A 56,360-nucleotide genomic window follows, 5' to 3' on the forward strand; every position below is an offset into this window, starting at 1 on the left:
GTTAGTTTGTCTAGCATCTAAAAATAAAAATTGACGTTTCACGTTGTTTGTTTCGTTCAGTTTTCAAAGAACTACTTAGTCGCTCATTTGCGACTTCCTTATGTTAACATCTTCGTTTTTCAATGTCAACTAAGTTTTTCAATTTCTTTTTTGTCGTTTTCTGCGTTTCCGCATCAGCGACGGTTATTAATTTATCATATAATAACCATTAACGTCAACACTTTTTAATAAAAAATTCTTTTCCTTACATAACGCATACACTCTTCTGCATTAGCGACTCTTCGAAACAAACAAAAAATGATTTTATATCTTTCTTCCATCGCCTTTTTTACAACGTCATGAATACGTTCATCTTCAAAATCAAATAACAGTTCTTCTAACTCTCTCTTCAATATGTATTCCATTTCTTTTTTCTCTTCTTTTGTTAACATAAACCCAAGCAAATCCTCACCTCAATCATTTCTTACAAAGCAATAAACGTTACGCTCATTTTCACTTATCAAAATCCTATCATTCATTATATCCACTGCTTACGATATTAATCCTTTGTTCTCTTTTTAATATTTAAAGCATATATGTAACTGAAAAGGATTGGACAAAGGGGCGTAATATTATGTTTTTCTTTTTTATTACGAGTAAACGAGCTTTTAAACACATTAGCTTAATAGTGATACTTTCCTTATTTACAGCATGGCTTCTCTTTTTAAAAACATATTCACATGAATCTGCTTTTTCAACTGCGACAGGACCTAAAGTTATTTACAAAGGAGACACCTCTAAAAAACAAGTTGCATTCACGTTTGATATTAGTTGGGGAGACAAAAAAGCAATTCCAATCCTTGATACACTTAAAGAAAGAGACATTAAGAATGCAACCTTCTTCGTTTCTGCTGCATGGGCAGAAAGACATCCTGATGTTGTTGAACGCATCATAAAAGATGGACATGAAATCGGTAGTATGGGCTATAATTACACGTCCTACACTTCTCTAGAGGCAAATGAAATACGAAGAGATCTTTTACGAGCACAAGATGTTTTTACAAAACTTGGTGTGAAACAAGTCAAACTATTACGTCCACCTAGTGGAGACTTTAACAAAGCAACACTTAAAATAGCAGAATCACTCGGATACACCATCGTCCATTGGAGTAATAACTCAAACGACTGGAAAAACCCAGGTGTAAACAATATCGTTTCCAATGTCTCTACTAATTTAAAAGGTGGAGATATCGTCTTATTACATGCATCCGATTCTGCCCTTCAAACAAATAAAGCTTTACCACTGCTTCTGCAAAAATTAAAGAGTGACGGATATGAGCAAATATCGGTATCACAACTTATTTCTAACACAAGTACAAAAAGTAAAGATGTAAGGTAATTCTTTTCCCTCGTGCCTTCACACATAAAAAGCTCTACTACCTATCATTAAGGTAGTAGAGCTTTTTTCATCCCGATATTTATATTCGTACAACCACCCTGCATAAAAACTCAAAAATCTCTCTTACTTAAGCCGACTTACTCGCCTTTCCAATTAAACGATGTAATATAAGTAACTGATATGCATTACATAATAAAAGTGGTATCACCATTAAATACAACCAATCTGTGTCATTAATACGAAGCGCTGGTACCCACTCAAGAATTGTTACAACAACCATAAAGAACAAAGCGGGCACAAATGCCTTTCTATTCGTTTCTTTACTTTTTATGTAAGCAACAATCGCCCCAAACATAAATAATACACCTGCAACAAGTATGTTATTCCCTAACGAAACTTCCCCATTTGCAATCAATATGGATCTTAAATACACGAAATCAAATAAAACGAATGCAATAAAGAAGAGCTGGACTGCATTCCATAAAGAAGGTGACCTAAACATCCCCAGTCCAAAACGATGGATTGTTAAATAGGCAAAGAACCCCATTTGACTTATAACACTAAAAATAAATCCTACACCCATCAACCAGAAGGAAACTGCTAAAATCTCCTTTCCGTCGAAATTTTGAAAAAATTTAACGTACTTGTCCCACTCCAAAACAAATCCAATAATAACCGTGCTAATCCCACCAAGAAACAACGTCGTAAAAAACAGTCGTACCCACTTGCGGCTATTCACAACACATCCCCCATTATCCTTATATTTCTAATTAAATTGTATCAATGACAATTTCAAAAAGCTAGCCATGTTCATGTATAAATTCCTTAAAGATATTTATATTAAAAAGAGAGAACTGTGTTGAAAGGAGTTCCAACTTATGAAACGGATGCTGCTCGTTTTGACTTCTTCTTTTCTATTTCTTGTACTTGTAGCATGTGCACAAGGAAAAGAAGCAAAGTCCGAACTTGATTACGATCAAACGAAGAAAATGATTGTTGATATTTTAAAAACCGATCAAGGTAAGAAAGCCATTCAAGATGTGTTAACTGATGAAAAAATGAAACAAGCACTCATACTAGATGAAACAGTAGTAAAGAAAACGATTGAAGATGCAATGGTATCCGACAAAGGGCAACAATTCTGGGAAAAGCTCTTTAAAGACCCTAAGTTCTCATCGAAATTCGCTAAAAGTATGGGAAAAGAACAAACAACCTTAATGAAAACATTACTAAAAGACCCTGAATACCAAGCAGGCGTTATAGAAATTATGAAAAATCCTGAAGTAGAAAAAATGATGTTACAAACAATGAAGAGCAAAGAATACCGCCAATATTTACAACAAGTACTAACCGAAACTGCCGAAAGCCCACTCTTCCAAGCTAAGATGATTGATATTATTAGTAAAGGTGTACAAAAGGCCGAAAAAAGTGGATCTGATAAAAAAGAAGCAGGCGGTGAAGGTGGTTCCCAAGACGGTAAAAAGGAGCAACAGTAAAAATAATAATTATAATAATGAGTGGACAATATATGTATCGTCCACTCATTATTATTTTATTTTTGCGCGACAGCTATTTTATCAATTACTGTCTCAGCTATCGTACGATAAATAAGACCCGTCGTATGTGTATCTTCATATACTGAAGGCGCAAAGTCATCTTTATTCCAATCAGGTTGTTGAAGCGGGATTCGGCCAAGTACTTCTGTTTGAAGTTCTGTAGCTAATTTATCTCCTCCACCTCTTCCAAACACATATTCTTTTTCACCAGTTGTTTTACTTTCAAAATACGCCATATTTTCAACAACACCAAGAATACTATGTTCTGTACGTAAAGCCATGGCTCCAGCACGCGCTGCCACAAATGCCGCTGTTGGATGTGGCGTTGTTACAATAATCTCTTTACAAGCTGGCAACATTGAATGTAAGTCTAGCGCAACATCACCTGTACCCGGTGGTAAATCTAAAACTAAATAGTCTAAATCGCCCCACTCTACTTCTGTAAAGAAGTGATTTAACATTTTCCCAAGCATAGGGCCTCTCCAAATAACCGGTGCATTATCTTCTACAAAGAATCCCATTGAAATTACCTTTACACCTAGACGCTCCACTGGAATGATTCTATCTCCTCTTACAACAGGACGTTTTTCTATCCCCATCATATCCGGTACGCTAAAACCATAAATATCAGCATCAATGATACCAACCTTTTTACCTAAACGAGCTAAAGCAATGGCAAGGTTAACAGAAACTGTTGATTTTCCGACTCCACCTTTTCCACTCGCCACTGCTAAAAATGTTGTTTTTGAATTTGGTGACAATAAAGATTCAGTTTGCTCTTCTTCCTGTTCCGGTGCAAACTGAGCTAATTCCTCTTCTGTAAATTCTGCAAAGCGAAGCCCTACTGTTGCTGCCCCTAGTTCTTTTACTAACTTTACAATTCCAGATTGCAATTGCATTTGTTCCGCTGTACCGGTTTTTACAATTGCAATTTTAACACTTACATGTTCCTTCTCAGGCTTAACTGTTACCTCTTTAATTGCACCTGTTTCTTTTAACGTTTTATGTAAAAACGGATCTACAATCCCTTCTAACGCTTCCACTACTTGCTCTTTCGTTACCATTGTTAGCCCAGCCCCCTGTATGAAAAATAACGTAATGTTAATTAAATTTATCTCTCTTTATTTTTGAAATAAATGCGTTTACATTTCCAGTATAACATATTTTCGGAAAACTTCGTTAACGAGAGAAACTCAAAAAATCCTCCTTATTCTGGAGGATTCCCTTTTTCCGTGAAATAACGTAATATACCACGATATACTGCAGCCGCTACCTTTTGCTGATATTTCTCCGAATTTAACATATACCTTTCGTTTACATTCGATAAAAAGCCAGCTTCAATTAAAGCACCTGGTGTTTTCGCATACTTTAATAAATACACATGAGAAATTGTTTTAGCAGAACGATTCGTATTCTCTAAACTCGTTCTCAATTCAGCTTGTATAAATTTCGCAGCACGTTCATTTTCAACCGAAGAACGGTAGTAGAACGTTTGTGCGCCTTTCGATCCACTGCTAGTTAAAGCATTTAAATGAATACTCGCAAAAAAGTCTACATCAGGCTTATTAATAATCTCTACACGCTTTTTTAAATCCTCTGCTTTACGTCTACTATATGATTTTGTATCTTTCTGAGCTAAATCATAATCTCCCTCACGTGTTAAAATAACTAGTGCACCTTGTTCTTGTAAATAATCTTGTACCTTCTTTGTAATCTCAAGCGTAATATCTTTTTCTATAATATCTTTTCCACCAACAGCCCCTCCGTCTGGCCCACCATGCCCAGCATCCAATACAATCACTTTCCCCGACAAGGGTAAATTCCAAGCTCGCCACGATTTTGTAATTTGAAATTCTTGTTTAACTAAAAAAAACAAAACAACCGCAGCGAGTGCAAAAGAGATAATTCGAATTCTCTTCATACCTTTCCTCCTCCAGCTAGTCCCTCTAATTACTTATATGGGACAAGAGGAAAGTTTATGCTTGTCTTAATGAAGCTTTAATCGATATCTTCTTTCACCTTTTTCATATCCTTCCTGCCACCATAAGCCGATAAACTGCTGGCAGGATTCAAAAAGTAATTCCTCATCTTGTAACTTAATTTCCCGCATAGTCATGCTCGTTAAAAATTGAAATAGTGTTTCCGTTAATTGTTGCTCTTCTTCTAAGGCTCTATATTTTACATCAAAGAATGATTCACCATAATAACCAAACTTACTGTATCTCGCTCCTAATAAATACGATTCTATCCCTAATTCAATACAGTAATCTTCATACTGACGATGAAGTTCCTGCATCTGAAAGGCATCCCTAATATTTGAACGTAATGTTTTTAATGATAATTCTCGCAGCATCTTCCGTTCATATTTCAACTGCTTTTCTTTTTGTTTTTCTTGTAAGCTGACAATGACATTCATAGCACTTATAAACCTCCCTAATACGTATTAGTCTAAACTTCTAAAGAAGAAGCATACGCGAGAGAATAGCACTAAAATATTCCAAACTACAAAAATTACAAAAGAGGAATGAAACATAAAAAAACCCCAACCAAAATGGTTGGGGTTTGTAGTTCGCAAAAATTAACGTTTTGAGAACTGAGGTGCACGACGTGCGCCTTTAAGACCGTATTTTTTACGCTCTTTCATACGTGCGTCACGAGTTAATAGACCTGCACGTTTTAGTGTTAGACGGTATTCTGGATCAGCTTTTAATAAAGCGCGAGAAATACCGTGACGAATAGCACCAGCTTGACCAGTGTATCCACCACCATTTACGTTTACAAGTACATCGTAGTTACCTAAAGTTTCTGTTGCAACTAGAGGTTGTTTCACTACTTCACGTAATGCAGCAAATGGGATATAGTTTTCAAAATCACGACCGTTAATGATAACGCGTCCTTCGCCTGGAACTAGGCGTACGCGCGCTACTGAACTCTTACGACGTCCAGTGCCATAGTATTGAACCTGTGCCAAAGTAAGCCCTCCTTTAATTGATTATCCGCGAAGTTCGTAAACTTCTGGTTTTTGTGCTTGGTGTGGATGCTCTGCTCCAGCATACACGTTTAATTTCTTAGATACTTGACGTCCTAAACGTCCTTTTGGAAGCATCCCTTTAATTGCAAGCTCTAACATTTGTACAGGGTAGTTTGTACGCATTTCTAGAGCTGTTCTTTGTTTAAGTCCACCTGGGTGGTTAGTGTGACGGTAGTAAATTTTATCGTTTAATTTATTACCTGTTAAATGAATTTTTTCAGCGTTAATAATAATTACATGATCACCCGTGTCAACGTGTGGTGTAAATGTAGGTTTGTTTTTACCGCGTAAAATAGATGCTACTTCAGTAGATAGGCGACCTAAAGTTTGACCTTCAGCATCAACCACATACCATTTACGCTCAACTTCGTTAGCTTTTGCCATAAAAGTCGTACGCATGTGTTTCCCTCCTCGTTATCTTTTCCATAGAAAAAATCTATTGTTTATCTTAAACACGATTTCCTTCCGGGGCTAATCGTGGTTTTAGAAACAATACCATATGTTATGATATACTTTTGAGTTTCTAATGTCAAGCAAATGTTACACCAGGATTAGTTGTTATAGTTTACCTGCCATAAGTAAAGTCCATGACCTGGAGCCATCTTTCCAGCAAACTGACGATTTTGTTTCGCTAAAATCTCTGGAATGCTATCAGGATCAAGCTTTCCTTGCCCTACGCTAAGTAACGTACCAACAATAATTCTGACCATATTATATAAAAATCCATTACCTACAAAACGAAAAATTAATTCATCGCCTTGCTCAATTAACTCAATTTCATAAATCGTTCGCACTTTATCTTTTTTGTCAGTTTTTGCCGAACAAAAAGAAGTGAAATCATGCGTTCCAATAAAATAAGGAATCGCTTTTCTTATAGAGCTTATTTCGAGCGGATATGGATATTGATATACGTAATTTCTACGGAATACATCCGCAGTCTTTGATAATAATACACGATAACGATATTCTTTTCTCTCGACACCGTAACGCGCATGAAATTCTTCTGTTTTTTTCTCTACCTGTCTGATAACAATATCATCTGGCAACATTGTGTTTAATGCATTACTCCATTGCCACTCTTCAAGAGACAACGGTGTATCAAAGTGTATGACTTGTCCTTTAGCGTGAACAGTAGAATCCGTTCTGCCCGATGCCTGAACACGAACAAGTTCTCCTTTATGCAATTTCTGCAAAGCTTTCTCAATCTCTTGTTGAACAGTACGATGCTGCGGCTGAATTTGATAACCACAAAAATGCATGCCATCATATGCAACCGTACATTTTATTCTATCCATTTCTCTATTCTCCATTACGATCGCACCCATGCCAAAATACAAGCTAAACAAAGTAAGCTTATAATCGTTACTGTATCGCTTGTTTTCCAGCGTAGTTGCCTAAATTTAGTACGTCCTTCGCCATTTTGATACCCACGTGCTTCCATAGCAATTGCTAAGTCCTCAGCACGCTTAAAAGCACTGATAAATAGAGGAACGAGTAGTGAGATAATAGCTTTTATCCTATCTTTTATCGGTCCTCCTGCGAAATCAATACCACGTGAAGCTTGTGCCTTCATTATTTTACTTGTTTCATCCATTAATGTCGGAATAAAACGAAGAGAAATTGACATCATTAATGCGATTTCATGAACAGGAACTTTTATACGTTTCAACGGCTTTAATAACGTCTCCAAACCATCTGTAATCTCAATAGGTGTCGTCGTTAACGTTAATAATGTCGTCATTAAAATAATAACGAAGAATCGTATAGAAATGTATATCCCTTGCTCTAATCCTTTTTCATGTATCGAAAACCAACCAAGCTGGAATAGTACTTCCCCTTCTTTATTTGTAAAAATATGCAGGAAAAATGTAAAAAGAAAAATCCATAGAATTGGTTTTAAGCCCGAAAGTACATAACGAATCGGCACTTTTGCAAAAAATAAAGCAATGAGTGCATATAAAAATAAAAATCCATATGAAATCGCATTATTTGCTAAGAAAACAACAAATACATATAAAAAGACAATCAGCAGCTTCGTACGTGGATCAAGTTGATGAATAAGAGACTTCCCTGGAATATATCTTCCAATAATCAACTGCTGCATGATTCATGACCACCTTTTCGTAACACCTGCACAACTTCATGAGTAAGATCCTCTAAAGATAAGGTAGCCTTTGGGATTGAAATGCCAAACTTCTCTTCAATTGCACGTTTATACTTTAAAGACATAGGAAGATCCACGCCAATTTTCTCTAGTTCATCAGCATGTGAAAATACTTCCTCTGCACTTCCTTGCAAAAAGACCGTTCCTTTATGCATGACTACAATCTGCTCCGCATACTTAGCAGCATCCTCCATATTATGTGTTACTAGGATAACTGTAAGACCTTTTTCCTTATGCAGCTTATAAAACATCTCCATAAGTTCATTCTGCCCTTTTGGATCTAGTCCTGCTGTAGGTTCATCTAATACAAGCACTTCGGGTTCCATCGCCAATACACCCGCTATCGCAACACGCCTCATTTGCCCACCACTTAACTCAAACGGTGAACGTGTTAACAGTTCTGGCTCTAACCCTACAAGTTCAATTGCCTCTCTTGCCTTTTGCTTCGCTTCTTCTACAGATACCCCAAAATTAGTAGGACCGAAACAAATATCCTTCTCCACAGTCTCTTCAAACAACTGATGTTCTGGGAATTGAAAGACAACCCCTACCTTTTTACGTAGTGGCTTTAGCTTTTTTTCTTTCTTTCCTGCCGAAATGAAATGTTCACCAATTTGAACTGTGCCATTCGTCGGCTGCAATAAACCATTTAAATGTTGAATCATCGTCGACTTACCTGAACCAGTATGACCGATAATGGCATAATAGCCCCCACTTGGAAACGACACGTCTACATCATAAAGTGCGCGTCTTTCAAATGGAGTTTTATATTGATAACGATGTTCTACTTTTTGGAATGTAATCTCCAAAGTTCGTTCACCAAGCTTTCCATTGTAAGATGCGTATTTTGCAAGAGAATTTCATTTCTTTTTAATAATTCTGCTATTTTCACTGAAAATGGTACATCTAATCCAATTTCTTGGAGCATATGAGAGGACTTGAATATTTGCTTTGGAGTCCCTTCCTCTAATATTTCTCCCTTATTTAAAATAATGACACGGTCTGATTGCGCCGCTTCTTCTAAATCGTGCGTAATTGATAATACGGTAATACCTTTTTGATTAACAAGTTGTCTAACCGTTTCTACTACTTCACGTCTCCCTTGAGGATCTAGCATTGACGTTGCTTCATCTAATATCAAAATAGATGGCTGAAGTGCTAAAACGCCTGCTATTGCCACTCGCTGCTTTTGCCCACCAGATAACGAATGAGGTTCATCATTAAGAAAATCTTCCATACGGACAAGTTTGAGGGCCTGATCTAATCTTTCTACCATTTTCTCTCTTGGCATTCCGATATTCTCTAAGCCAAAAACAACGTCGTCTTGCACTGTCGTTCCAACAAATTGATTATCTGGATTTTGAAATACCATCCCAATTTGTTTTCGAACATCCCATACCGTTTCCTCTGATAAAACCATTGTATCATTTACTGTAATAGTCCCTGCTTCCGGCAAAAACAAACCATTCAATAATTTTGCAAGTGTAGACTTCCCTGAACCATTTTGTCCAATAACAGATACCCATTCTCCCTCATACAAGGAAAATGAAACATCTTTTAATGCATAAGTGGCTGCCCCAGGATATTGAAATGATATATTCTCTGTCCGAAGTTTCTCTTTTTTCAATACAAGGCACCCTTTCCTTCGCCAAGTTAGCCTATTTTTATATTTAAAAAAAAGGGCCATGACCAGTTTCTTGAAAAGAACTGTCCTGCCCTTTTAATTATCATTATACTAACTCGATAATTACCATTGGTGCTGCGTCTCCGCGACGTGGACCAATTTTTGCAATACGAGTGTATCCGCCTTGGCGCTCAGCATAGCGTGGAGCTACATCAGCGAATAATTTTTGAAGTGCATCTTGACCAGTCTCAGCGTTAGCTACTTCATTGCGAATGAAAGCTGCTGCTTGACGACGAGCGTGAAGATCTCCGCGTTTACCTAAAGTGATCATTTTTTCCACTACAGAACGAAGTTCTTTTGCACGAGTTTCTGTCGTTTGGATGCGCTCGTTGATAATTAAATCAGTAGCTAAATCACGTAACATAGCTTTACGTTGCGCACTTGTACGGCCTAATTTTCTGTATGCCATTCGTAGTTCCCTCCTTTGTTGATGGGTTTAAATCCTCAGTCGTCTTTACGTAAACCTAAACCTAATTCCTCAAGTTTATGTTTAACTTCTTCTAAGGATTTACGTCCTAAGTTACGAACTTTCATCATATCTTCTTCTGTTTTGTTCGCAAGCTCTTGTACAGTATTAATTCCTGCACGTTTTAGGCAATTATAAGAACGAACAGAAAGATCTAGTTCTTCGATAGTCATCTCAAGAACTTTCTCTTTTTGATCTTCTTCCTTCTCGACCATAATCTCAGCATTTTGTGCTTCATCAGTTAAACCAACAAAGATATTTAAATGCTCAGTTAAGATTTTGGCACCTAAAGAGATAGCTTCTTTTGGCCCGATGCTTCCATCCGTCCATACATCAAGCGTAAGCTTATCATAATTAGCCACTTGTCCGACACGTGTCTTTTCCACTTGGTAAGTCACACGTGATACTGGAGTATAAATAGAATCAATAGGAATTACTCCTATTGGTTGATCTTCGCTTTTATTTGCATCAGCTGGCGTATACCCACGGCCACGCTTTGCAGTTAAACGCATGCGGAAATGCGCATTTTTTGCTAACGTTGCAATGTGTAAATCTGGATTTAAGATTTCTACATCACTATCGTGAGTAATATCAGCAGCTGTGACAATACCTTCGCCCTGCACATCAATTTCCAACGTCTTCTCTTCTTCAGAGTAGATTTTAAGAGCTAACTTTTTCAAGTTTAAGATGATCGTCGTAACGTCTTCTACTACGCCCTCAACTGTTGAAAATTCATGTAATACGCCATCGATTTGGATAGCAGTAACAGCGGCACCAGGGAGTGAGGATAAAAGAATACGACGTAAGGAGTTACCCAAAGTAGTACCATATCCACGCTCAAGCGGTTCAATTACGAATTTACCATATTTAGCATCTTCGTTAAGTTCAACCGTTTCGATTTTCGGCTTTTCGATTTCAATCATTAACTAAACCCTCCTTCAAAACGTCGAAACCCCGGTTAAACAAAGGGATACCCCCTGTCTAACCGAAAGTCCCCCTTAGGCAGTTCCCGATTGTGCACAACAAGCGATGTTTCTGTACGAAATTTCTCGATAATGCATCATATCCATTATAGACAAAAGGGAAAATTCTATACAGAAAAATTACACACGACGACGTTTTGGTGGACGACATCCATTATGAGGAACTGGAGTAACATCTCTAATTGCTGTTACTTCTAGACCTGCAGCTTGAAGAGCACGAATTGCAGCTTCACGACCAGCACCAGGACCTTTAACAGTAACCTCTAAAGTTTTTAAACCGTGCTCCATTGCAACTTTAGCAGCAGCTTCAGCAGCCATTTGCGCAGCGAATGGAGTAGACTTACGAGATCCACGGAAACCAAGTGCACCAGCACTAGACCAAGAAAGTGCGTTACCATGAGTATCTGTAAGTGTTACGATTGTGTTGTTGAAAGTAGAACGAATATGAGCTATACCAGCTTCAATATTCTTTTTCACACGTTTTTTACGAGTGTTTGTTTTACGTGCCATTGTTAGTTCAACCTCCTTTACTTATTATTTCTTTTTATTTGCTACTGTACGACGTGGACCTTTACGTGTACGAGCATTGTTTTTAGAGTTTTGACCACGAACTGGTAAACCACGACGGTGACGAAGACCACGGTAAGAACCGATCTCCATTAGACGTTTAATGTTAAGAGATACTTCACGACGAAGGTCTCCCTCAACTTTAATACGATCGATGATATCACGGATACGTCCTAGTTCGTCTTCCGTTAAATCACGAACTCGTGTTTCTGAAGAAATACCAGCTTCAGTTAGAATTTTTTCAGCAGTTGTGCGACCAATGCCGAATACGTAAGTTAAAGAAATAACAACGCGTTTGTCTCGAGGAATATCTACACCTGCGATACGTGCCATTCTGAATGCACCTCCTTCTGATTAACCTTGTTTTTGTTTATGTTTAGGGTTTTCACAAATAACCATTACTTTTCCACGTCTACGAATAACTTTACATTTTTCGCAGATTGGTTTAACTGACGGTCTTACTTTCATGTCTCGAACCTCCTTAAAGATTACGGAGTGCTATATTATTTAAAACGGTACGTAATACGACCACGATTTAAATCGTACGGAGATAATTCTACCGTAACTTTGTCTCCTGGTAAAATACGAATGAAGTTCATACGGATTTTACCAGAAACGTGAGCCAATACGACATGCCCATTCTCTAATTCTACTTTGAACATAGCATTTGGCAACGTTTCAAGAACGGTACCTTCGACTTCAATTACATCATCTTTAGCCATTCAATAGTTCTCCCTTCTTCAAATCAGTAACATTTTACACTGCTCTGAAATCCCGGAGAGCCAGCTACTTATAAAGTGGTAAGGATTTCGTATCCTGCTTCTGTAAGAGCAATCGTGTGCTCAAAGTGTGCACACCATTTACCATCTACCGTTACCACTGTCCAGTCATCAGATAGTGTTTTTACATATCGTCTTCCTTGATTCACCATCGGCTCGACACAGATGACCATTCCCGGCTTTAATCTAGGGCCTCTATTTGGTGGACCATAGTGCGGGATTTGAGGGTCCTCATGTAAGTCTTGCCCGATTCCGTGACCAACATACTCCCTAACGATCGAGAACCCATTCTCTTCAGCATGGGTTTGAACCGCATGTGAGATATTTGATAATCTTTCGCCTGGTTTTACTTGTTCTAGACCAAGATACAACGATTTTTCTGTGACATCAAGTAGCTTTTGAACAGATTCAGAAATGTTTCCAACTGGATACGTCCATGCAGAATCTCCATGGTACCCATTGTATTTCGCACCAATATCGATACTGATGATATCGCCCTCTTCGAGCTTGCGCTTCCCTGGAATTCCGTGTACAAGCTCTTCATTTACAGAAGCACATATGCTCCCCGGAAATCCGTTGTATCCTTTAAAAGATGGCGTAGCACCATATTTTTGAATCGTCTTTTCCGCTATTTGATCGAGCTCTTTCGTTGTAATTCCTGGAGTAATATGCTGTTTCAACTCTTGATGAGTTAAAGCAACGATCCTGCCAGCTTCTCGCATGATTTCTATCTCGCGAGGAGTTTTGCAGATGATCATTACGCTAAGCCTCCGATGAGAACATCGATATCAGCAAATACTTTATTGATATCTTGCTCACCATTAATGCTTTGTAAGTAACCAAGCTCCTCGTAGAAATCAAGCAAAGGTTTTGTTTGCTTAATATTTACATCTAAACGATTTGCCACAGTTTCTTCATTGTCATCAGAGCGTTGATATAATTCGCCACCACATTTATCGCACACATCAGCTTTTGCTGGTGGATTGAATTCTAAGTGGTAAGTCGCACCGCACTCTTTACAAATGCGACGGCCTGTAAGGCGTGTTAATAACAACCCTGAATCCACATTAATGTTTAAAACATAGTCGATTTTTTTACCAAGATCTTTCATAATCTCTTCAAGAGCTGATGCTTGTGCAACAGTTCGTGGGAAACCGTCTAGTAAGAAACCTCTTACGCAGTCTTCTTGACTTAAACGTTCACGAACGATTCCGATTGTAACTTCATCTGGAACAAGTGCACCTTTATCAATAAAAGATTTTGCTTGTAGACCCATTTCAGTTTCAGCCTTCATAGCTGCACGGAACATATCTCCTGTTGAAATGTGAGGGATGTTATACTTGGCAACAATCTGTTCGGCTTGTGTACCTTTACCAGCACCAGGAAGCCCCATTAAAATTAAGTTCATCCTTGTTCCCCCTCAGAGTACATGAGCATGTAGGGAAGACAATTCTTCCCACTTACTCATTGCTTGATAAACCCTTTGTAATGGCGTTTTACCAGTTGACTTTCTAGCTGCTTCATTGTTTCTAAAGCAACGCCGACAACGATTAACATACTCGTTCCACCAATCTGTGCAGATGGAGGAAGATTTCCCAATTTCGTAAAGATAACTGGTAAGATTGCAATCGCTGCTAGGAAAATTGATCCTACAAAGGTCAAACGATACAAGATTTTTGTTAGATATTGTTCCGTATTCTTACCCGGACGAATACCTGGAACATATCCACCTTGTTTGTTTAGATTCTCTGACATTTGCTCTGGATTAACCTGAACAAACGCATAGAAATATGTGAAGGCTACAATGAGCGCAACATATATGATCATTCCCACTGGGTGAGAATAGTTAAAGTTTGCAATGATCCACTGCGATACATCATGATTCGGGAAGAACTGTGCAATAGTTGGAGGCGTAATTAAGAATGAAACAGCAAAAATGACTGGAATAACACCCGCACTATTTACCTTAAGCGGTAAATGTGTGTTTTGTGCTCCAGCATGATTCCCATTCCCTCCTGTTACACGCTTCGCATATTGAATTGGGATCTTTCTAACAGCCTGTTGAATGAAAATAACACCAACAATAACCGCTAGCACAGCTAGTAAGATCAATGCAACTTTAACGATACTCATGAACAATTGATCTCCGATATTTTGAAACTGTTGTTGATACACTTGAGATATAACACTTGGGATCGCTGCGGCAATACCGCCAAAGATAAGGATGGAAATACCATTACCTACACCTTTAGCTGTAATCTGTTCACCTAACCACATTAAAAATGCAGTACCAGCAGTCAGTACCGTAGCAATGTATAAATAAGTGCTCCAACCAGGATTCAAAATTAATTGCCCACCTACCATACCGTTAAAACCGATTGACATACCAAACCCCTGAATAAACGCAAGAACAATTGTAAAGTAACGCGTGAATTGCGTTAGTTTACGACGGCCCATTTCACCTTGCTTAGACCATTCCGAAAATTTAGGAACAACATCCATCTGCAATAATTGCACGATGATGGATGCTGTAATATACGGCATGATTCCCATCGCGAAGATGGAGAAGTTTTTCAAGGCGCCACCGCCAAATGTATTTAGGATACCTAAGGCATTTAATTGATCTTGTGCTTTCAGTACGTCTCCATTTGTAAATGGCACTGGGATAAACGTGCCAATCCTGAATACGATTAACATCGCTAAAGTGAATAATATTTTACGTCTTATCTCAGCAACGCGCATAAAGTTGGAGATTGTACGAAACATTAGATCACCTCAACTGATCCGCCAGCTGCTTCAATTGCTTCTTTAGCACTTGAAGAGAACTTGTGCGCTTTAACAGTTAATTTTTTCTCTACTGCTCCGCTTGCAAGAATTTTAACACCGTCGTTTAACTTGCTGATAACGCCAGTTTCCAGCAATAATTCAGGTGTTACTTCTGTACCATCTTCAAAACGATTTAACGTTGATAAGTTTACAATAGTAAACTCTTTACGGTTAATGTTTGTGAAGCCGCGTTTTGGTAAACGACGGAATAATGGAGTTTGACCACCTTCGAAGCCAAGACGAACACCGCCGCCAGAACGTGCGTTTTGTCCTTTATGACCTTTACCAGCAGTTTTACCGTTACCAGAACCGATACCACGACCGACACGGTTACGTACTTTACGAGAACCTTCTGCAGGTTTTAATTCATGAAGTTTCATTCCCAGGCACCTCCTTATATTAATGAGTTATCCTTAAGCTTCTGTTACAGTTATAAGGTGAGAAACTTTGTTGATCATACCAAGAATAGCAGGAGTTTCTTCCTTAACTACAGTTGAATTCAACTTTTTAAGACCTAAAGCTTCTACCGTCGCACGTTGATCTTGTGGACGACCAATTACACTACGAGTGAGGGTAATTTCTAACTTTTTCGCCATTTGTTTTCCCTCCTTAACCTAGTAGCTCTTCTACAGATTTACCGCGTAATTTTGCAACATCTTCAGCGCGCTTAAGTTCGCTTAATCCGTTCACAGTAGCGCGAATCATGTTGATTGGTGTGTTAGAACCAAGAGATTTCGAAAGAATATCTTGTACACCAGCTAATTCAAGTACCGCACGAACAGGTCCACCAGCAATAACACCAGTACCTTCAGCAGCAGGTTTTAAGAATACTTCACCAGCTCCAAAATGACCGTTGATTGTGTGTGGAATTGTTGTACCAACTAATGGTACAGCGATTAAGTTTTTCTTAGCGTCTTCGATAGCTTTGCGGATTGCGTCTGGTACCTCTTGTGCTTTACCAGTACCGAATCCAACATGACCGTTTTTATCGCCAACTACAACTAGTGCAGCAAAGCGGAAACGACGACCACCCTTAACAACTTTCGCGACACGATTTATCGTAACTACACGTTCTTCAAGTTCTAATTTACTTGGGTCAATGCGATGCATCAATTTTCCCTCCTTTGACCATTAAAATTGTAATCCAGCCTCACGAGCAGCCTCAGCTAGAGCTTTAACACGGCCATGGTATAAGTAACCACCGCGATCGAATACTACTTCTTTAACGCCTTTCTCTACAGCACGCTTAGCAACTGATTCTCCTACTTTCGTAGCAGCTTCAGTATTGCTAGTACCGTTAAGAGCAAGGTCTTTATCAAGAGTAGATGCACTTACTAACGTTACACCATTTACATCATCAATAACTTGAGCGTAAATATGTTGGTTAGAACGGAACACGTTTAAACGTGGACGTTCTGCAGTACCAGTAAGTTTAGCACGTACACGTGCATGTCTTTTCTTACGAGTCGCATTTTTATCAGCTTTAGTGATCATTCTTGTCACTCCTTTCTCTCACCTAACGGGTTTACTTAGCAGTTTTACCTTCTTTACGACGAACAACTTCGCCTTCGTAACGAATACCTTTACCTTTATAAGGCTCAGGAGCACGTACAGCACGGATGTTAGCAGCAAATTCGCCAACACGTTGCTTGTCGATACCTTTGATTACGATTTTAGTTGGTACAGGTACTTCAACTTCAAGACCTGCTTCCGGAGTCATTTCTACTGGATGAGAATAACCTACGCTTAATACAAGTTTATCTCCTTGTTTTTGAGCACGGTAACCAACACCGACTAATTCAAGTCCGCGTGCGAAACCTGTAGTTACACCTTCAACCATGTTTCCGATTAAAGCACGAGTTGTACCGTGTAATGCACGGTGTTCCTTCTGTTCAGATGGACGCTCAACTGTTAGTGTATTTTCTTCAATTTTGATAGACATATCAGCATTGAATTTACGAGTTAATTCACCTTTAGGGCCTTTTACTGCTACAGTATTGTCTTCTGCAATTGTAATAGTAACACCTGCAGGGATTTCAAGAATCTTTTTACCAATACGAGACATGTGGTCACACCTCCGTTCGTTTTAAATATATATTACCAAACGTATGCTACTACTTCTCCACCAGTTTGTAATTGACGAGCGTCTTTGTCTGTCATTACTCCCTTAGATGTAGAAACAAGAGCGATACCTAATCCGTTAAGTACACGTGGTACTTCATCAGCTTTAGCGTAAACGCGTAAGCCAGGTTTACTGATACGTTTTAATCCAGTGATTACACGTTCATTGTTTGCACCATATTTCAGGAAAATACGAAGGATACCTTGTTTGTTATCCTCGATGTATTCTACATCACGAATGAAACCTTCACGTTTTAAAAGTTCAGCGATCTCTTTTTTGATTTTAGAAGCAGGAACCTCTAATTTCTCATGACGTACCATGTTCGCATTACGGATGCGAGTAAGCATGTCTGCAATTGGATCTGTCATCACCATGTGTTTTACCTCCTTCCCATTTGTGGGTTTTACCAACTAGCTTTTTTAACACCAGGAATTTGACCTTTATATGCAAGTTCACGGAAACAAATACGGCAAAGCTTAAATTTGCGGTATACAGAATGCGGACGACCGCAGCGTTCGCAACGTGTATACTCTTGTACTTTAAACTTAGGAGTACGCTTTTGTTTCGCTATCATAGATTTTTTAGCCACGTTTTCGCCTCCTCTACTTAGCGTTGGTTTCCATTATTTTTGGAATGGCATACCGAATTGTGTTAAAAGTTCACGAGCTTCTTCATCAGTTTTCGCTGTAGTAACGATTACGATGTCCATACCGCGGACTTTGCTTACTTTATCATAATCAATCTCAGGGAAGATAAGTTGCTCTTTAACACCTAATGTGTAGTTCCCACGACCATCGAATGATTTCTTAGAAACACCACGGAAATCACGTACACGTGGTAAAGAAACTGATACTAATTTGTCGAAGAACTCATACATTTGCTCGCCGCGTAAAGTTACTTTCGCACCGATTGGCATACCTTCACGAAGACGGAAACCAGCGATTGATTTTTTAGCACGAGTTACAACAGGTTTTTGACCTGCGATTTGTGTTAATTCTTCTACTGCATTGTCTAAAGCTTTTGAGTTAGATACCGCGTCACCAACACCAGTGTTGATTACGATCTTTTCGATTTTCGGTACTTCCATCACAGATTTATAGTTAAACTTGCTCACTAGAGCAGGAGTAATTTCCTTTTGGAACTTCTCTTTAAGGCGATTCAATGAAGTGACCTCCTTTCTTAAGAAAATTATTTATCTAATAATTCACCAGATTTTTTTGCAATACGAACTTTTTTACCATCTTCTACTTTGAAGCCTACGCGAGTAGGTTCACCTGTTTTCGGATCTAAAACCATAACGTTAGAAACGTGAATAGGTGCTTCTTTAGTAATAATTCCACCTTGTGGATTTAATTGAGATGGCTTAGAGTGTTTTTTAACGATGTTAACACCCTCAACGATAACACGGTTTTGCTTTGGGAAAGCCACAAGGATAACGCCTTGTTTTCCTTTGTCTTTTCCAGTGATTACCTGTACTTTATCACCTTTTTTTACATGCATCTTAATTCTGCACCTCCTTAGCAAGGCAATACCTTAAATTATAGAACTTCTGGAGCTAAAGAAACGATCTTCATGAAGTTGCTATCACGTAATTCACGAGCTACTGGTCCGAAGATACGAGTACCACGTGGGCTCTTATCGTCTTTGATGATAACCGCTGCGTTTTCATCAAATTTGATATAAGAACCGTCCGGACGACGAGCTCCGCTCTTCGTACGTACCACTACTGCTTTAACAACGTCACCTTTTTTAACAACGCCACCTGGTGTTGCTTGTTTTACCGTAGCAACGATAATGTCACCAATGTTAGCATATTTACGACCAGAGCCGCCTAATACTTTAATTGTTAAAAGTTCACGTGCACCAGAGTTGTCAGCAACTTTCAAACGAGATTCTTGTTGGATCATGTTATGAAACCTCCCTTCGGACTAAAAATTCCGATTCGTCTATTTAGATAATAACCGCTTCTTCAACGATTTCAACTAAACGGAAACGCTTAGTAGCAGAAAGCGGGCGAGTTTCCATGATTTTAACGATATCGCCAAGTTTCGCTTGGTTTTGCTCATCATGGGCTTTGTACTTCTTAGAATACTTAACACGTTTTCCGTACAAGGAATGAGTTTTGTAAGTTTCAACTAAAACTGTAATCGTTTTGTCCATTTTGTCAGACACAACACGACCAGTATAAACTTTGCGTTGGTTACGTTCGCTCACTATGCAAACCTCCCCTCAATTTATCGATTAATTCCGATCTCTCTTTCACGAACTACAGTTTTCATACGAGCAATTGCTTTACGCACTTCACGAATGCGAGTTGGATTCTCTAATTGTCCTGTAGCAAGTTGGAAGCGAAGATTGAACAATTCTTCCTTTAAAGCTTTAACTTTTGTTTCGATTTCGGCAGTGGTTAATTCACGAATATCATTAGTTTTCATTAGATTCACCACCATTTTCTTCACGTTTTACGAATTTACATTTCACAGGTAACTTGTGAGCTGCAAGACGTAATGCTTCGCGTGCTACCTCTTCAGATACACCCGCGATTTCGAACATAATTTTCCCAGGTTTTACTACTGCTACCCAGCCTTCTGGTGCCCCTTTACCGGAACCCATACGTACTTCTAGAGGTTTTGCAGTGTAAGGTTTAGAAGGGAAAATTTTAATCCATACTTTACCGCCACGTTTCATGTAACGAGTCATTGCACGACGAGCAGCTTCGATTTGACGGTTTGTAATCCATGAAGCAGCTTGTGCTTGTAAACCGAATTCACCGAAAGCAATTTCAGTTCCACCTTTTGCACGACCACGCATTTTACCACGATGCTCTCTACGATATTTTACGCGTTTTGGCATTAACATATTATTTTCCTCCTTCCTCAGAAGCTTTCTTTTTTGTAGGAAGGACTTCTCCACGGTAGATCCATACTTTTACGCCTAATTTACCGTATGTTGTATCAGCTTCAACTGCTGCATAGTCAATATCAGCGCGAAGTGTATGAAGTGGAACAGTTCCTTCACTGTAAGATTCTGCACGAGCGATATCAGCTCCGCCAAGACGACCAGAAACCTGTGTTTTAATACCTTTAGCACCTGCACGCATAGCACGTTGAATAACTTGCTTTTGTGCACGACGGAATGATACACGGTTTTCTAATTGACGAGCGATGTTTTCGCCTACTAATTTAGCGTTAAGATCAGCTCTCTTAACTTCTAAAATGTTGATGTGTACACGCTTGCCTGTTAATTGGTTAAGAGCTTTACGAAGTGCTTCAACTTCAGTACCACCTTTACCAATTACCATACCAGGTTTTGCAGTGTGAATTGTAACATTTACACGATTTGCTGCACGTTCGATTTCTACTTTAGCAACAGCAGAATCTTTTAAGCGTACAGTAATGTACTCACGGATTTTGATGTCTTCATGTAGTAATGTAGCATAATCTTTCTCTGCGAACCAACGAGATTCCCAGTCACGGATAACGCCGACACGAAGACCAATTGGATTAACCTTTTGACCCATCGATTATCCCTCCTTCTTTTCTGATACCACAACTGTAATGTGGCTTGTGCGTTTGTTAATTTGGCTTGCACGACCCATTGCACGTGGACGGAAACGTTTCAACGTTGGACCTTCGTCAACGAAAACTTTTTCAACAACTAGGTTGTTAATATCCATCTCATAATTGTGCTCTGCATTTGCGATTGCAGATTTTAAAACTTTCTCTACAACTGGAGAAGCAGTTTTTGGTGTGTGGTTAAGGATAGCAATCGCTTCACCCACTTGCTTACCTCGGATTAAGTCTACTACTAAACGAACTTTACGAGGAGCAATACGAACTGTTCTCGCTACTGCTTTAGCTTGCATTGAAGTGCCTCCTCTCATTATCTTCTAGTTTTCTTATCGTCAGCAAGGTGACCTTTATACGTACGAGTTGGTGCGAATTCACCTAACTTATGGCCAACCATATCCTCAGTGATGTACACAGGTACGTGTTTACGACCATCATATACAGCGATTGTGTGTCCGATGAACTGAGGGAAGATTGTTGAACGGCGAGACCAAGTTTTAACAACTTGTTTTTGCTCAGATGCAACTAATTTTTCCATTTTGCTCATTAAGTGATCATCGACAAATGGTCCTTTTTTTAAGCTACGAGCCATTTTGGTGCCTCCCTTCGTGATTGGCGTACGGTTCTAGAAATGAACCGTACTACAATCCCATTATTTTTTACGACGACGAACGATGAATTTGTCAGACGCTTTGTTTTTCTTACGAGTCTTGAATCCAAGAGTTGGTTTACCCCATGGAGACATTGGAGACTTACGTCCGATTGGAGAACGTCCTTCACCACCACCGTGTGGGTGATCAACCGGGTTCATTACAGAACCACGAACTGTTGGGCGTTTACCTAACCAGCGAGAGCGACCTGCTTTACCGATTTTGATAAGTTCGTGCTGTTCGTTACCTACTTGACCGATTGAAGCGCGACAAGCAGATAATACAAGACGTACTTCACCAGAAGTTAAACGTACAAGTACGTATTTACCTTCTTTACCAAGTACTTGAGCAGAAGTACCAGCAGAACGAACTAATTGTCCGCCACGGCCAGGCTTAAGCTCGATATTATGAACAACAGTACCTACTGGAATGTTGATTAATGGTAATGCGTTACCGATTTTGATGTCAGCTTCTGGGCCAGACATAACTTCCATACCTACTTCTAAAGATTTAGGAGCAAGAATGTAACGTTTTTCACCGTCAACGTAGTTAATTAATGCGATATTCGCAGAGCGGTTTGGATCGTATTCGATCGTAGCAACGCGTCCTGGAATTCCATCTTTGTTACGCTTAAAGTCGATGATACGGTATTGACGCTTATGTCCGCCACCTTGATGACGTACAGTAATTTTACCTTGGTTATTACGACCAGCCTTCTTGCTTAAAGGAGCAAGTAATGACTTTTCTGGTCTGTCAGTCGTGATTTCAGCGAAATCATTCGTAGTCATATTACGACGACCGTTAGTAGTTGGATTATACTTTTTAATTCCCATCTCAATTTCCCTCCTTCTTTAGTAAGAATTAAACACCTTGGAAGATTTCGATTTCTTTGCTGTCAGCAGTTAGCTTAACGATTGCTTTACGACGACGGCTAGTAAAACCAGCGTGACGACCAACGCGTTTTGCTTTCGGCTTGTAGTTCATGATGTTCACTTTTTCTACTTTAACACCAAAGATCGCTTCAAGAGCATCTTTAACTTCTGTTTTATTAGATTTAACGTCCACATCGAACGTGTATTTTTTTTCAGCCATCATTTCCATAGAACGTTCAGTGATAACTGGGCGCTTAATGATATCACGAGGATCTCTCATTATGCAAGCACCTCCTCTACTTTTTCCACTGCCGCTTTTGTCATGATTAGCTTATCATGATGAAGCACGTCTAAAACGTTTACGCCATCAGCAGTGATTACTGTTACTCCAGGGATATTGCGAGCAGATAACTCTACAGATTCGTTTGCATCAGCAGTTACGATAAGAGCTTTCTTCTCAACAGTTAATCCTTTAAGTACTGCTAGCATGTCTTTTGTTTTTGGTGCATTTAACACTAGGTCTTCAAGAACTACAATGTTGTTCTCAACTACTTTAGTAGCTAATGCAGATTTGATTGCTAAACGACGAACCTTCTTAGGAAGTTTGTACGCATAGCTTCTTGGTGTAGGTCCGAATACCGTACCACCACCACGCCATTGAGGAGAGCGGATAGACCCTTGACGAGCACGTCCAGTTCCTTTTTGACGCCATGGTTTACGACCACCACCACGAACTTCAGAACGAGTTTTTACTTTGTGTGTACCTTGACGTAAAGATGCACGTTGCATCATTACAGCTTCGAAAAGTACAGCTTCATTTGGTTCGATACCGAAAATAGCTTCAGCTAATTCGATTTCACCAACCTGTGAACCAGTTTGGTTATATACAGTAACTTTTGGCATTGGAATTCCTCCTTCCTATTGTGAATTATTTGCTAACCTTCACAGCGCCTTGAACAACTACAAGAGATTTCTTAGCACCTGGAACGTTACCTTTTACTAGTAATAAGTTGCGCTCAGCGTCAACTTGAACGATTTCTAAGTTTTGGATAGTAACTTGGTCTCCACCCATACGTCCAGCAAGTTTTTTGCCTTTGAATACACGGTTCGGAGCAACTGGGCCCATTGAACCTGGACGACGGTGATAGCGAGAACCATGAGACATAGGTCCGCGAGATTGTCCGTGGCGTTTGATAACACCTTGGAAACCTTTACCTTTAGAAATTCCTGTTACGTCAACGATTTCACCTGCAGCGAAAACTTCAACTTTTACCTCTTGACCAACCTCTAATCCGTCCACGTCTGCATCGCGGATTTCGCGAATGAAGCGCTTAGGAGTTGTAGATGCTTTAGCAGTGTGGCCTTGTTCAGGTTTGTTAGTTAACTTTTCACGTTTATCTTCAAATCCTAACTGGATTGCATTGTAGCCATCAGTTTCAGTTGTTTTCTTTTGAAGAACAACGTTTGGATTAGCAGCGATAACTGTTACTGGGATTAACTCACCGTTCTCAGCAAATACTTGAGTCATACCGATCTTTCTTCCTAAGATTCCTTTGGTCATGAGTTACACCTCCTACATTTTTAAGTTATATGAATTATAGTTTGATTTCGATATCTACACCAGACGGTAAGTCTAAACGCATTAATGAATCTACTGTTTGTGGAGTAGGACTCACGATATCGATTAAACGTTTGTGTGTGCGCATTTCGAATTGCTCACGAGAATCTTTGTACTTATGAACAGCACGAAGAATTGTGTAAATAGTCTTCTCAGTTGGTAATGGGATCGGACCAGAAACTGTTGCCCCAGAACGCTTAGCTGTTTCTACAATTTTCTCAGCTGATTGATCAAGAATACGGTGATCATAAGCTTTTAAACGGATACGAATTTTTTCTTTTGCCATTATTTTCCCTCCTTCGTTCGCCTATTTCTAAAATAGACCTTCTCCATGGAAATTTCCCCACACCATGCCATGGCAAAGCGGCCGGGTGTGTCAGCAACCTTCCACTTCATCGCAGTCAAAGACCAACATTGTCTATTATACAATGTTATTCGTCTAGATGCAAGCATCTTTTTGATTGCATCTGCTTTTCTCTACTTTTGCTATTATACATGGCACTTTAAAGAATTTCAAGTTTTCATCCCACAGAATTCTTTTTACAGTTTCTGGATTTTAGTTTTATTGATTTTGTATTATTATAGAAGAAACTCGTCAAAATATAAAAAAATTATTTCATTCATCATATAAATACAAACAAAAAACCCAAGGGAAAATCCCTTGGGTTTTTTTATATCAGTTAAGATTACTCAACGATAGTAGCAACTACACCGTAACCTACTGTACGTCCACCTTCACGAATAGAGAATTTAGTTCCCTCTTCGATAGCGATTGGAGCGATAAGTTCAATAGTCATTTCGATGTTGTCACCAGGCATTACCATTTCAGTACCTTCTGGTAATTGGATGATACCAGTTACGTCAGTTGTACGGAAGTAGAACTGAGGACGGTAGTTAGCGAAGAATGGAGTGTGACGTCCACCTTCTTCTTTAGATAATACGAAAACTTCAGCTTTGAATTTAGCGTGAGCTTTTACAGAGCCAGTTTTAGCAAGAACTTGTCCACGTTGGATGTCTTCACGAGCAACCCCACGAAGTAAAGCACCGATGTTGTCTCCAGCTTGAGCTTGGTCAAGAAGTTTACGGAACATCTCTACACCAGTTACAGTTGTAGAAGCATTTTCTTCAGCAAGACCGATGATTTCTACTACGTCACCAACTTTAACGATTCCGCGCTCTACACGACCAGTTGCAACTGTACCACGACCTGTGATAGAGAATACATCCTCGATAGGCATTAAGAATGGTTTGTCAGTTTCACGTTCTGGAGTTGGGATGTAAGCATCAACTTCAGTCATTAATTCAATGATTTTTGCTTCCCAATCAGCTTCTCCTTGAAGAGCTTTAAGAGCAGAACCTTTGATTACAGGAATGTCGTCGCCTGGGAATCCGTATTCAGATAATAGGTCGCGAACTTCCATTTCTACTAATTCTAATAATTCTTCGTCGTCTACCATGTCGCATTTGTTTAAGAATACAACGATGTAAGGAACACCTACTTGACGAGAAAGAAGGATGTGCTCACGTGTTTGAGGCATTGGGCCATCAGCAGCAGATACTACTAAGATACCGCCGTCCATTTGAGCAGCACCAGTGATCATGTTTTTAACATAGTCAGCGTGACCTGGGCAGTCAACGTGTGCATAGTGACGAGTTTCAGTTTCGTACTCAACGTGTGCAGTTGAGATTGTGATTCCGCGCTCTCTTTCTTCTGGAGCAGCGTCGATTTGATCGTATCCGCGTGCTTCAGCACCACCAGCTTTTGCAAGAACTGTAGTGATCGCAGCAGTTAATGTAGTTTTACCATGGTCAACGTGGCCGATTGTACCGATGTTAACATGGGGTTTAGAACGTTCGAATTTAGCTTTAGCCATTCTAAATTCCTCCTTAGTTTATATAGGTTATTTTATATTTAGACTAGAAAGTGAAACTTACGTCCCACTTTCTAAGCTTACATAAGTAGTTATACTTGAACAATCGATAAAAATCAATTATTCACCTTTATTTTTTTTAATAATTTCTTCAGAAACAGACTTCGGTACTTCTTCATAATGATCAAATGTCATTGAGAATGTTCCGCGTCCTTGAGTGTTAGAACGTAATGCCGTTGCATAACCGAACATTTCAGAAAGTGGAACCATAGCGCGAACAACTTGTGCGTTACCGCGAGCTTCCATACCTTCTACACGTCCACGACGAGATGTTACGTCGCCCATAATGTCACCCATGTACTCTTCAGGAATTACAACTTCAACTTTCATCATTGGCTCAAGAATTACTGGGCTACATTTAGAAACCGCAGCTTTAAGTGCCATAGATGCAGCGATTTTGAACGCCATCTCAGATGAATCGACATCATGGTAAGATCCGTCAACTAACGCAGCTTTGATGTCAACTAGTGGATAACCAGCTAGTACACCATTTTTAAGTGAGTCTTCAAGACCCGCTCCAACAGCTGGGATGTATTCACGTGGAACTACACCACCGACGATTTTGTTTTGGAATTCAAAACCTTTACCTTCTTCATTAGGTTCAAACTCAATCCAAACGTGACCGAATTGTCCACGACCACCAGATTGACGAGCGAACTTACCTTCAACTTTCGCAGCAGCGCGGAAAGTCTCACGGTATGCTACCTGAGGAGCACCAACGTTTGCTTCCACTTTGAATTCACGACGCATACGGTCAACGATGATATCAAGGTGAAGTTCACCCATACCAGCGATGATTGTTTGGCCAGTTTCTTGGTCAGTGTGAGCACGGAATGTTGGATCTTCTTCAGAAAGCTTAGATAATGCTGTACCCATTTTATCTTGGTCAGCTTTAGATTTTGGTTCGATAGCTACAGAGATAACTGGCTCTGGGAATTCCATAGACTCAAGGATAACAAGACTCTTCTCATCACAAAGAGTATCACCAGTAGTAGTATCTTTTAAACCTACAGCAGCAGCGATATCACCAGCGTAAACTGTTGAAATCTCTTCACGGCTGTTAGCGTGCATTTGTAGGATACGACCTACACGCTCACGCTTACCTTTAGTTGAGTTTTTCACGTATGATCCAGAGTTTAACACACCAGAATACACACGGAAGAACGTTAACTTACCAACATAAGGGTCAGTCATGATTTTGAATGCTAAAGCTGCGAATGGTTCTTCATCGCTAGACTTACGTTCGATTTCTTCATCTGTATCCGGAAGAGTACCTTTAATAGCTGGTACGTCTAATGGAGATGGTAGGTAGTCGATAACTGCGTCTAACAGAATTTGAACACCTTTATTTTTGAATGCAGAACCACAGATTACTGGGAAGAATTCTACAGAAGTTGTAGCCTTACGGATACCAGCTTTAAGCTCTTCTACAGTGATTTCTTCACCTTCTAGGTACTTCATCATCATTTCTTCATCAAGCTCAGCTACCGCTTCAATAAGTTTTCCACGGTATTCTGCAGCTAATTCTTTGTGCTCTTCAGGAATTTCAACACGCTCGATGTCTGTTCCTAAATCGTTACCGTACATGTAAGCACATTCTTCAACAAGGTCAATGATACCATTGAACTCATCTTCAGCACCGATTGGTAACTGAATTGGGTGTGCGTTTGCTTGTAAACGATCGTGGATTGTTCCTACAGAGTATAAGAAATCTGCACCAATCTTATCCATTTTGTTAACGAATACGATACGAGGTACACCGTAAGTAGTAGCCTGACGCCAAACAGTTTCTGTTTGTGGTTCTACACCAGATTGTGCATCAAGTACTGCTACCGCACCATCAAGTACGCGTAAAGAACGTTCTACTTCTACTGTGAAGTCTACGTGTCCTGGAGTGTCAATGATGTTTACACGGTGACCTTTCCATTGAGCTGTAGTTGCAGCAGAAGTAATTGTGATACCACGCTCTTGCTCTTGCTCCATCCAGTCCATCTGAGATGCACCTTCATGAGTTTCACCGATTTTATGAATACGTCCTGTATAATACAGAATACGCTCAGTTGCTGTTGTTTTACCAGCATCGATGTGAGCCATGATACCAATATTACGAGTGTTTTCTAAAGAGAACTCTCTTGTCATTTGGTGTCTTGCTCCTTCCATATATGGATTGGATTTTTTTATTTTAAGTAGCAAAAAAGCCACTTTATATTGTTACACATGTCAGTATGTCCAGTACCCTCATTATGTAAAACGAGCGCCCAACGAAAGGGAGAGGCATTCTCCCTCTCCACACTTCCATAAGCGACAAATAAAGCGGTTTATGCTTACATTTATTTTACGTTGAATCCTACCAACGGTAATGAGCAAATGCTTTGTTAGCTTCTGCCATTTTATGAGTGTCTTCACGTTTCTTAACAGATGCACCAGCGTTGTTAGCTGCATCTAAGATTTCGTAAGCTAGACGCTCTTCCATAGTTTTTTCACCACGAAGACGAGCATAGTTTACTAACCAGCGAAGACCTAAAGTTGTACGGCGTTCTGGACGAACCTCAACTGGAACTTGGTAGTTAGCACCACCAACACGACGAGCACGTACTTCAAGAACAGGCATGATGTTCTTAAGAGCTTGCTCGAATACTTCCATAGGGTCTTTATCTGAACGTTCACGAACGATATCGAAAGCGTTATAAAGAATTGTTTGAGATTTACCTTTTTTACCGTCAACCATCATTTTGTTGATAAGGCGTGTTACTAGCTTAGACTTGTACATTGGATCTGGTAACACGTCACGTTTCGCAACAGGTCCTTTACGAGGCATATTGAGTTCCTCCTTTCATTATAAGTTTATTATTTTTTAGCAGGTTTTGGTCGCTTAGTACCATATTTAGAACGTCCTTGCATACGTTTGTCAACACCAGCTGTATCAAGCGCACCACGAACGATGTGGTAACGTACCCCTGGTAAATCCTTTACTCGACCACCGCGAATTAATACTACGCTATGCTCTTGTAGGTTATGACCGATACCTGGGATGTAAGCTGTAACCTCGATACCGTTTGTTAAACGTACACGAGCGTATTTACGTAACGCTGAGTTAGGTTTCTTTGGAGTCATTGTACCAACACGAGTACATACACCACGTTTTTGAGGTGCAGAGATATCAGTTGATTTTTTCTTTAAAGAGTTGAACCCTTTGTTTAACGCAGGTGATTTAGATTTCCATACTTTATCAGTACGACCATTTCTCACTAATTGGTTAATAGTAGGCATTTGATTATCCTCCCTTCGCATGTTTGTATGACCACATATCCAGGTGGTTCATTATTAGTTGAAAACAAAGTTTTTGCAAGGAAGAGCAAATGCTCTCTCCTCACAAAAACAGTTTTAACTTATTATTCCTATTGCTGAAGCTCCCACTTGAATCCCCGAAACTTTTCCAAGCTTACGAACTGATTCAACTTTGGTTATGGGTATGTTATGTTGCAAGGCAGTACGAATGATCATATGGGTTAACCGCATATCAGCATCTTCCGCAATAACAACTTCTTTAACTATACCATTTTTGATTGCCTCCAATGTACGTTTATGACCAACGACTACATTTTCAGCATTTGACACTTTTTGATAAGACATATAAATATCCTCCAAAGCATCGTTCAGGAGCAACCTTGATTATAGTAACATTTTGACTCATACAATGTCAACTAGGATTAACTGTTTTTATACAAAATTTACGACGGAAAATTTTACTGTTCCACATAAACTTCATCGTTTTCTACATTCATGTCACCTTGTGTTGTTTTTACAAGATCCACTTTGCGATAACGATTCATACCCGTTCCAGCAGGAACAAGTTTACCGATAATAACATTTTCTTTCAATCCTAGAAGCTCATCGCGTTTACCCTTAATCGCTGCATCAGTTAAGACACGTGTCGTTTCTTGGAACGATGCTGCAGATAAGAATGAATCAGTTTCAAGTGAAGCTTTTGTAATACCAAGCAGAACAGGTCTAGCCGTTGCTGGTTGTTTACCTTTCAGTAACACCTTCGCATTCGCATCAGTAAACTGATGGATATCTAGTAGTGTTCCTGGTAATACATCTGTTTCACCCGCGTCACTTACACGAACTTTACGTAACATTTGACGTACCATTACTTCTACGTGTTTGTCACCAATTTCTACCCCTTGCATACGGTATACTTTTTGAACTTCACGTAGTAAGTATTCTTGAACCGCCGTAATGTCCGTTACTTTTAGTAATTCTTTCGGATCAATAGAACCTTCTGTTAACTCTTTACCGTGGCTAATCGGCTGTCCTAAAGTTACTTTCAGACGCGCACCGTAAGGAATAGCATACGTACGAGCTTCAACTTCACCCTGTACAACTACTTCTTGGCGATCTTTAACATCGTTGATCGCTGCGATAACACCATCGATTTCACTGATAACTGCCTGACCTTTCGGGTTACGAGCTTCGAAGATCTCTTGGATACGAGGTAAACCTTGAGTGATATCATCTCCGGCAACCCCACCTGTATGGAACGTACGCATCGTTAACTGTGTACCTGGCTCACCAATAGATTGAGCTGCGATAATACCTACCGCTTCTCCTACTTCTACGTCTGTACCAGTTGCTAAGTTACGACCGTAACACTTCTTACATACACCGTGGCGAGTGTTACACGTGAACGCTGAACGAATGTTTACAGTTTCAACACCCGAATTTTCAACGATATGAGCGATATCTTCAGTAATTAGTTGGTTTTCACTAACTAATACTTCACCTGTTTCAGGATGTTTTACAGTTTTTCTTGCAAAACGTCCAACAAGACGATCATATAATGACTCAATTACTTCATTACCCTCTTTAATCGCACCAATTAATAGACCACGATCTGTTCCACAATCATCTTCACGGACAATTACATCTTGTGCAACGTCTACAAGACGACGTGTTAAGTAACCAGAATCGGCAGTTTTAAGTGCTGTATCGGCAAGACCTTTACGCGCACCATGCGTAGAGATGAAGTACTCAAGTACTGTTAAACCTTCACGGAAACTTGATTTAATTGGAAGTTCGATAATACGACCAGATGGATTGGCCATCAGACCACGCATACCAGCAAGCTGAGTAAAGTTTGATGCATTACCACGGGCACCGGAATCACTCATCATGAAGATTGGGTTGCGTTTATTCAAGGATTTCATCAGTTTTCCTTGGATAACATCTTTTGCATTACTCCAAATAGAGATAACGCGATCGTAACGTTCTTCTTCCGTGATTAAACCGCGACGGAATTGTTTAATTACATTATCTACTTTTGCTTGTGCTTCATGGAGAATTTCATCTTTTTCGCCTAATACAAGAATGTCAGATACCCCAACTGTAATACCAGCTTTTGTAGAGTACTTAAATCCTAAGTTTTTCATGCGGTCAAGCATGCGAGATGTTTCCGTAATTTGGAAACGTTTGAATACTTCCGCAATGATGTTACCAAGGATCTTCTTGCTAAATGGCGCCACTTCTTCGCGACTAGCAATAATTTCTTTAATGTTCGCACCTTTTTCAACGAAATACTCCGCTGGTGTTTCTTTTTCAAGGTTTGAGTTTGTCGGTTCATTAATATAAGGGAACGACTCTGGTAAAATTTCGTTAAATATTAATTTACCAACTGTTGTTAATAGAAGCTTACCTTTTTGCTCTTCAGTAAATGTTACATTATTTACTGAACTTGCAGCAACTGCAACACGTGTGTGCAGATGTACATATCCATTTTGGTATGCAAGTATTGCTTCGTTTGCATCTTTGAAGACCATACCTTCACCGATTGCGCCTTCACGCTCAAGTGTTAAGTAGTAGTTACCTAATACCATATCCTGAGATGGAGTAACAACTGGTTTTCCGTCTTTTGGATTCAAGATGTTTTGTGCCGCTAACATAAGAATACGAGCTTCTGCTTGTGCCTCTGATGATAACGGTACGTGAACTGCCATTTGGTCACCGTCAAAGTCCGCGTTGTATGCAGTACATACAAGTGGGTGAAGACGAATTGCGCGACCTTCTACTAATGTAGGTTCAAACGCCTGGATACCAAGACGGTGAAGTGTTGGTGCGCGGTTTAGAAGTACTGGATGCTCTTTGATCACAGATTCTAAAACGTCCCAAACTTCAGGTTGTACACGCTCGATTTTACGTTTAGCACTCTTAATGTTGTGTGCTAAACCTTTTCCAACTAACTCTTTCATAACGAAAGGCTTAAACAATTCAAGCGCCATTTCTTTCGGTAATCCACATTGGTACATCTTTAAGTTCGGTCCTACAACGATTACAGAACGGCCAGAGTAGTCAACACGTTTACCTAATAAGTTTTGACGGAAACGTCCTTGTTTACCTTTAAGCATGTGAGATAGTGATTTTAATGGACGGTTACCTGGTCCAGTAACTGGACGGCCACGGCGACCATTATCGATTAATGCGTCTACAGCTTCTTGTAACATACGTTTTTCGTTTTGAACGATGATGCTTGGTGCACCTAAGTCCAATAGACGTTTTAAACGATTATTACGGTTAATTACACGACGGTATAAGTCGTTTAAGTCAGAAGTAGCAAAACGTCCACCATCCAACTGTACCATTGGGCGTAGTTCTGGCGGGATAACTGGAAGAACATCTAGGATCATCCAAGATGGGTGATTTCCAGAGTTACGGAATGCTTCTAATACTTCTAGACGTTTAATAGCACGAGTACGGCGTTGTCCTTGCGCTGTTTTTAATTCTTCTTTTAAGAAGTCTACTTCTTTATCTAAATCGATGTCTTGTAGTAGCTTTTTAATCGCTTCCGCACCCATAGCAGCTTGGAATGTGCTACCATATCGATCACGATATGCACGGTATTCTTTTTCAGAAAGTAATTGCTTCTTATCAAGTGGTGTATCTCCACTTTCTGTTACAACATAAGAAGCGAAATAAATTACTTCTTCAAGCGCGCGAGGGGACATGTCTAAGACAAGTCCCATGCGGCTCGGGATACCTTTGAAATACCAAATATGAGATACAGGAGCAGCTAATTCGATATGACCCATACGTTCACGACGAACTTTTGCACGCGTTACTTCAACGCCACATCGATCACAAACTACACCTTTATAACGTACACGTTTGTATTTTCCGCAATGACATTCCCAGTCCTTTTGTGGTCCGAAAATACGCTCACAGAACAAGCCATCTTTTTCAGGCTTTAACGTACGATAGTTAATTGTTTCTGGTTTCTTAACTTCACCGTATGACCAAGAACGAATCTTGTCAGGTGAAGCAAGTCCAATCTTCATATATTCAAAGTTATTTACATCTATCAAGGGGCCTACCTCCCTTTTAGTCTACAGGTTATCCCAATTATTCTTTAGTTGTCTCAACTTCGACATTCAATTTATCTGCTGATTGATGATCATCGTCATCTTCTGTATCACGCATTTCGATTTCTTTATCGTCGCTAGACATCATTTTAACGTCCATACCTAAACTTTGCAGCTCTTTAATCAATACTTTGAATGATTCAGGAACGCCTGGTTCTGGAACATTTTCGCCTTTAACAATTGCTTCATACGTCTTAACACGTCCAACAACATCATCAGACTTCACTGTTAAGATTTCTTGAAGAGTATAAGCAGCACCGTAAGCTTCAAGTGCCCAAACCTCCATCTCACCGAAACGCTGTCCACCGAACTGAGCTTTACCTCCAAGAGGCTGCTGCGTTACAAGTGAGTATGGTCCAGTAGAACGAGCATGAAGTTTATCGTCAACCATGTGCGCAAGTTTGATCATATACATGACACCAACAGATACGCGGTTATCGAATGGTTCACCAGTACGTCCGTCATACAGGATTGTTTTCGCGTCATTTGCCATACCAGCTTCTTCAATCGTGCCCCAAACATCTTCCTCACGAGCACCATCGAATACTGGTGTTGCAATGTGAATACCAAGGTATCTTGCTGCCATACCAAGATGAAGCTCTAATACCTGACCGATATTCATACGAGATGGTACCCCTAATGGGTTTAACATGATATCGATTGGCGTACCGTCTGGTAAGTAAGGCATATCTTCTTCTGGTAAAATACGAGAGATAACACCTTTGTTACCGTGACGTCCGGCCATCTTATCACCTTCAGAGATTTTACGTTTTTGAACGATATATGCACGTACAAGTTGATTCACGCCTGGTGGCAATTCATCGCCATCTTCACGGTTGAATACTTTTACGTCTAAGATAATACCGCCACCACCGTGTGGTACACGTAGTGATGTATCACGTACTTCACGTGCTTTTTCTCCAAAGATAGCATGTAATAGACGTTCTTCAGCTGTTAATTCTGTTACACCTTTAGGTGTTACTTTACCAACAAGTAAATCTCCATCTTTTACTTCCGCACCAACGCGAATGATACCGCGCTCGTCAAGGTTGCGTAATGCATCTTCCCCAACGTTTGGAATGTCACGTGTAATCTCTTCTGGTCCAAGCTTCGTATCACGAGCTTCTGACTCATATTCTTCAATATGAATAGAAGTGTACACATCATCTTTTACAAGGCGCTCACTCATAATGATCGCATCCTCGTAGTTATAACCGTCCCAAGTCATGAAGCCAACAAGCACGTTACGTCCAAGTGCTAGTTCACCTAATTCCATAGAAGGACCATCCGCAAGAATCTCACCTTTTACAACTTCATTTCCAACACTTACGATTGGACGTTGGTTGTAGCAAGTTCCTTGGTTAGAACGAATGAATTTTTGCATTTTGTAGCGATCTAAGTCGCCTTTTACTGTTTGACCGTCAACTTCTACATAGCGACGTACCCAAACTTCACGTGCTTCTACGCGTTCAACAACACCAGGGTGTTTACAGATTACTGCAGCACCTGAGTCTTTTGCTGATACGTACTCCATACCTGTACCTACAATCGGAGATTCCGGATTCATTAACGGAACCGCCTGACGTTGCATGTTCGCTCCCATAAGTGCGCGGTTAGAGTCATCGTTTTCTAAGAACGGAATACAAGCTGTCGCTGCTGACACTACTTGTTTTGGAGATACATCCATGTAGTCGATGCGTTCTTTATTTGTGACAATGTTTTCACCACGGAAACGAGCTACGATATCTTCGCTAAGGAATTCTCCTTCTTCAGATAATTTCATATTCGCTTGGGCTACAACATAATTATCTTCTTCATCTGCTGTTAAGTAATCAACCTGCCCTGTTACAAGACCAGATTCTGGATCAACACGACGGTATGGTGTTTCAATGAAACCAAACTCATTTACTTTCGCGAACGATGATAATGAGTTAATCAAACCGATGTTTGGTCCCTCTGGTGTTTCAATCGGACACATACGACCATAGTGAGAGTAGTGAACGTCACGTACTTCAAAGCCTGCGCGCTCACGCGTTAAACCACCGGGTCCTAATGCAGATAGTCTTCGTTTGTGAGTTAACTCTGCTAATGGGTTTGTTTGATCCATGAACTGAGATAACTGAGAACTTCCGAAGAACTCTTTAATAGATGCAATAACCGGGCGAATGTTAATTAACGCTTGTGGTGTAATTGCATTTGTATCTTGAATCGACATTCTCTCACGAACAACACGTTCCATACGAGAAAGACCGATACGGAATTGATTTTGTAATAGTTCTCCAACAGAACGCAGACGACGGTTTCCTAAATGGTCGATATCATCTGTATCCCCCACTTTGTATAGTAGGTTGAAGAAGTAACTGATAGAAGCAAGGATATCACCCGGTGTGATGTGTTTTACATCACGAGTAATATTTGCATTACCAATTACATTAATTACGCGTTCGCCTTCTGACTCAGGAGCATAAATCTTAATAGATTGCAGCTCAACATCGCCTTCTACCACTCCACCCATTGGTTTCGCTGTTTTGAATCCAATGTTTTTCTCTAAGTAAGGTAAAATGCGATCAAGTGTACGACGATCTAAGATTGTTCCTTCCGCCGCTAAAATTTCACCAGTTTCTGGATCCACTAATGTTTCAGCTAAACGTTGATTAAACAATCTGTTTTTAATGTGTAACTTCTTGTTGATCTTATAGCGACCTACATTTGCTAAATCGTAGCGCTTTGGATCGAAGAAACGAGACACAAGTAAGCTCTTAGCATTTTCTACTGTTGGTGGTTCACCAGGACGTAGACGCTCATAAATTTCAAGCAATGCTTTTTCTGTGCTATCTGTGTTGTCTTTTTCTAATGTGTTGCTTAAGTATTCGTTATCACCTAAAAGCTCGGTGATTTCTTGATCAGAGCCAAACCCTAATGCGCGTAACAAAACAGTTACAGGAAGTTTACGCGTACGGTCAATACGCACATATACAACATCCTTAGCATCTGTCTCATACTCTAACCAAGCTCCGCGGTTTGGAATTACAGTAGCAGTAAAACCACGTTTTCCGTTTTTATCCACTTTGCCACTATAGTATACGCTTGGAGAGCGAACTAACTGGGAAACGATAACACGTTCTGCACCGTTAATTACGAATGTTCCAGTCTCTGTCATGAGTGGGAAATCTCCCATGAACACATCTTGTTCTTTTACTTCACCAGTTTCCTTGTTGATTAGACGCACTTTTACACGAAGTGGTGCTGCATACGTCACATCACGCTCTTTGCATTCGTCTACAGAGTATTTAGGTTCACCTAAGCTGTAGTCGATAAATTCAAGCGATAGATTTCCCGTAAAGTCTTCGATCGGAGAAATGTCTTGGAACATTTCTCGCAAACCCTCATCAAGAAACCACTGATAAGAAGAGGTTTGAATTTCGATAAGATTTGGTAACTCTAATACTTCACTAATACGGGCATAACTTCTTCGTTGGCGGTGGCGTCCGTATTGAACTAGTTGACCTGTCAACTGCTTCACCCCTCAAATCATGAGTATTATAAATGCACAAAAAAATTTGTGCAAAATCACAAATAAATACAACTACTGCTATTAGCGTAGTTTTTTTCTCTTAAAGATAAATACGTTGAGTCTTTCTACCTGCTCAAAAAAGAAAAATGGCTTCTATAAGAAAACCATCATTCTGTTTCATAATCTGCTGATTTTACTATCTTTTCCAAGAGAAACAAAAATATACATCTTTCTCAACGCAGAAAATCATATATTGGCATTGTATAATGTTAACATAGCCAAAAATAACCGTCAACGTTTTTTTGATTTTATGATATAATATCCTTTTTTCTTTTCTACAACTTCGACTTCAGAAAATACTTCCTCTAGTTTCTTCAGCGCAGATGGTGCACCTTGCTTCTTTTGAATAACAATCCACAACTCTCCACCTGGAACTAAATACTCTACAGCCTTTTCTAAAATCTCATGCACGATATCTTTACCTGCACGAATTGGAGGATTAGATAGAATAGCAGCATACATACCATCTACATTTTCATAGACGTTACTTTGAAAAATGTGTACATTTCCAATTCTATTGTTAGCGGCATTTTCTTTCGCAAGCTCAAGCGCCCTTTCATTCACATCCACCATGTGAACTTTACGGTCTTGAAACTCTTTCGCCAACGATAAACCAATTGGTCCATATCCACAACCTACGTCTAATATATCACCTTTAATATCTGGCACTTGAAACGCTTCAATTAAAAGACGAGAACCAAAGTCCACTTCGTTTTTCGAGAACACCCCACGGTCAGATAAGAAAGTTAATCGAGATCCACGAAGTGTAAATTCCCATCGCTTACGATCACTTTTACTAGAAGGGTCGTTAGAAAAATAATGGTCTGCCATATGGCCACCTCTTTTCTTTACAGTTAAAAAAAAAGCTCGCATGAGAGCGAGCTTTTTTTAAAGCATCAAAAGTTAATTACTTAACTTCTACAGCAGCGCCAACTTCTTCAAGTTTAGCTTTCATTTCTTCAGCTTCCTCTTTAGAAACGCCTTCTTTGATTGCTTTTGGAGTGTTGTCAACTAATTCTTTAGCTTCTTTTAAGCCAAGACCAGTGATTTCACGTACAGCTTTGATAACTTTGATTTTTTGAGCGCCAGCACTTGCAAGTACTACGTCAAATTCAGTTTTCTCAGCAGCAGCTTCACCAGCGCCACCAGCTACAGCTACAGGAGCAGCAGCAGTTACGCCGAATTCTTCCTCGATAGCTTTTACTAAGTCGTTAAGTTCTAATACAGTCATAGATTTAACTGCTTCAATGATTTGTTCTTTAGTCATTGTAAATATCCTCCCTTAAATAGGTTTGTATTGTTTTATAGATAACAAGTAATTATCTTTTAAAAAATTAAGCGCCTTGCTCTTCCTTTTGTTCTGCAACTGCTTTAGTAGCAAGTGCAAGGTTACGGATTGGAGCTTGAAGAACGCTAAGAAGCATAGAAAGTAAGCCTTCACGTGATGGAAGAGTAGCGATAGCTTTAACCTCATCAAGTGTTACAAGTTTACCTTCGATTACACCAGCTTTAATTTCTAAAGCTTCATGTTTTGTAGCGAAGTCATTTAATACTTTCGCAGGAGCAACTACATCCTCGTTACTGAACGCGATTGCGTTTGGTCCTGTTAAGAATTCGTTTAACTCAGCCATTTCAGCAGACTCTGCAGCACGACGAGTTAAAGAGTTTTTGTAAACTTTGAACTCAACGCCAGCTTCACGTAAGTTTTTACGTAATTCTGTTACTTCAGAAACTGTTAAACCACGGTAGTCAACAACGATTGTAGATTTACTTTCGCGAAGTTTGTCCGCGATTTCAGTTACAACTTGTTGTTTAGTTTCGATTACTTTGCTCATGTTATTACACCTCCTGTAGATTATATAGAAGATGTACCGAAAGTGCACTAAAAACCTCCATGCCCAACTTGTAGACATGGAGGCATATAGTCACAGAAAAAATTTCCGTTTCGTATATTAACACCTAGGTAGGAAATTAAGTCTATTGACACCTACTGTCTACGGTACACTAATTAAATTCACAACATAAATGATTATATAAAAACTTCTTTATGAAGTCAACTTCCAAATTTTACGCTAATGTAGAAACGTCTACACGTACGCCAGGTCCCATTGTAGAAGCAACTGTTACGTTCTTCATGTAAGTACCTTTTGCAGCAGCTGGCTTAACTTTTTGTAAAGTGTCAGCAATTGTTCCGAAGTTTTCTACTAATTTAGCATCTTCGAAAGATACTTTACCGATTGGAACGTGGATGTTACCAGCTTTATCAACGCGGTATTCAACTTTACCAGCTTTGATTTCGTTAACAGCTTTAGTTACATCGAAAGTAACTGTTCCAGTTTTAGGGTTTGGCATTAAACCTTTAGGTCCTAATACGCGACCAAGTTTACCAACTTCACCCATCATGTCAGGAGTTGCTACTACTACATCGAAATCGAACCAACCTTGTTGGATTTTACCGATGTAATCAGCATCGCCTACGAAGTCAGCTCCAGCAGCTTCAGCTTCTTTAGCCTTTTCACCTTTAGCGAATACTAATACACGTTGTACTTTACCAGTACCGTGTGGAAGAACAACTGCACCACGGATTTGTTGGTCAGCTTTCTTAGGGTCAACACCTAAACGGAATGCAACTTCTACAGTCGCATCAAATTTAGCTGTGTTTGTTTTCTTTACTAATTCTACTGCTTCTGTTGCAGAGTAAGCAGTTGCACGATCAACAAGCTTTGCAGCTTCTACGTACTTTTTACCTCTTTTAGCCATTTTTATTTCCTCCTCGAATGTGGTTTTAGCGGAATAACCTCCCACGTTTACGCTTATTTTCAGGTATAACCTGAGGATGCGCGCCATCCATTTATTTAAAAACGATAATCATTTACGATAATAAAGGTTGCGAATTGGAATTCCAGACCCGCAACCTTTTTTAAAAACAAATCGAATTAGTCTTCGATAACGATGCCCATACTGCGTGCAGTACCTTCAACCATACGCATTGCAGCTTCTACACTAGCAGCGTTTAGGTCAGGCATTTTAGTTTCAGCGATTTCGCGTACTTTATCACGCTTAACAGTTGCCACTTTATTACGGTTTGGTTCACCAGAACCAGACTCAATACCAGCTACTTTCTTAAGAAGAACAGCAGCAGGAGGAGTTTTAGTAATGAAAGTGAATGAACGGTCCTCAAATACCGTAATTTCAACAGGGATGATAAGACCAGCTTGATCAGCTGTACGAGCGTTAAACTCTTTACAGAAGCCCATGATGTTAACACCTGCTTGTCCTAATGCTGGACCAACTGGTGGAGCTGGGTTAGCTTTACCTGCAGGAATTTGAAGCTTTACCATTTTAATTACCTTTTTAGCCACGAGACACACCTCCTTAAGTCCGTGATGTGGTCAATTGGACAGTGATTTGCCCTCCCACGTCATATTTTATCTGTAAGGATAAAATCTTTCAAAAAACGTCTCCGATAACGAAGACGTACTGACTTAAAAGATATTATCACTTTTTACAATTCATTTCAAGTTTCATTTTATAATTTTTCAATTTGATGGAAGTCAAGCTCAACTGGAGTCTCGCGACCAAACATGTCCACAAGCACGCTAACCTTTTTCTTCTCCACATCAATTTCTTCAATAGCACCTGTATAATCTGCGAATGGCCCCTCATTTACACGCACTGTCTCATGAAGTTCAAAGTCGAAATCAACCACTTCGTTGTCCATTCCCATATGCTTCATAATGGTAACCACTTCTTCTTCTAATAAAGGTGATGGTTTAGATCCAGAACCAGAAGAACCAACGAACCCAGTTACACCTGGCGTGTTACGTACAACATACCAAGAGTCATCAGTCATGATTAACTCTACTAATACATAACCTGGGAACACTTTTCTTTTCATTAATTTTTCTTTACCGTTTTTCATTTCTACTTCTACTTCTTCCGGGACAACAACACGGAAAATTTTATCTTGCATACCCATTGATTCTACACGTTTCTCTAGGTTTGCTTTTACTTTATTTTCATATCCAGAATAAGTATGGACAACATACCAACTTTTTTCCATTCATTTAGGACGAGCGTCCTTCCCTCCCTGACGTACATTTTTTTGCGCAAATGAAAAAACCCGTTCACCGGGCTTTTACACAGTTCTTATAAATAACATTATATCATGGATAAGTGCTTCTTATTCAAGAATTAACCAAGAATTAACCGAATTAAAGAAGAAATGCCCATATCAACCACTGCGAAGAAAATCGCAAAGAAGACAACTGTAGCGATAACAGTCGCTGTTGAACGGAGTAATTCATCTTTTTTAGGCCAACTTACTTTTTTCATTTCGCGACCTACATCGCCGAAAAAGTTCGTTAAACGCATCTACGGGACCTCCAGTTTATTATTTCAATTATTTATTTTGTTTCCTTGTGAACTGTATGCTGATTGCATGTTTTACAAAACTTCTTTATTTCAAGTCGCTCTACTGAGCTCGTATCTTTCATCGTAGAGTAGTTTCGATTTTTACACTCTTCACATGAGAGTACAACTTTTTTTCTCATTAGTTACACCAACCTTGTAACATTATGTCCCTAAAAATGTATCATACAACAAAAGACAATGTCAATGACATGCCTTTTGCACTCTCTACAAAAAGAAAACAGGTGATTTTTTACACCTGTAGCATTTGTTATGAATTTAAAGTGGTACTCTCTCTCATTTCCATATATCGTTCCAATTTCCGCTTCACCCTCTGTAAAGCGTTATCAATAGATTTCACATGTCTATTTAACTGTTCCGAAATCTCTTGATAAGAACGACCATCTAGATATAAAGAAAGCACTTTTCTTTCTAAATCGCTTAATAATTCAGATATTTTAGATTCTATGTCTGTATATTCTTCCTGACTTATAATCATTTCTTCAGGATCCGTTACCTTCGCTTCCGAAATAACATCTAATAATGTCCGATCAGATTCCTCATCATAAATCGGCTTATCTAAAGACACATATGAATTTAACGGAATATGTTTTTGCCTTGTTGCTGTTTTAATAGCGGTAATAATTTGCCGAGTGATACACAGTTCAGCAAATGCTTTGAATGAAGACAGCTTGTCCTCTTTATAATCACGAATCGCTTTAAACAATCCAATCATACCTTCTTGAACAATATCTTCTCGATCGGCACCCACTAAGAAATAAGATCTTGATTTCGCGCGAACAAAGTTCTTATATTTGTGAATCAAATATTCTAGAGCGTCAGTATTACCTTTTCGAACTAACTCAACGATTGCCTCATCCTCTAAATCACGAAATGTAACGTCGCCTACACTTACGAAGCCTGCTTCCACCTTGATCCCTCCGACCGCTATTTATTTAGCAATATTATACAGTAAAAAGATAAAGAGCGTCAATGCTTCAACGCTCTCCTCTTCTTAATTTTTCTAATTTTTCTGTAATATCTTTACTAAATATCTTTCGCATGGCGGGTTGCTTTTCTTTTGTGTCTTGTGTACGCCTTCTTACTTGTTGCTCCATCGCTTGTACTTCCAACTCCAATTCACGTGCAGATTTCCGAAGAGCACCTTGCGCAAATATAACCCATTGTTCCGTATAATCAGAAGTCGCAACATATATTTGCGTATTTATATTTCTAAGCTCAATCGCAAGCTGCTCTATCTTTTCATCTGCAGTTTGATTCTTCCTCGTGAATATGACTTCCACACGCGATTGTTTCATCTTTTTTTCAATACCTTGGACTGTATAAGCATCAAAGACTATCATTACCTTTGTACCTGTGTATCCTTGGTAATCCGCCATCTTATCAATCAGTGCATCTCTTGATGATTGCAAATCTACATCCCGTAGTTTCTTCAATTCTCCCCAAGCTCCGATAATGTTGTAACCGTCAATGATTAAAATATCGTTCATTTTTTATTTACCAATTTCGTGACGCTTACGATATACCTCATACATTAACAAACTTGCGGCTACTGAAGCATTTAAGGATGTAACTTTACCGACCATCGGTAAAGTAATTAAGAAATCACATTTTTCACCAATAATACGACTCATACCTTTTCCTTCACTTCCAATTACTAATCCAATTGGCATTTTACCATCTAAATTACGGTAATCCGTTTTCCCTTTTGCATCTGTACCAGCAATCCAAAGTCCACGTTCTTTTAATTCATCGATTGTACGAGATAAATTCGTTACACGTGCAACAGGAATATATTCAATTGCTCCAGTCGATGCTTTCGCAACTGATGCAGTAAGTCCCACAGCTCTTCTTTTCGGAATAATAATTCCATGAGCTCCTGTTGCATCCGCAGTACGCATAATAGAACCTAGGTTATGCGGGTCTTCAATTTCATCTAAAATTAAGAAGAACGGATCTTCGTTACGCTTCTCTGCCACTTTAAATAGATCTTCCAGCTCAGCATATTGATATGCAGCCACTTGAGCAATTACACCTTGATGGTTCCCCTCAACTAATTGATCTAATTTCTTCTTTGGTGCATGTTGTAAAATAATCTTATTTTCTTTCGCTAGTGCTAGTACAATTTGTATCTGTCCTTTGGCAGCACCTTCCGCGATCCAAATTTTATTAATATCTCTTCCTGAGCGTAACGCTTCAATTACAGGGTTACGTCCGATAATATATTCACTACTCATGATGATGTGCCCCCTTCCTTTTCTTCTAAAACAGCAATTGCCTTATATACAATTTCATCTAATCTTTCACGATTATTTAATAAGTGATGATAGCCAATTAGCGCTTCAAAGGCTGTACTATATCGATATGTTTGTACATCAGTATTTTTCGGGACAGTACCTGAATTTGCATTACGCCCTCTTCTTAGTACCGCCTCTTCTTCCTCTGTTAAAAATGCTGTCTCTAATAAATGATAAACAACTTTCGCCTGTGCTTTTGCCGAAACAAAGCTTGTCCCTAATCGATGCAATTGATTAGGACGAACTTTCCCTTTTTGAAGTAGGTGATAGCGGATATATTGTTCATATACCGCATCACCCATATATGCTAACGCTAAGCTGTTTAATTGCTTTGCATCAATCATTCTTATCCTCTTTTCCATCTTGTACCTTGAGCGGTATCTTCTAAAATAATATTACGGTCTTTTAAATCATCGCGAATTTGATCCGATAACGCAAAATCACGATTTTTACGAGCTTCAATGCGCTTTTGAATAAGTACCTCAATTTCTTCATCAAGCAACTCTTCTTGCGCTAATTCTAACCCTAAAATATCAAATAATGTTTCAAGTTGTTTTACGTATGCTTCAATTACAACTGTAGACGTATGTTCTTCCAGTAAATATTGATTTGCATGATTTGCTACATTATATAACTCAGTGATTGCATTAGCAGTGTTGAAGTCATCATTCATTGCTTCTTCAAATGCAGTCTGGAATTTTTCCAGTTCCGCTAACCATTTCTCATTATGATCTGTTAAATCAGTACTACTTTCCATACGGTGTTTTAAATTACCGTAAGCCGTTTTAATTCTTTCCAGTCCATTATTTGTGCTTTGTAGTAAATCTTCACTGAAATTAATTGGGTGACGGTAATGTACCGATAGCATAAAGAATCTAATTAGCTGTGGATCATATTGCTTAATGATATCGTGAACTAAAATGAAGTTCCCCAGTGACTTAGACATCTTCTCATTATTAATATTAATATATCCATTGTGCATCCAATAACGTGCAAATGTTTTTCCTGTTAATGCCTCAGACTGCGCAATTTCATTCTCATGATGAGGAAATGCCAAGTCTTGACCACCAGCATGAATATCGATTGTATCTCCTAAGTATTTACGCGCCATTGCTGAGCATTCAATATGCCAGCCTGGACGACCTTTCCCCCAAGGGCTTTCCCAGAAGATTTCTCCTTCTTTCGCAGCTTTCCATAAAGCAAAATCAAGAGGGTCTTGTTTCTTTTCTCCTACTTCAATGCGCGCACCGTGACGTAAGTCGGCGATTGGTTGATGCGATAATTTACCGTATCCTTCAAATTCCTTCGTTCTAAAGTACACATCACCTTCTGATTCATATGCATATCCTTTATTCACAAGTTCTTGAATAAATTCAATAATGATATCCATATTTTCCGTTACACGCGGATGAACTGTTGCATGTTTGCAACCTAGTGCCGTTACATCTTCAAAATACGCTTCAACGAAACGGTCAGCAATTGTCGGCACATCTTCACCTAATTCATTTGCTGCTTTAATTAATTTATCATCTACGTCAGTAAAGTTAGATACATACTGCACATCATACCCTTTATATTCTAAATAACGGCGTACCGTATCAAATACCATAGGTGGTCTTGCATTCCCAATGTGAATATAGTTATAAACTGTAGGTCCACACACATACATCTTTACCTTATTTTCTTCTAATGGAGTAAACTCTTCCTTTTGACGCGTTAACGTATTATAAATGTGAATAGTCATTTTTATCCTTCCTTTCTACCTTTACTTCAAGTTGTTTTTTCAATTTATCAAGTTCTACTTCCATGACCTTTAACTTATCAAAAATTGGGTCTGGAAGGTCAGAATGATTTAATTCTTGACCGATCTTTACTCCATTTTGAATAACGACTCGGCCAGGTATACCTACAACTGTAGAATGTGCAGGCACTTCTTTTAATACGACAGACCCTGCTCCAATTTTAGAATTCTCCCCAACTGTAATAGAACCTAGTACTTTAGCACCTGTTGCAATTAGTACATTATCCTGAATTGTAGGATGCCTCTTCCCCTTTTCTTTACCCGTACCACCTAATGTAACACCTTGATAGATCGTTACATTATCACCAATTTCGCACGTTTCTCCAATTACAACCCCCATTCCATGGTCTATGAAAAAACGACGACCAATTGTTGCTCCTGGATGAATCTCAATACCAGTAAAGAAACGACTAACTTGTGAGATCCAACGTGCAATAAAGAAGAAATTCTTTTTATAAAAAGCATGTGCAATTCGATGGGCCCAAACTGCATGTAATCCAGAGTAAGTCAAAATGACTTCGAAATAACTTCTTGCCGCTGGATCCTGTTCAAAAACGACTTCAATATCTTCCCGAAGCCTCTTAAACATCGATGTTCCCTCCCCTTTATGGGCTGCTTTTTCGAGTGAACTAACTCCCTTTACTCCCTACTTATCCCCCTAAACCTTTATACACAGGGATAAAACTTATACTCATATCCACTTTTACGGTATAAAAAAAGACGCCTCTGTCATATTGACAGAGACGCCTTATAAGCGCGGTTCCACTCTGTTTAGGCTAAAAAAAGCCTCAAACTCATCTATGATAACGGTGTACACCGCTTCTGCTTACTTTACGCCCTAAGACGTTTCACAAAACAATTCGCTGTTCAGCAGAAGACTCGAAGGGGCATTTCAAAAATCCGCTTATAAACCACTTCCAGCCTAAAGGTGGTTCTCTCTGTAAAAAGCCTGATTTTCTACTTCTCCTTCTCGTCGCTTTTCCTTATTAGGTTTTAAGTATACTTATTATATTTCTAAATCTAGAAAATGTTAACCAATTACTTTTTGAAGACGATTTAAAACTTTTTCTTTTCCAAGAAGTGCAATAGCATTAGGAAGCTCTGGGCCATGTGTTTGACCAGTAGTTGCAACACGGATTGGCATAAATAAGTTTTTACCTTTATGACCTGTTTCCTTTTGCACTGCTTTAATAGCCGCCTTAATTGCTGCTGGTTCCATCGCTTCTAGTGCTTCTACTTGACCCGCAAATGCACGAAGTACTTCTGGTACTTGTTCACCTTTTAATACTTCTTGTCCTTCTTCTTCATAATCAACATGATCTTTGAAGAACATTTCAGAAAGCTCTACAATTTCAGCTCCAAAACTCATTTGTTCATGATATAACGCAATTACATCACGAATCCAAGCTTGTTCTTGTTCACTTAAAGTTTCACCTATACGTCCAGCTTTCACTAGATGCGGTAAACTTAACTCTACCACCATATCTAAGTCTTGCTTTTTCATATATTGGTTGTTCATCCATTTTAGTTTTTGAGAATCAAATAATGCAGGCGATTTTGATAAACGAGCTGCATCGAACATTTTGATAAACTCATCTTGAGAGAAGATTTCCTCTTCTCCTACTGGCGACCAACCTAATAGTGCAATAAAGTTAAAGATTGCTTCTGGAAGATATCCAAGCTCTTTATATTGCTCAATAAATTGAATAATAGATTCATCACGCTTACTTAACTTTTTACGGCTTTCGTTTACAATTAAAGTCATATGACCAAATTGCGGAATATCCCAACCGAAAGCTTCGTAAATCATCATTTGTTTTGGCGTATTTGAAATATGATCATCACCACGAAGTACATGTGTAATCTCCATTAAGTGATCATCTACTGCTACCGCAAAGTTATAAGTTGGAATTCCATCTTTTTTCACGATAACGAAATCACCGAAATCATTTGAATGGAATGCAACTTCATCTTTTACGATATCTTTAAACGTGTAGTCGCGATCAACCGGTACACGGAAACGAATACTCGGAATGCGGCCTTCAGCCTCAAATCCCTTCATTTGCTCCTCAGTTAAATCACGGTGGTTTCCAGCATAACGCGGTGTTTCACCACGAGAGATTTGCCCTTCACGCTCTGCTTCTAGCTCTTCTTCTGTCATATAACATTTGTAAGCTAAACCGCGCTCTAATAAATCTTCATATAATTTTTTATAAATATCTAAACGCTCTGTTTGACGATATGGTCCAAATTCACCACCAACATCAACACCTTCATCCCAGTCCATACCGAGCCATTTCAAGTATTTTAATTGGCTTTCTTCTCCACCAGCAACATTACGTTTCACATCAGTATCTTCAATACGAATAATAAACTTACCATCTTGATGACGAGCAAATAAATAATTAAATAATGCCGTACGCGCATTTCCGATATGTAAGTGTCCTGTTGGACTTGGCGCATAGCGCACTCTCACTTGCTTTTCCATAATTGGTACACCTTCCATTCTTAATGTCAACACATTCTATAATTGTACACCAAAAAAATGTGATTATCCATCTTACGAATTAAAAACCATTATTTTTTCTGTAATAAAACAACTGCTTGAGAAGCGATTCCTTCTTCTCTACCTGTAAATCCTAATTTTTCTGTTGTTGTTGCCTTTACATTGATATTGTCAATAGACGTTTCTAATAGTTCACTAATACGTTTACGCATACTTTCAATATGTGGTGCCATCTTTGGCTTTTGAGCAATAATTGTACAATCTAGATTCCCTAACTCGTAACCTTGTTCACGTACAAATTCCCAAACCTTTTGCAGCAATACAGCTGAATCAGCATCTTTAAAAGCAGGATCTGTATCAGGGAAATGCTTTCCAATATCCCCAGCTGCAATTGCACCTAAACACGCATCCGCAATCGTATGTAACAATACGTCTGCATCTGAATGACCAATTAATCCTTTCTCATGAGGAATTGTAATTCCACCAATAATTAACGGTCTACCTTCCGCAAACTCATGCACATCAAAACCTTGTCCAATTCGAAACATTTTTTACATCCTCCTCAAGCTAAACTACAGTGCTTTATGATTCTATATTATATCGCTATCCTTATAAAGAAAAGCCCGGCTGTTGCCGAGCTTTTTTTCGCTATAATCATCACTGTCATTTCTTTTGAACATGAAGAAAACTTTCAGCAATTAATAAATCCTCTGGAGTCGTCACTTTAATATTATAGTAACTCCCCTCTACTACACCTACTTGCTTCCCGATACGTTCTACGAGGCTTGCATCATCTGTACCAAGGAAACAACCCTGTTTTGCACTTCTGTGAGCTTCTAACAAAAGAGAAACAGCGAACCCTTGTGGTGTTTGTACAGCTTTAAGCTGAGATCTTTCTACCGTTTCGACAACGATACCCTGCTCTACTTTCTTAACTGTATCTTTCACTGGTACCGCACAAATGGACGCTCCATATTTTTCCGCTGCAGTTAATACATCTTGAATTACTGTATTCGTTACAAATGGACGCGCGCCGTCATGTACAAGAACATACTCAACATCACTAGTATGCTGAATGGCGTTATATACACTATCTTGTCTTTCGGCTCCGCCCTGAATAAATTGTACTGGCTTTTCAATCGGGTACTTCTGCATTAATTCTTCAAAATACGGACGTTCTTCTTCGTTAATTGCCATAATAATACTTTTGCATGCTTTATCTTTTTCAAAAGCACGTAACGTATGCACAATAATCGGTACTTCATTAATAAGTAAGAACAACTTGTTTTTACCAGCACCCATCCGCTTACCTTGACCAGCTGCTGGAATAATTAATGTATACATATTAATAATCCTCTACTTATAATGCTTTTTCTAATAATTTACGTTTGGCGAAAATCATACGCCCAGCCGATGTTTGTAACACACTAGTAACAAGCACATTGAGTTGTGAACCTACATATTCTCTACCATCTTCTACTACAATCATCGTGCCATCATCTAAATATGCAACACCTTGATTTTGTTCTTTTCCATCTTTGACAACATAAACACTCAGTTCTTCACCTGGGAGTACAACAGGTTTAATTGCATTAGCTAAATCGTTAATATTTAACACCGTTACCCCTTGTAATTCAGAAACTTTGTTTAAGTTGAAATCATTCGTTACTACCGTTCCACCAGTGATTTTCGCCAACTTTACAAGTTTGCTATCCACTTCTTGAATATCATCGAAATCGCCTTCATAAATTTCTACCGGAATTGGCATCTCTTTTTGAATACGATTTAAAATATCTAATCCTCTGCGACCACGATTACGCTTTAAAGCATCAGAAGAATCGGCAATGTGCTGAAGTTCTTCTAACACGAATTGTGGAATCACAATTGTTCCTTCTAAAAACTTTGTTTGGCAAATATCAGCAATACGCCCATCGATAATTACACTCGTATCGAGAATTTTCCAATGAGTTGTAGATTCTTCTACCTCAGTTTCTTCATTCTCACTATTATTATTTTTCTTCTTCCCACGTTGTGGTAATGTAAATAATCCTAGCAATTCATTCCTCTTTTTAAACCCTACTTGGAATCCTAAATATCCAAGTAAAAGAGTAAAGAACACTTGCAACACTGTACTAATAACTGGAATTGTAAATTCACGAATTGGTATTAAAATTAAATATGCAACAATAAGACCAGAGATTAATCCTAATGTACCAAATAAAACATCCGCTACAGGCGCCTTTACAAGAGCCTCTTCAATATGCTTAATAAGTTGAACAATATAATCTACAAGCCAAAATGTTGTTAAAAATAAAATAATTGCACCAATAATTGCTCGAACATACGATCCTTCCAATAATGGAACAGCACCGATGTCTAATACATTAATAACTTTTGGGATTAAGTAAATCCCTAACGCTCCGCCAATTACTAGAAAGAAGAGCTGTACAATCCGTTTTAACATCGAACCACCTCCTACTCATTATTAACCATTGTTTCGCTAATCAAAACGCCGAATGCAAAAGCGGACGTGTTTTTTTATAAATAGTTTTATTTACCAATATACCATATCATATACCAAAAATGTTCTAGTGTCGTTATATTATGGAATCAATGTAATATTCTTAATTGTGTCTACTCATATAGAGATGCTCTTGGATTCTTTTTAGGCCTTCTCGTATTTTCTTCGCCCTGACTTCTCCAATTCCTTCCACATCATCCAATTCATTAATAGTTGCTCGACAAACACCTTGCAAGGTCTTAAATCGATTAATTAAATTTTCAATGATAAGTGGCGGAACGCGCGAAATTTTACTTGTGATTCGGTATCCTCTCGGCGTCACACTTTCTTCTAAACTCATTTGTCCTGGGTAGCCAAGCAATTTAACTAAATCGCTATCCTCTAGAAGTTGTGTATTCGCAAGATCTTGTAACTTTTTCAAAATTTGATGATGGTCTTGTGTTTTTTCTTGATAATAATCTTTAATTAATAACGCTGCCTCTGCCTCTAAATCAGCTAGTAGTTCTGTAAGTTGTAAACGAATTAACCTACCTTCTGTTCCTAGCTCATGAATATAGCTCAATATTTCATTTTTAATCCGCAGTACCATTTCAACACTATGTAACACATGAACCACCTCGGACATTGTAACGACTTCTTCAAATTCTAGAATGCCCAAATTCGTAATACCATCATTCCATACAGCCTTATATTTTTCTAACGTTTGAATAGCTTGGTTTGCCTTTGTTAAAATAACACCTATATCCTTTAGTGTATAACGTAAATTCCCTTGATATAGTGTAATTACGTTACGTCTTTGTGAAATAGCCACAACGAGACTACCTGTCTGCTTTGCTACACGCTCTGCCGTCCGGTGGCGCATACCTGTTTCAATAGAATCAATAGATGCCTCTGGAACTAACTGTGCATTTGCAATTAAAATTTTACTTCCAGTTTCATTTAAAATAAGTGCCCCATCCATTTTTGCTAATTCGTATAAACTAGCAGGAGAGAATGCACAATTAATGTGAAATCCCCCATCAACAATACTTTTAATTTGTTCATTATACCCAAGAACAATTAGTCCCCCTGTTTGTGCGCGAAGCACATTATCTATCCCTTCGCGCAGTGGTGTTCCTGGGGCCACGAGCTGTAAAATATTAATCATACTTTTGACACGTTGCTTGTTTTCTTCCATAGCCTAGCCTCCTAATGTCAAACGAAGCGCTTCCCCTAAATTAGATACACCTACTACCTCAATCCCATCCGGAATTGTCCATCCCCCCAAATTTTTTCTAGGAATAATAGCACGTTGGAATCCTAATTTAGCTGCTTCTTGTACACGTTGTTCAATTCTTGATACTCTTCTTATTTCTCCAGTTAATCCTACTTCTCCTATTACTGCATCAGTTGGTGTCGTAGGTTTATCTCTAAAACTTGAAGCAATACTTAAAGCCACAGCTAAATCAATTGCTGGTTCATCTAATTTCAAACCACCTGCTACTTTTAAATATGCGTCTTGGTTTTGCAATAATAAACCTGTTCTTTTTTCTAGCACTGCCATAATAAGCGATACACGGTTATGATCAATTCCCGTCGCCATTCTTCGAGGGTTTCCAAAACTAGTAGGGGAGATTAATGCTTGTATTTCTACTAAAACTGGTCTTGTTCCTTCCATTGAGGCAACTACTGTTGATCCTGCGACTCCAACGGGTCTTTCCTCAAGAAAAATTTCAGAAGGGTTTAAGACTTCCGCAAGACCAAGCTCTTTCATTTCAAAAATACCCATTTCATTCGTGGAACCAAAACGATTCTTCACAGCTCGCAAAATACGATATGTATGATGACGATCTCCTTCAAAGTAAAGAACTGCATCGACCATATGTTCTAACATACGAGGTCCTGCAATTGCCCCCTCTTTTGTTACATGTCCGACGATAAAAATAGGAATTCCTTTCGTTTTTGCAAGTTTCATTAATTCCGCTGTACATTCACGTACTTGCGCTACACTTCCTGGGGCTGACGTCACTTCAGGTAAATGTATCGTTTGAATAGAGTCAATAACAACAAAAGCTGGATTCATCTCTTCAATGTGCGCTGCAATTCGCTGTAGATCCGTTTCTGCTACAACAAATAGATTACTACCCTTTACATGCAAACGATCTGCACGAAGTTTAATCTGCTTTGCTGACTCCTCACCTGATATGTATAGTACATCATATGAAGAATCTGCTAATTGCGATGAAATTTGTAATAACAATGTTGATTTCCCAATCCCAGGATCTCCACCAATAAGTACTAAGGATCCATCTACAATCCCACCACCAAGTACACGGTTAAACTCTTGGAATTTTGTTTCAATACGTGCCTCAGATTTTGTTTCTACTTCTGTTAGGCGTCTTGGTTTTGTTACTTCCGATTGAATTGCATTGGCATAATTAAGGCGTCTTGATGATACAACCGGTTCCATCTCTTCAACAAGCGTATTCCATTGACCACAACCAGGGCATTTCCCCATATATTTTGGTGACTGATAACCACACTCTTGACATGTGAATTTTGTTTTCTTTTTAGCCATATCGTTTTATATTTCACTTCACTTTCATCTATAAACAATTTATCCTTCTCGTACAAGAAAGAGGGCTATCTCGTAGCCCTCTTAGTTTGTCTATACTTATTTTACCTTTTCAGCACTATGAATGACAAATGATTCCCCTTCAACATCAAAGATAACTTTTTGTCCTTTCTCAATAGCACCTTTTAAAAGTTCTTCCGATAGTCTATCTTCTACATGTTTCTGAATTGCTCTACGAAGCGGACGAGCACCGTATTCTCGGTCAAATCCTTTATCAGCAATGGCTGAAATCGCTCCTTCTGTTAAATGCAATTCAATCTCTTGCTCTTTTAAGCGCTTCACTAACTGATTCACCATAAGTGTTACAATCTCTTGAATATGTTTTTTCTCAAGCATATGGAACACGATAATTTCATCAATACGGTTTAAGAATTCTGGACGAAATGCCTTTTTCAGTTCATCCATTACTTTACCTTTCATATCTGAATAATCGCGGCTCTCATCTTGTACGTTAAATCCAAGATGTTTATTACGTTTTAACGCATCTGCACCAACGTTAGATGTCATAATAACAATTGTATTACGGAAATCAACTGTACGCCCTTTAGAATCCGTTAAGCGACCATCTTCTAATACTTGTAGTAAAATGTTAAACACATCAGGATGAGCTTTCTCTACTTCATCTAATAGGACAACTGAATATGGCTTACGGCGAACCTTTTCTGTTAATTGTCCACCTTCTTCATATCCAACATATCCTGGAGGAGATCCAACTAAACGAGAAGTCGAATGCTTCTCCATGTACTCAGACATATCGATGCGAATCATTGCATCCTCATCACCGAACATAGATTCTGCTAATGCTCTTGCTAGTTCTGTTTTACCTACACCTGTTGGTCCTAAGAAAATAAATGAACCAATCGGACGTTTCGGATCTTTCAATCCTGCTCTAGCACGACGAACAGCTTTCGCTACAGCTACTACCGCTTCATCTTGACCAATAACACGGTTGTGAAGAATGGATTCTAAGTTTAATAATTTATCAGTCTCTGTTTGTGCAAGTTTAGAAACCGGTATACGAGTCCACGTAGAAACGACATTTGCAATATCTTCTACTGTCACTTCTGAGTTTTCTTTTCCTTGTTGCTCTTTCCATTGACGCTTCGTATCTTCTAACTTTTCACGTAAGCGTTGTTCCATATCACGTAAGGAAGCAGCTTTTTCAAATTCTTGACTTTGCACAGCTGCATCTTTTTCTTTTCTAATTTCCTCAAGCTTTACTTCAAGCTCTTTTAGATTTGGTGGTGTTGTATAAGAGCGTAAGCGAACCTTTGAAGCGGCTTCATCAATTAAATCAATTGCTTTATCTGGTAAGAAACGATCTGTAATATAGCGGTCTGAAAGCTTTACAGCTGCATCAATTGCATCATCTGTAATAGATACACGGTGATGCGCTTCGTAACGATCACGTAAACCTTTCAAGATTTGAGTTGATTCGTCTAAACTTGGCTCATCAACATGAATTGGTTGGAAACGTCTTTCTAAAGCCGCGTCTTTTTCAATATATTTACGATATTCATCTAAGGTTGTCGCCCCGATACATTGTAACTCTCCGCGTGCTAAAGATGGTTTTAAAATGTTCGATGCATCAATTGCACCTTCTGCTCCACCTGCACCAATTAATGTATGAAGTTCATCAATAAATAGAATAATATTTCCAGCTTGACGGATTTCATCCATAACTTTCTTTAAACGATCTTCAAATTCACCACGATATTTCGTTCCAGCTACAACTGTACCCATATCTAGTGTCATAACACGCTTATCTCTTAATGTTTCAGGAACTTCATTATTTACAATTTGTTGTGCTAATCCTTCTGCAATTGCCGTTTTACCTACACCAGGTTCTCCAATTAATACAGGATTGTTTTTTGTTCTACGGCTTAAAACTTCAATTACACGTTGAATTTCTTTACCACGACCGATAACAGGATCTAGACGATTTTCACGTGCAACAACTGTTAAATCACGTGCTAAGCTATCCAGTGTTGGTGTATTTGCATTCGTTGAAGAACCACCTTGGTGACCTGAACTTGCTTCATTACTTCCGAGAAGTTGCAATACTTGTTGTCTTGCCTTATTTAGGCTAACACCTAAGTTATTTAAAACACGTGCTGCTACACCTTCACCTTCACGGATTAAACCAAGTAAGATATGTTCTGTTCCAACGTAAGAATGACCTAATTTACGAGCTTCATCCATAGACAACTCAATAACCTTTTTAGCACGCGGTGTATAATGTACAGTTTGAGAAGCTTCTGTTCCGCGTCCAATTAACGCTTCTACCTCTTTTTGAACCTTCTCTGGACTTAATCCAAGAGCAATTAACGCTTTTGCTGCAATTCCTTCACCTTCGCGTACAAGCCCAAGTAAAATGTGTTCTGTTCCAATATTATTATGCCCAATACGAATTGCTTCCTCTTGAGATAAAGCTAATACTTTCTGTGCTCTTTCTGTAAATCTTCCAAACATCATAGAAATCGCCTCCTACTTGCGCTTAGTTTTTTTCAATACGTAATCGCTCACGGATTAAGGTTGCTCTTCGATAATCTCTTTCTTCTGGTCCTAAAGGTCCGCCTGCATATTGTTGTAAAATGCCTGGTTGTGTAAGAACCATTAGCTCAGTCAAAATATTTCTCGATACACCTTTTATATATCCTAAATCAATACCAAGTCGTACATCTGATAAGCAAGTGGCCGCTTCTGCAGATTGAATTAAACGACTGTTTGCTAGTATGCCATAAGAGCGATAAACTTTATCTTCAAGCTCAATACTTGAATTTTGTACAATTAATTCTCTAGCCATTTTTTCTTGCTGTATGATTTGTTGAATGACACTCTTTAAATCTGCAATAATATCTTCTTCAGATTTTCCTAGCGTCATTTGATTTGACACTTGAAATATATTACCTAACGCTTCGCTACCTTCACCGTATATTCCTCTTACTACTAACCCTAATTTTTGAATTACTTGTATAATGCGGCTAATTCTTTTCGTTAAAACG

72 protein-coding genes and 2 other annotated features (1 of these 74 running past the window's edge) are annotated in these 56,360 nt (G+C 39.0%); of the genes, 2 read left to right on the forward strand and 70 right to left on the reverse strand.

What is annotated here, in order from left to right:
* Positions 1-224 precede the first annotated feature (224 nt).
* Complete coding sequence (locus tag JDS82_RS25465; protein ID WP_000900297.1) at positions 225-443, reverse strand: hypothetical protein; 219 nt, start codon at positions 441-443, stop codon at positions 225-227.
* Between the two features lie 170 nt (positions 444-613).
* On the opposite strand from JDS82_RS25465, the gene pdaB reads away from it, so the two are divergent.
* On the forward strand, positions 614-1,378 hold the full coding sequence (gene pdaB, locus JDS82_RS25470) for a polysaccharide deacetylase family sporulation protein PdaB (protein WP_000464699.1): 765 nt from the start codon (positions 614-616) through the stop codon (positions 1,376-1,378).
* 127 nt (positions 1,379-1,505) lie between these two features.
* Here pdaB and kbaA read toward each other — a convergent pair whose 3' ends face one another.
* Positions 1,506-2,117 carry a KinB signaling pathway activation protein KbaA gene (kbaA, locus tag JDS82_RS25475; RefSeq protein WP_001088512.1) on the reverse strand — a complete coding sequence of 204 codons (612 nt, stop codon included), beginning with the start codon at positions 2,115-2,117 and terminating at the stop codon, positions 1,506-1,508.
* A 139-nt stretch (positions 2,118-2,256) separates the two neighbouring features.
* On the opposite strand from kbaA, the gene gerD reads away from it, so the two are divergent.
* Positions 2,257-2,874 (forward strand): spore germination protein GerD, encoded by a 618-nt coding sequence (gerD, locus tag JDS82_RS25480; RefSeq protein WP_199714146.1) that lies wholly within the window; start codon positions 2,257-2,259, stop codon positions 2,872-2,874.
* 56 nt (positions 2,875-2,930) lie between these two features.
* Here the strand turns inward: gerD and JDS82_RS25485 are convergent, their stop codons facing one another.
* The 68 genes from JDS82_RS25485 to JDS82_RS25820 form a co-directional block, all read right to left on the reverse strand.
* Positions 2,931-3,998 (reverse strand): Mrp/NBP35 family ATP-binding protein, encoded by a 1,068-nt coding sequence (locus JDS82_RS25485; protein WP_000256609.1) that lies wholly within the window; start codon positions 3,996-3,998, stop codon positions 2,931-2,933.
* Between the two features lie 143 nt (positions 3,999-4,141).
* Entirely contained in the window at positions 4,142-4,855 is a 714-nt protein-coding gene (cwlD, locus tag JDS82_RS25490; RefSeq protein ID WP_000822446.1) for an N-acetylmuramoyl-L-alanine amidase CwlD, read from the reverse strand.
* 66 nt (positions 4,856-4,921) lie between these two features.
* Complete coding sequence (locus tag JDS82_RS25495; protein WP_001101006.1) at positions 4,922-5,350, reverse strand: YbaK family protein; 429 nt, start codon at positions 5,348-5,350, stop codon at positions 4,922-4,924.
* A 162-nt stretch (positions 5,351-5,512) separates the two neighbouring features.
* Positions 5,513-5,905, reverse strand: a complete 393-nt coding sequence (gene rpsI, locus JDS82_RS25500) for a 30S ribosomal protein S9 (RefSeq protein ID WP_000079986.1) — start codon at positions 5,903-5,905, stop codon at positions 5,513-5,515.
* A gap of 21 nt (positions 5,906-5,926) precedes the next feature.
* Complete coding sequence (gene rplM / locus JDS82_RS25505; RefSeq protein ID WP_001260795.1) at positions 5,927-6,364, reverse strand: 50S ribosomal protein L13; 438 nt, start codon at positions 6,362-6,364, stop codon at positions 5,927-5,929.
* 152 nt (positions 6,365-6,516) lie between these two features.
* Positions 6,517-7,260, reverse strand: a complete 744-nt coding sequence (truA, locus tag JDS82_RS25510; RefSeq protein ID WP_002096935.1) for a tRNA pseudouridine(38-40) synthase TruA — start codon at positions 7,258-7,260, stop codon at positions 6,517-6,519.
* Positions 7,261-7,274: 14 nt separating this feature from the next.
* Positions 7,275-8,069: an energy-coupling factor transporter transmembrane component T family protein gene (locus tag JDS82_RS25515; protein WP_001186519.1), complete on the reverse strand. Its 795-nt coding sequence runs from the start codon at positions 8,067-8,069 to the stop codon at positions 7,275-7,277.
* On the reverse strand, positions 8,057-8,938 hold the full coding sequence (locus tag JDS82_RS25520; protein WP_000406519.1) for an energy-coupling factor ABC transporter ATP-binding protein: 882 nt from the start codon (positions 8,936-8,938) through the stop codon (positions 8,057-8,059). The genes JDS82_RS25515 and JDS82_RS25520 overlap by 13 nt, the downstream gene beginning before the upstream one ends.
* Entirely contained in the window at positions 8,914-9,756 is an 843-nt protein-coding gene (locus JDS82_RS25525) for an energy-coupling factor ABC transporter ATP-binding protein (RefSeq protein WP_000711780.1), read from the reverse strand. The genes JDS82_RS25520 and JDS82_RS25525 overlap by 25 nt, the downstream gene beginning before the upstream one ends.
* A gap of 103 nt (positions 9,757-9,859) precedes the next feature.
* Positions 9,860-10,222, reverse strand: a complete 363-nt coding sequence (gene rplQ, locus JDS82_RS25530) for a 50S ribosomal protein L17 (protein WP_000331490.1) — start codon at positions 10,220-10,222, stop codon at positions 9,860-9,862.
* Between the two features lie 35 nt (positions 10,223-10,257).
* Positions 10,258-11,202, reverse strand: coding sequence for a DNA-directed RNA polymerase subunit alpha (locus tag JDS82_RS25535; protein ID WP_000569644.1), 945 nt, complete (start codon positions 11,200-11,202; stop codon positions 10,258-10,260).
* A gap of 180 nt (positions 11,203-11,382) precedes the next feature.
* Positions 11,383-11,772, reverse strand: coding sequence for a 30S ribosomal protein S11 (gene rpsK / locus JDS82_RS25540; RefSeq protein WP_000101797.1), 390 nt, complete (start codon positions 11,770-11,772; stop codon positions 11,383-11,385).
* A 24-nt stretch (positions 11,773-11,796) separates the two neighbouring features.
* Positions 11,797-12,162 carry a 30S ribosomal protein S13 gene (gene rpsM / locus JDS82_RS25545; protein ID WP_000090790.1) on the reverse strand — a complete coding sequence of 122 codons (366 nt, stop codon included), beginning with the start codon at positions 12,160-12,162 and terminating at the stop codon, positions 11,797-11,799.
* A gap of 21 nt (positions 12,163-12,183) precedes the next feature.
* Positions 12,184-12,297, reverse strand: a complete 114-nt coding sequence (rpmJ, locus tag JDS82_RS25550; RefSeq protein WP_000868344.1) for a 50S ribosomal protein L36 — start codon at positions 12,295-12,297, stop codon at positions 12,184-12,186.
* 35 nt (positions 12,298-12,332) lie between these two features.
* The gene (gene infA / locus JDS82_RS25555) at positions 12,333-12,551 is read right to left on the reverse strand and encodes a translation initiation factor IF-1 (RefSeq protein WP_001029884.1); all 219 of its coding nucleotides are present in this window, start codon (positions 12,549-12,551) and stop codon (positions 12,333-12,335) included.
* Between the two features lie 68 nt (positions 12,552-12,619).
* Positions 12,620-13,366, reverse strand: a complete 747-nt coding sequence (gene map, locus JDS82_RS25560; RefSeq protein WP_000582534.1) for a type I methionyl aminopeptidase — start codon at positions 13,364-13,366, stop codon at positions 12,620-12,622.
* Positions 13,366-14,016: an adenylate kinase gene (locus JDS82_RS25565; RefSeq protein WP_001048998.1), complete on the reverse strand. Its 651-nt coding sequence runs from the start codon at positions 14,014-14,016 to the stop codon at positions 13,366-13,368. Before JDS82_RS25565 ends, map begins: the two co-directional genes overlap by 1 nt.
* Positions 14,017-14,072: 56 nt before the next feature.
* Positions 14,073-15,374, reverse strand: coding sequence for a preprotein translocase subunit SecY (gene secY, locus JDS82_RS25570; RefSeq protein WP_000490119.1), 1,302 nt, complete (start codon positions 15,372-15,374; stop codon positions 14,073-14,075).
* On the reverse strand, positions 15,374-15,814 hold the full coding sequence (gene rplO / locus JDS82_RS25575) for a 50S ribosomal protein L15 (protein ID WP_000766083.1): 441 nt from the start codon (positions 15,812-15,814) through the stop codon (positions 15,374-15,376). Before rplO ends, secY begins: the two co-directional genes overlap by 1 nt.
* A gap of 33 nt (positions 15,815-15,847) precedes the next feature.
* A complete protein-coding gene (rpmD, locus tag JDS82_RS25580; RefSeq protein WP_001085232.1) occupies positions 15,848-16,030 on the reverse strand; it encodes a 50S ribosomal protein L30 in 183 nt (60 codons plus the stop codon).
* Between the two features lie 13 nt (positions 16,031-16,043).
* Positions 16,044-16,544: a 30S ribosomal protein S5 gene (rpsE, locus tag JDS82_RS25585; protein WP_000554646.1), complete on the reverse strand. Its 501-nt coding sequence runs from the start codon at positions 16,542-16,544 to the stop codon at positions 16,044-16,046.
* A gap of 21 nt (positions 16,545-16,565) precedes the next feature.
* Positions 16,566-16,928, reverse strand: a complete 363-nt coding sequence (gene rplR / locus JDS82_RS25590; protein ID WP_000628818.1) for a 50S ribosomal protein L18 — start codon at positions 16,926-16,928, stop codon at positions 16,566-16,568.
* 31 nt (positions 16,929-16,959) lie between these two features.
* Complete coding sequence (gene rplF / locus JDS82_RS25595; RefSeq protein ID WP_000086550.1) at positions 16,960-17,499, reverse strand: 50S ribosomal protein L6; 540 nt, start codon at positions 17,497-17,499, stop codon at positions 16,960-16,962.
* A gap of 32 nt (positions 17,500-17,531) precedes the next feature.
* On the reverse strand, positions 17,532-17,930 hold the full coding sequence (rpsH, locus tag JDS82_RS25600; protein ID WP_000245511.1) for a 30S ribosomal protein S8: 399 nt from the start codon (positions 17,928-17,930) through the stop codon (positions 17,532-17,534).
* 29 nt (positions 17,931-17,959) lie between these two features.
* Positions 17,960-18,145 (reverse strand): 30S ribosomal protein S14, encoded by a 186-nt coding sequence (gene rpsN, locus JDS82_RS25605; protein WP_001085700.1) that lies wholly within the window; start codon positions 18,143-18,145, stop codon positions 17,960-17,962.
* A 33-nt stretch (positions 18,146-18,178) separates the two neighbouring features.
* Entirely contained in the window at positions 18,179-18,718 is a 540-nt protein-coding gene (rplE, locus tag JDS82_RS25610; RefSeq protein WP_001080829.1) for a 50S ribosomal protein L5, read from the reverse strand.
* 26 nt (positions 18,719-18,744) lie between these two features.
* On the reverse strand, positions 18,745-19,056 hold the full coding sequence (rplX, locus tag JDS82_RS25615) for a 50S ribosomal protein L24 (protein WP_000558201.1): 312 nt from the start codon (positions 19,054-19,056) through the stop codon (positions 18,745-18,747).
* A gap of 38 nt (positions 19,057-19,094) precedes the next feature.
* Positions 19,095-19,463: a 50S ribosomal protein L14 gene (rplN, locus tag JDS82_RS25620; RefSeq protein ID WP_000615912.1), complete on the reverse strand. Its 369-nt coding sequence runs from the start codon at positions 19,461-19,463 to the stop codon at positions 19,095-19,097.
* A 43-nt stretch (positions 19,464-19,506) separates the two neighbouring features.
* The gene (rpsQ, locus tag JDS82_RS25625) at positions 19,507-19,770 is read right to left on the reverse strand and encodes a 30S ribosomal protein S17 (RefSeq protein ID WP_000004106.1); all 264 of its coding nucleotides are present in this window, start codon (positions 19,768-19,770) and stop codon (positions 19,507-19,509) included.
* 20 nt (positions 19,771-19,790) lie between these two features.
* Positions 19,791-19,991 carry a 50S ribosomal protein L29 gene (rpmC, locus tag JDS82_RS25630; protein WP_000855718.1) on the reverse strand — a complete coding sequence of 67 codons (201 nt, stop codon included), beginning with the start codon at positions 19,989-19,991 and terminating at the stop codon, positions 19,791-19,793.
* Positions 19,981-20,415 (reverse strand): 50S ribosomal protein L16, encoded by a 435-nt coding sequence (rplP, locus tag JDS82_RS25635; protein ID WP_000928969.1) that lies wholly within the window; start codon positions 20,413-20,415, stop codon positions 19,981-19,983. The genes rpmC and rplP overlap by 11 nt, the downstream gene beginning before the upstream one ends.
* Position 20,416: 1 nt before the next feature.
* The gene (gene rpsC / locus JDS82_RS25640) at positions 20,417-21,076 is read right to left on the reverse strand and encodes a 30S ribosomal protein S3 (protein ID WP_000529958.1); all 660 of its coding nucleotides are present in this window, start codon (positions 21,074-21,076) and stop codon (positions 20,417-20,419) included.
* A 3-nt stretch (positions 21,077-21,079) separates the two neighbouring features.
* Complete coding sequence (gene rplV, locus JDS82_RS25645) at positions 21,080-21,421, reverse strand: 50S ribosomal protein L22 (RefSeq protein WP_001148024.1); 342 nt, start codon at positions 21,419-21,421, stop codon at positions 21,080-21,082.
* Positions 21,422-21,438: 17 nt separating this feature from the next.
* Positions 21,439-21,717: a 30S ribosomal protein S19 gene (rpsS, locus tag JDS82_RS25650; RefSeq protein WP_000124454.1), complete on the reverse strand. Its 279-nt coding sequence runs from the start codon at positions 21,715-21,717 to the stop codon at positions 21,439-21,441.
* 60 nt (positions 21,718-21,777) lie between these two features.
* Positions 21,778-22,608 (reverse strand): 50S ribosomal protein L2, encoded by an 831-nt coding sequence (gene rplB, locus JDS82_RS25655; RefSeq protein ID WP_000511583.1) that lies wholly within the window; start codon positions 22,606-22,608, stop codon positions 21,778-21,780.
* Positions 22,609-22,636: 28 nt separating this feature from the next.
* Positions 22,637-22,927, reverse strand: coding sequence for a 50S ribosomal protein L23 (rplW, locus tag JDS82_RS25660; protein ID WP_001205558.1), 291 nt, complete (start codon positions 22,925-22,927; stop codon positions 22,637-22,639).
* Entirely contained in the window at positions 22,927-23,550 is a 624-nt protein-coding gene (gene rplD, locus JDS82_RS25665; protein WP_001127258.1) for a 50S ribosomal protein L4, read from the reverse strand. Before rplD ends, rplW begins: the two co-directional genes overlap by 1 nt.
* 25 nt (positions 23,551-23,575) lie before the next feature.
* Complete coding sequence (gene rplC, locus JDS82_RS25670; protein ID WP_061672637.1) at positions 23,576-24,208, reverse strand: 50S ribosomal protein L3; 633 nt, start codon at positions 24,206-24,208, stop codon at positions 23,576-23,578.
* A gap of 34 nt (positions 24,209-24,242) precedes the next feature.
* The gene (gene rpsJ, locus JDS82_RS25675; RefSeq protein ID WP_001040595.1) at positions 24,243-24,551 is read right to left on the reverse strand and encodes a 30S ribosomal protein S10; all 309 of its coding nucleotides are present in this window, start codon (positions 24,549-24,551) and stop codon (positions 24,243-24,245) included.
* Between the two features lie 400 nt (positions 24,552-24,951).
* Positions 24,952-26,139, reverse strand: coding sequence for an elongation factor Tu (gene tuf, locus JDS82_RS25680; protein WP_001029617.1), 1,188 nt, complete (start codon positions 26,137-26,139; stop codon positions 24,952-24,954).
* 117 nt (positions 26,140-26,256) lie between these two features.
* Entirely contained in the window at positions 26,257-28,335 is a 2,079-nt protein-coding gene (gene fusA / locus JDS82_RS25685; RefSeq protein WP_000196381.1) for an elongation factor G, read from the reverse strand.
* Positions 28,336-28,543: 208 nt separating this feature from the next.
* Positions 28,544-29,014: a 30S ribosomal protein S7 gene (gene rpsG / locus JDS82_RS25690; protein WP_001137489.1), complete on the reverse strand. Its 471-nt coding sequence runs from the start codon at positions 29,012-29,014 to the stop codon at positions 28,544-28,546.
* Positions 29,015-29,043: 29 nt separating this feature from the next.
* Positions 29,044-29,466 carry a 30S ribosomal protein S12 gene (gene rpsL / locus JDS82_RS25695; protein ID WP_001142341.1) on the reverse strand — a complete coding sequence of 141 codons (423 nt, stop codon included), beginning with the start codon at positions 29,464-29,466 and terminating at the stop codon, positions 29,044-29,046.
* A 114-nt stretch (positions 29,467-29,580) separates the two neighbouring features.
* Entirely contained in the window at positions 29,581-29,829 is a 249-nt protein-coding gene (locus JDS82_RS25700) for a 50S ribosomal protein L7ae-like protein (RefSeq protein WP_000121828.1), read from the reverse strand.
* Positions 29,830-29,942: 113 nt separating this feature from the next.
* Positions 29,943-33,554: a DNA-directed RNA polymerase subunit beta' gene (rpoC, locus tag JDS82_RS25705; RefSeq protein ID WP_000567948.1), complete on the reverse strand. Its 3,612-nt coding sequence runs from the start codon at positions 33,552-33,554 to the stop codon at positions 29,943-29,945.
* Positions 33,555-33,591: 37 nt separating this feature from the next.
* Positions 33,592-37,125 (reverse strand): DNA-directed RNA polymerase subunit beta, encoded by a 3,534-nt coding sequence (gene rpoB / locus JDS82_RS25710; RefSeq protein WP_000147550.1) that lies wholly within the window; start codon positions 37,123-37,125, stop codon positions 33,592-33,594.
* 291 nt (positions 37,126-37,416) lie between these two features.
* Positions 37,417-38,016, reverse strand: coding sequence for a class I SAM-dependent methyltransferase (locus JDS82_RS25715; RefSeq protein ID WP_199714147.1), 600 nt, complete (start codon positions 38,014-38,016; stop codon positions 37,417-37,419).
* Positions 38,017-38,092: 76 nt separating this feature from the next.
* The gene (gene rplL, locus JDS82_RS25720; protein ID WP_000159737.1) at positions 38,093-38,452 is read right to left on the reverse strand and encodes a 50S ribosomal protein L7/L12; all 360 of its coding nucleotides are present in this window, start codon (positions 38,450-38,452) and stop codon (positions 38,093-38,095) included.
* A 67-nt stretch (positions 38,453-38,519) separates the two neighbouring features.
* Positions 38,520-39,020: a 50S ribosomal protein L10 gene (gene rplJ / locus JDS82_RS25725; protein ID WP_000048721.1), complete on the reverse strand. Its 501-nt coding sequence runs from the start codon at positions 39,018-39,020 to the stop codon at positions 38,520-38,522.
* Positions 39,021-39,059: 39 nt separating this feature from the next.
* Positions 39,060-39,203 (reverse strand) — a sequence feature (ribosomal protein L10 leader region).
* Positions 39,204-39,252: 49 nt separating this feature from the next.
* The gene (rplA, locus tag JDS82_RS25730) at positions 39,253-39,945 is read right to left on the reverse strand and encodes a 50S ribosomal protein L1 (RefSeq protein WP_002096939.1); all 693 of its coding nucleotides are present in this window, start codon (positions 39,943-39,945) and stop codon (positions 39,253-39,255) included.
* A gap of 176 nt (positions 39,946-40,121) precedes the next feature.
* Positions 40,122-40,547 (reverse strand): 50S ribosomal protein L11, encoded by a 426-nt coding sequence (gene rplK, locus JDS82_RS25735; protein ID WP_001085872.1) that lies wholly within the window; start codon positions 40,545-40,547, stop codon positions 40,122-40,124.
* Between the two features lie 167 nt (positions 40,548-40,714).
* On the reverse strand, positions 40,715-41,248 hold the full coding sequence (gene nusG, locus JDS82_RS25740; protein WP_000415794.1) for a transcription termination/antitermination protein NusG: 534 nt from the start codon (positions 41,246-41,248) through the stop codon (positions 40,715-40,717).
* A gap of 131 nt (positions 41,249-41,379) precedes the next feature.
* Positions 41,380-41,559: a preprotein translocase subunit SecE gene (secE, locus tag JDS82_RS25745; RefSeq protein WP_001241321.1), complete on the reverse strand. Its 180-nt coding sequence runs from the start codon at positions 41,557-41,559 to the stop codon at positions 41,380-41,382.
* Positions 41,560-41,591: 32 nt separating this feature from the next.
* Positions 41,592-41,738: a 50S ribosomal protein L33 gene (rpmG, locus tag JDS82_RS25750; protein ID WP_002070160.1), complete on the reverse strand. Its 147-nt coding sequence runs from the start codon at positions 41,736-41,738 to the stop codon at positions 41,592-41,594.
* Between the two features lie 128 nt (positions 41,739-41,866).
* Positions 41,867-42,526, reverse strand: coding sequence for an RNA polymerase factor sigma-70 (locus JDS82_RS25755; RefSeq protein ID WP_000387198.1), 660 nt, complete (start codon positions 42,524-42,526; stop codon positions 41,867-41,869).
* 67 nt (positions 42,527-42,593) lie between these two features.
* On the reverse strand, positions 42,594-43,106 hold the full coding sequence (locus JDS82_RS25760) for an NYN domain-containing protein (RefSeq protein ID WP_199714148.1): 513 nt from the start codon (positions 43,104-43,106) through the stop codon (positions 42,594-42,596).
* A 3-nt stretch (positions 43,107-43,109) separates the two neighbouring features.
* A complete protein-coding gene (gene rlmB / locus JDS82_RS25765) occupies positions 43,110-43,853 on the reverse strand; it encodes a 23S rRNA (guanosine(2251)-2'-O)-methyltransferase RlmB (protein ID WP_000093757.1) in 744 nt (247 codons plus the stop codon).
* Positions 43,850-44,257, reverse strand: a complete 408-nt coding sequence (locus tag JDS82_RS25770) for a Mini-ribonuclease 3 (protein WP_000564263.1) — start codon at positions 44,255-44,257, stop codon at positions 43,850-43,852. The genes rlmB and JDS82_RS25770 overlap by 4 nt, the downstream gene beginning before the upstream one ends.
* 2 nt (positions 44,258-44,259) lie before the next feature.
* A complete protein-coding gene (gene cysS / locus JDS82_RS25775; RefSeq protein ID WP_000152265.1) occupies positions 44,260-45,657 on the reverse strand; it encodes a cysteine--tRNA ligase in 1,398 nt (465 codons plus the stop codon).
* On the reverse strand, positions 45,638-46,303 hold the full coding sequence (cysE, locus tag JDS82_RS25780) for a serine O-acetyltransferase (protein WP_000476500.1): 666 nt from the start codon (positions 46,301-46,303) through the stop codon (positions 45,638-45,640). Before cysE ends, cysS begins: the two co-directional genes overlap by 20 nt.
* A 147-nt stretch (positions 46,304-46,450) precedes the next feature.
* Positions 46,451-46,697, reverse strand: a binding site (T-box leader).
* Positions 46,698-46,744: 47 nt separating this feature from the next.
* Positions 46,745-48,202 (reverse strand): glutamate--tRNA ligase, encoded by a 1,458-nt coding sequence (gltX, locus tag JDS82_RS25785; RefSeq protein WP_000415158.1) that lies wholly within the window; start codon positions 48,200-48,202, stop codon positions 46,745-46,747.
* Between the two features lie 89 nt (positions 48,203-48,291).
* Positions 48,292-48,768 carry a 2-C-methyl-D-erythritol 2,4-cyclodiphosphate synthase gene (gene ispF, locus JDS82_RS25790; protein WP_000488386.1) on the reverse strand — a complete coding sequence of 159 codons (477 nt, stop codon included), beginning with the start codon at positions 48,766-48,768 and terminating at the stop codon, positions 48,292-48,294.
* 115 nt (positions 48,769-48,883) lie between these two features.
* Positions 48,884-49,564, reverse strand: coding sequence for a 2-C-methyl-D-erythritol 4-phosphate cytidylyltransferase (gene ispD / locus JDS82_RS25795; protein WP_199714149.1), 681 nt, complete (start codon positions 49,562-49,564; stop codon positions 48,884-48,886).
* Positions 49,565-49,580: 16 nt separating this feature from the next.
* A complete protein-coding gene (locus tag JDS82_RS25800; RefSeq protein WP_000919686.1) occupies positions 49,581-50,684 on the reverse strand; it encodes a PIN/TRAM domain-containing protein in 1,104 nt (367 codons plus the stop codon).
* A gap of 160 nt (positions 50,685-50,844) precedes the next feature.
* On the reverse strand, positions 50,845-51,918 hold the full coding sequence (disA, locus tag JDS82_RS25805; protein WP_000392165.1) for a DNA integrity scanning diadenylate cyclase DisA: 1,074 nt from the start codon (positions 51,916-51,918) through the stop codon (positions 50,845-50,847).
* 3 nt (positions 51,919-51,921) lie between these two features.
* Positions 51,922-53,298, reverse strand: a complete 1,377-nt coding sequence (gene radA / locus JDS82_RS25810; RefSeq protein WP_001085204.1) for a DNA repair protein RadA — start codon at positions 53,296-53,298, stop codon at positions 51,922-51,924.
* A gap of 96 nt (positions 53,299-53,394) precedes the next feature.
* Positions 53,395-55,830 carry an ATP-dependent protease ATP-binding subunit ClpC gene (gene clpC / locus JDS82_RS25815; RefSeq protein WP_000971181.1) on the reverse strand — a complete coding sequence of 812 codons (2,436 nt, stop codon included), beginning with the start codon at positions 55,828-55,830 and terminating at the stop codon, positions 53,395-53,397.
* A 22-nt stretch (positions 55,831-55,852) separates the two neighbouring features.
* Positions 55,853-56,360 carry the 3' portion of a protein-arginine kinase McsB gene (locus JDS82_RS25820; RefSeq protein WP_061672638.1) on the reverse strand. Its footprint extends 557 nt past the window's final position, so the window shows 508 of its 1,065 coding nt (coding positions 558-1,065); the start codon falls outside the window, past its right edge — the gene reads right to left on this strand; its stop codon occupies positions 55,853-55,855.

Source organism: Bacillus cereus group sp. N14 (genome assembly GCF_016483555.1).
Lineage (GTDB): Bacteria > Bacillota > Bacilli > Bacillales > Bacillaceae_G > Bacillus_A > Bacillus_A wiedmannii.

What these genes read in the sequence shown, in the direction of transcription:
- pdaB (WP_000464699.1), top strand. Translation starts at nt 614, where the DNA reads ATGTTTTTCTTTTTTATTACGAGTAAACGAGCTTTTAAACACATTAGC.
- gerD (WP_199714146.1), top strand. Translation starts at nt 2,257, where the DNA reads ATGAAACGGATGCTGCTCGTTTTGACTTCTTCTTTTCTATTTCTTGTA.
- JDS82_RS25485 (WP_000256609.1), bottom strand. Translation starts at nt 3,998, where the DNA reads ATGGTAACGAAAGAGCAAGTAGTGGAAGCGTTAGAAGGGATTGTAGAT.
- cwlD (WP_000822446.1), bottom strand. Translation starts at nt 4,855, where the DNA reads ATGAAGAGAATTCGAATTATCTCTTTTGCACTCGCTGCGGTTGTTTTG.
- JDS82_RS25495 (WP_001101006.1), bottom strand. Translation starts at nt 5,350, where the DNA reads ATGAATGTCATTGTCAGCTTACAAGAAAAACAAAAAGAAAAGCAGTTG.
- rplM (WP_001260795.1), bottom strand. Translation starts at nt 6,364, where the DNA reads ATGCGTACGACTTTTATGGCAAAAGCTAACGAAGTTGAGCGTAAATGG.
- truA (WP_002096935.1), bottom strand. Translation starts at nt 7,260, where the DNA reads ATGGATAGAATAAAATGTACGGTTGCATATGATGGCATGCATTTTTGT.
- JDS82_RS25515 (WP_001186519.1), bottom strand. Translation starts at nt 8,069, where the DNA reads ATGCAGCAGTTGATTATTGGAAGATATATTCCAGGGAAGTCTCTTATT.
- rplQ (WP_000331490.1), bottom strand. Translation starts at nt 10,222, where the DNA reads ATGGCATACAGAAAATTAGGCCGTACAAGTGCGCAACGTAAAGCTATG.
- JDS82_RS25535 (WP_000569644.1), bottom strand. Translation starts at nt 11,202, where the DNA reads ATGATTGAAATCGAAAAGCCGAAAATCGAAACGGTTGAACTTAACGAA.
- rpsK (WP_000101797.1), bottom strand. Translation starts at nt 11,772, where the DNA reads ATGGCACGTAAAACAAACACTCGTAAAAAACGTGTGAAAAAGAATATT.
- rpsM (WP_000090790.1), bottom strand. Translation starts at nt 12,162, where the DNA reads ATGGCACGTATCGCAGGTGTAGATATTCCTCGAGACAAACGCGTTGTT.
- rpmJ (WP_000868344.1), bottom strand. Translation starts at nt 12,297, where the DNA reads ATGAAAGTAAGACCGTCAGTTAAACCAATCTGCGAAAAATGTAAAGTT.
- infA (WP_001029884.1), bottom strand. Translation starts at nt 12,551, where the DNA reads ATGGCTAAAGATGATGTAATTGAAGTCGAAGGTACCGTTCTTGAAACG.
- map (WP_000582534.1), bottom strand. Translation starts at nt 13,366, where the DNA reads ATGATCATCTGCAAAACTCCTCGCGAGATAGAAATCATGCGAGAAGCT.
- JDS82_RS25565 (WP_001048998.1), bottom strand. Translation starts at nt 14,016, where the DNA reads ATGAACTTAATTTTAATGGGGCTTCCTGGTGCTGGTAAAGGTACACAA.
- secY (WP_000490119.1), bottom strand. Translation starts at nt 15,374, where the DNA reads ATGTTTCGTACAATCTCCAACTTTATGCGCGTTGCTGAGATAAGACGT.
- rplO (WP_000766083.1), bottom strand. Translation starts at nt 15,814, where the DNA reads ATGAAACTTCATGAATTAAAACCTGCAGAAGGTTCTCGTAAAGTACGT.
- rpmD (WP_001085232.1), bottom strand. Translation starts at nt 16,030, where the DNA reads ATGGCGAAAAAGTTAGAAATTACCCTCACTCGTAGTGTAATTGGTCGT.
- rpsE (WP_000554646.1), bottom strand. Translation starts at nt 16,544, where the DNA reads ATGCATCGCATTGACCCAAGTAAATTAGAACTTGAAGAACGTGTAGTT.
- rplR (WP_000628818.1), bottom strand. Translation starts at nt 16,928, where the DNA reads ATGATCACTAAAGCTGATAAAAATGCGACTCGTAAGAAAAGACATGCA.
- rplF (WP_000086550.1), bottom strand. Translation starts at nt 17,499, where the DNA reads ATGTCTCGTATTGGTAAAAAGATTCTTGAAATCCCTGCAGGTGTTACT.
- rpsH (WP_000245511.1), bottom strand. Translation starts at nt 17,930, where the DNA reads ATGGTGATGACAGATCCAATTGCAGACATGCTTACTCGCATCCGTAAT.
- rplX (WP_000558201.1), bottom strand. Translation starts at nt 19,056, where the DNA reads ATGCATGTAAAAAAAGGTGATAAAGTACAGGTAATCACTGGAAAAGAC.
- rplN (WP_000615912.1), bottom strand. Translation starts at nt 19,463, where the DNA reads ATGATCCAACAAGAATCTCGTTTGAAAGTTGCTGACAACTCTGGTGCA.
- rpmC (WP_000855718.1), bottom strand. Translation starts at nt 19,991, where the DNA reads ATGAAAACTAATGATATTCGTGAATTAACCACTGCCGAAATCGAAACA.
- rplP (WP_000928969.1), bottom strand. Translation starts at nt 20,415, where the DNA reads ATGTTAATGCCAAAACGCGTAAAATATCGTAGAGAGCATCGTGGTAAA.
- rpsC (WP_000529958.1), bottom strand. Translation starts at nt 21,076, where the DNA reads ATGGGTCAAAAGGTTAATCCAATTGGTCTTCGTGTCGGCGTTATCCGT.
- rplV (WP_001148024.1), bottom strand. Translation starts at nt 21,421, where the DNA reads ATGCAAGCTAAAGCAGTAGCGAGAACAGTTCGTATTGCTCCTCGTAAA.
- rpsS (WP_000124454.1), bottom strand. Translation starts at nt 21,717, where the DNA reads ATGGCTCGTAGCTTAAAAAAAGGACCATTTGTCGATGATCACTTAATG.
- rplB (WP_000511583.1), bottom strand. Translation starts at nt 22,608, where the DNA reads ATGGGAATTAAAAAGTATAATCCAACTACTAACGGTCGTCGTAATATG.
- rplW (WP_001205558.1), bottom strand. Translation starts at nt 22,927, where the DNA reads ATGAGAGATCCTCGTGATATCATTAAGCGCCCAGTTATCACTGAACGT.
- rplD (WP_001127258.1), bottom strand. Translation starts at nt 23,550, where the DNA reads ATGCCAAAAGTTACTGTATATAACCAAACTGGTTCACAGGTTGGTGAA.
- rplC (WP_061672637.1), bottom strand. Translation starts at nt 24,208, where the DNA reads ATGACCAAAGGAATCTTAGGAAGAAAGATCGGTATGACTCAAGTATTT.
- rpsJ (WP_001040595.1), bottom strand. Translation starts at nt 24,551, where the DNA reads ATGGCAAAAGAAAAAATTCGTATCCGTTTAAAAGCTTATGATCACCGT.
- tuf (WP_001029617.1), bottom strand. Translation starts at nt 26,139, where the DNA reads ATGGCTAAAGCTAAATTCGAACGTTCTAAACCCCATGTTAACATCGGT.
- fusA (WP_000196381.1), bottom strand. Translation starts at nt 28,335, where the DNA reads ATGACAAGAGAGTTCTCTTTAGAAAACACTCGTAATATTGGTATCATG.
- rpsG (WP_001137489.1), bottom strand. Translation starts at nt 29,014, where the DNA reads ATGCCTCGTAAAGGACCTGTTGCGAAACGTGACGTGTTACCAGATCCA.
- rpsL (WP_001142341.1), bottom strand. Translation starts at nt 29,466, where the DNA reads ATGCCTACTATTAACCAATTAGTGAGAAATGGTCGTACTGATAAAGTA.
- JDS82_RS25700 (WP_000121828.1), bottom strand. Translation starts at nt 29,829, where the DNA reads ATGTCTTATCAAAAAGTGTCAAATGCTGAAAATGTAGTCGTTGGTCAT.
- JDS82_RS25715 (WP_199714147.1), bottom strand. Translation starts at nt 38,016, where the DNA reads ATGGCAGACCATTATTTTTCTAACGACCCTTCTAGTAAAAGTGATCGT.
- rplL (WP_000159737.1), bottom strand. Translation starts at nt 38,452, where the DNA reads ATGACTAAAGAACAAATCATTGAAGCAGTTAAATCTATGACTGTATTA.
- rplJ (WP_000048721.1), bottom strand. Translation starts at nt 39,020, where the DNA reads ATGAGCAAAGTAATCGAAACTAAACAACAAGTTGTAACTGAAATCGCG.
- rplA (WP_002096939.1), bottom strand. Translation starts at nt 39,945, where the DNA reads ATGGCTAAAAGAGGTAAAAAGTACGTAGAAGCTGCAAAGCTTGTTGAT.
- nusG (WP_000415794.1), bottom strand. Translation starts at nt 41,248, where the DNA reads ATGGAAAAAAGTTGGTATGTTGTCCATACTTATTCTGGATATGAAAAT.
- secE (WP_001241321.1), bottom strand. Translation starts at nt 41,559, where the DNA reads ATGCGTTTAACGAACTTTTTCGGCGATGTAGGTCGCGAAATGAAAAAA.
- rpmG (WP_002070160.1), bottom strand. Translation starts at nt 41,738, where the DNA reads ATGAGAAAAAAAGTTGTACTCTCATGTGAAGAGTGTAAAAATCGAAAC.
- JDS82_RS25760 (WP_199714148.1), bottom strand. Translation starts at nt 43,106, where the DNA reads ATGAACGATATTTTAATCATTGACGGTTACAACATTATCGGAGCTTGG.
- rlmB (WP_000093757.1), bottom strand. Translation starts at nt 43,853, where the DNA reads ATGAGTAGTGAATATATTATCGGACGTAACCCTGTAATTGAAGCGTTA.
- JDS82_RS25770 (WP_000564263.1), bottom strand. Translation starts at nt 44,257, where the DNA reads ATGATTGATGCAAAGCAATTAAACAGCTTAGCGTTAGCATATATGGGT.
- cysS (WP_000152265.1), bottom strand. Translation starts at nt 45,657, where the DNA reads ATGACTATTCACATTTATAATACGTTAACGCGTCAAAAGGAAGAGTTT.
- cysE (WP_000476500.1), bottom strand. Translation starts at nt 46,303, where the DNA reads ATGTTTAAGAGGCTTCGGGAAGATATTGAAGTCGTTTTTGAACAGGAT.
- gltX (WP_000415158.1), bottom strand. Translation starts at nt 48,202, where the DNA reads ATGGAAAAGCAAGTGAGAGTGCGCTATGCGCCAAGTCCAACAGGACAC.
- ispF (WP_000488386.1), bottom strand. Translation starts at nt 48,768, where the DNA reads ATGTTTCGAATTGGACAAGGTTTTGATGTGCATGAGTTTGCGGAAGGT.
- ispD (WP_199714149.1), bottom strand. Translation starts at nt 49,564, where the DNA reads ATGTATACATTAATTATTCCAGCAGCTGGTCAAGGTAAGCGGATGGGT.
- JDS82_RS25800 (WP_000919686.1), bottom strand. Translation starts at nt 50,684, where the DNA reads ATGTTAAAACGGATTGTACAGCTCTTCTTTCTAGTAATTGGCGGAGCG.
- disA (WP_000392165.1), bottom strand. Translation starts at nt 51,918, where the DNA reads ATGGAAGAAAACAAGCAACGTGTCAAAAGTATGATTAATATTTTACAG.
- radA (WP_001085204.1), bottom strand. Translation starts at nt 53,298, where the DNA reads ATGGCTAAAAAGAAAACAAAATTCACATGTCAAGAGTGTGGTTATCAG.
- clpC (WP_000971181.1), bottom strand. Translation starts at nt 55,830, where the DNA reads ATGATGTTTGGAAGATTTACAGAAAGAGCACAGAAAGTATTAGCTTTA.